At 63.1% G+C, this 56,621-nt stretch carries 54 protein-coding genes (2 of these 54 running past the window's edge); 25 read left to right on the top strand and 29 right to left on the bottom strand.

Annotation, left to right across the window (positions count from 1 at the left end):
- The 4 genes from rpoN to lptC all read right to left on the bottom strand — a co-directional run.
- Window positions 1-548, bottom strand: partial view of an RNA polymerase factor sigma-54 gene (gene rpoN / locus NKH04_RS05855; protein ID WP_352469431.1) — the 5' portion only. Its footprint begins 979 nt before the window's first position; the window shows 548 of its 1,527 coding nt (coding positions 1-548); it begins with the start codon at window positions 546-548; its stop codon lies beyond the left edge, outside the window.
- A 197-nt stretch (window positions 549-745) separates the two neighbouring features.
- Entirely contained in the window at window positions 746-1,564 is an 819-nt protein-coding gene (gene lptB / locus NKH04_RS05860; RefSeq protein WP_292664962.1) for an LPS export ABC transporter ATP-binding protein, read from the bottom strand.
- Complete coding sequence (locus tag NKH04_RS05865) at window positions 1,564-2,172, bottom strand: LptA/OstA family protein (RefSeq protein WP_292664963.1); 609 nt, start codon at window positions 2,170-2,172, stop codon at window positions 1,564-1,566. The genes lptB and NKH04_RS05865 overlap by 1 nt, the downstream gene beginning before the upstream one ends.
- Window positions 2,159-2,872: an LPS export ABC transporter periplasmic protein LptC gene (gene lptC / locus NKH04_RS05870; RefSeq protein ID WP_352502649.1), complete on the bottom strand. Its 714-nt coding sequence runs from the start codon at window positions 2,870-2,872 to the stop codon at window positions 2,159-2,161. The genes NKH04_RS05865 and lptC overlap by 14 nt, the downstream gene beginning before the upstream one ends.
- A 306-nt stretch (window positions 2,873-3,178) precedes the next feature.
- Here lptC and sppA point away from each other — a divergent pair, with 306 nt between their 5' ends.
- From sppA to lhpI, 4 genes are all read left to right on the top strand, one after another.
- The gene (sppA, locus tag NKH04_RS05875) at window positions 3,179-4,135 is read left to right on the top strand and encodes a signal peptide peptidase SppA (protein WP_352502648.1); all 957 of its coding nucleotides are present in this window, start codon (window positions 3,179-3,181) and stop codon (window positions 4,133-4,135) included.
- Window positions 4,136-4,216: 81 nt separating this feature from the next.
- A complete protein-coding gene (locus tag NKH04_RS05880) occupies window positions 4,217-4,501 on the top strand; it encodes an integration host factor subunit beta (RefSeq protein WP_023675261.1) in 285 nt (94 codons plus the stop codon).
- A gap of 47 nt (window positions 4,502-4,548) precedes the next feature.
- The gene (locus NKH04_RS05885) at window positions 4,549-4,881 is read left to right on the top strand and encodes a DUF1049 domain-containing protein (protein WP_352767039.1); all 333 of its coding nucleotides are present in this window, start codon (window positions 4,549-4,551) and stop codon (window positions 4,879-4,881) included.
- Window positions 4,882-4,914: 33 nt separating this feature from the next.
- Window positions 4,915-5,883, top strand: coding sequence for a bifunctional Delta(1)-pyrroline-2-carboxylate/Delta(1)-piperideine-2-carboxylate reductase (gene lhpI, locus NKH04_RS05890; RefSeq protein ID WP_353044047.1), 969 nt, complete (start codon window positions 4,915-4,917; stop codon window positions 5,881-5,883).
- A 104-nt stretch (window positions 5,884-5,987) separates the two neighbouring features.
- Here the strand turns inward: lhpI and NKH04_RS05895 are convergent, their stop codons facing one another.
- Both NKH04_RS05895 and NKH04_RS05900 read right to left on the bottom strand, forming a co-directional pair.
- Complete coding sequence (locus tag NKH04_RS05895; RefSeq protein ID WP_352469426.1) at window positions 5,988-6,356, bottom strand: VOC family protein; 369 nt, start codon at window positions 6,354-6,356, stop codon at window positions 5,988-5,990.
- 86 nt (window positions 6,357-6,442) lie between these two features.
- Window positions 6,443-7,126: a helix-turn-helix transcriptional regulator gene (locus NKH04_RS05900; RefSeq protein WP_352684488.1), complete on the bottom strand. Its 684-nt coding sequence runs from the start codon at window positions 7,124-7,126 to the stop codon at window positions 6,443-6,445.
- Window positions 7,127-7,269: 143 nt separating this feature from the next.
- Here NKH04_RS05900 and NKH04_RS05905 point away from each other — a divergent pair, with 143 nt between their 5' ends.
- The 7 genes from NKH04_RS05905 (at window position 7,270) to olsB (ending at window position 14,670) form a co-directional block, all read left to right on the top strand.
- Window positions 7,270-7,905 (top strand): anthrone oxygenase family protein, encoded by a 636-nt coding sequence (locus NKH04_RS05905; RefSeq protein WP_352918310.1) that lies wholly within the window; start codon window positions 7,270-7,272, stop codon window positions 7,903-7,905.
- A complete protein-coding gene (locus tag NKH04_RS05910) occupies window positions 7,799-8,860 on the top strand; it encodes an RsmD family RNA methyltransferase (protein WP_352613052.1) in 1,062 nt (353 codons plus the stop codon). Before NKH04_RS05905 ends, NKH04_RS05910 begins: the two co-directional genes overlap by 107 nt.
- Window positions 8,861-9,724: a TrmH family RNA methyltransferase gene (locus NKH04_RS05915; RefSeq protein WP_023675255.1), complete on the top strand. Its 864-nt coding sequence runs from the start codon at window positions 8,861-8,863 to the stop codon at window positions 9,722-9,724.
- A gap of 26 nt (window positions 9,725-9,750) precedes the next feature.
- Entirely contained in the window at window positions 9,751-10,227 is a 477-nt protein-coding gene (lspA, locus tag NKH04_RS05920; protein ID WP_352454178.1) for a signal peptidase II, read from the top strand.
- Between the two features lie 51 nt (window positions 10,228-10,278).
- A complete protein-coding gene (acuI, locus tag NKH04_RS05925; RefSeq protein ID WP_352918312.1) occupies window positions 10,279-11,268 on the top strand; it encodes an acrylyl-CoA reductase (NADPH) in 990 nt (329 codons plus the stop codon).
- Window positions 11,269-11,356: 88 nt separating this feature from the next.
- Complete coding sequence (locus NKH04_RS05930; RefSeq protein WP_352918314.1) at window positions 11,357-13,645, top strand: PAS domain-containing hybrid sensor histidine kinase/response regulator; 2,289 nt, start codon at window positions 11,357-11,359, stop codon at window positions 13,643-13,645.
- A gap of 149 nt (window positions 13,646-13,794) precedes the next feature.
- Window positions 13,795-14,670 (top strand): l-ornithine N(alpha)-acyltransferase, encoded by an 876-nt coding sequence (gene olsB, locus NKH04_RS05935; protein ID WP_023675251.1) that lies wholly within the window; start codon window positions 13,795-13,797, stop codon window positions 14,668-14,670.
- A 120-nt stretch (window positions 14,671-14,790) separates the two neighbouring features.
- On the opposite strand, the gene grpE is transcribed toward olsB, so the two are convergent.
- Window positions 14,791-15,426: a nucleotide exchange factor GrpE gene (grpE, locus tag NKH04_RS05940; RefSeq protein WP_023675250.1), complete on the bottom strand. Its 636-nt coding sequence runs from the start codon at window positions 15,424-15,426 to the stop codon at window positions 14,791-14,793.
- A 236-nt stretch (window positions 15,427-15,662) separates the two neighbouring features.
- On the opposite strand from grpE, the gene NKH04_RS05945 reads away from it, so the two are divergent.
- On the top strand, window positions 15,663-15,866 hold the full coding sequence (locus tag NKH04_RS05945) for a hypothetical protein (protein ID WP_023675249.1): 204 nt from the start codon (window positions 15,663-15,665) through the stop codon (window positions 15,864-15,866).
- Between the two features lie 126 nt (window positions 15,867-15,992).
- Window positions 15,993-17,015, top strand: a complete 1,023-nt coding sequence (locus NKH04_RS05950; RefSeq protein ID WP_352469420.1) for a fatty acid desaturase — start codon at window positions 15,993-15,995, stop codon at window positions 17,013-17,015.
- A gap of 147 nt (window positions 17,016-17,162) precedes the next feature.
- Here the strand turns inward: NKH04_RS05950 and NKH04_RS05955 are convergent, their stop codons facing one another.
- The 6 genes from NKH04_RS05955 to cysG form a co-directional block, all read right to left on the bottom strand.
- On the bottom strand, window positions 17,163-17,783 hold the full coding sequence (locus NKH04_RS05955; protein WP_352539419.1) for a DJ-1/PfpI family protein: 621 nt from the start codon (window positions 17,781-17,783) through the stop codon (window positions 17,163-17,165).
- A 137-nt stretch (window positions 17,784-17,920) separates the two neighbouring features.
- Window positions 17,921-18,457: a DUF934 domain-containing protein gene (locus NKH04_RS05960; RefSeq protein ID WP_352539420.1), complete on the bottom strand. Its 537-nt coding sequence runs from the start codon at window positions 18,455-18,457 to the stop codon at window positions 17,921-17,923.
- A 207-nt stretch (window positions 18,458-18,664) separates the two neighbouring features.
- Window positions 18,665-19,429, bottom strand: coding sequence for a phosphoadenylyl-sulfate reductase (locus tag NKH04_RS05965; protein WP_352448339.1), 765 nt, complete (start codon window positions 19,427-19,429; stop codon window positions 18,665-18,667).
- Complete coding sequence (locus NKH04_RS05970; RefSeq protein WP_352469418.1) at window positions 19,404-21,074, bottom strand: nitrite/sulfite reductase; 1,671 nt, start codon at window positions 21,072-21,074, stop codon at window positions 19,404-19,406. Before NKH04_RS05970 ends, NKH04_RS05965 begins: the two co-directional genes overlap by 26 nt.
- A gap of 73 nt (window positions 21,075-21,147) precedes the next feature.
- Entirely contained in the window at window positions 21,148-21,453 is a 306-nt protein-coding gene (locus tag NKH04_RS05975) for a DUF2849 domain-containing protein (RefSeq protein ID WP_352469417.1), read from the bottom strand.
- Window positions 21,450-22,901 carry a siroheme synthase CysG gene (gene cysG, locus NKH04_RS05980; RefSeq protein WP_352539422.1) on the bottom strand — a complete coding sequence of 484 codons (1,452 nt, stop codon included), beginning with the start codon at window positions 22,899-22,901 and terminating at the stop codon, window positions 21,450-21,452. The genes NKH04_RS05975 and cysG overlap by 4 nt, the downstream gene beginning before the upstream one ends.
- A 440-nt stretch (window positions 22,902-23,341) precedes the next feature.
- Here cysG and NKH04_RS05985 point away from each other — a divergent pair, with 440 nt between their 5' ends.
- Entirely contained in the window at window positions 23,342-23,791 is a 450-nt protein-coding gene (locus NKH04_RS05985; RefSeq protein ID WP_352448343.1) for a baeRF12 domain-containing protein, read from the top strand.
- Window positions 23,792-24,063: 272 nt separating this feature from the next.
- On the opposite strand, the gene NKH04_RS05990 is transcribed toward NKH04_RS05985, so the two are convergent.
- Entirely contained in the window at window positions 24,064-24,561 is a 498-nt protein-coding gene (locus tag NKH04_RS05990; protein WP_352818324.1) for a GNAT family N-acetyltransferase, read from the bottom strand.
- 452 nt (window positions 24,562-25,013) lie between these two features.
- Between NKH04_RS05990 and NKH04_RS05995 the strand changes: the two genes are divergently transcribed.
- Window positions 25,014-26,786: a cation:proton antiporter domain-containing protein gene (locus NKH04_RS05995; protein WP_352818328.1), complete on the top strand. Its 1,773-nt coding sequence runs from the start codon at window positions 25,014-25,016 to the stop codon at window positions 26,784-26,786.
- Between the two features lie 113 nt (window positions 26,787-26,899).
- Here NKH04_RS05995 and NKH04_RS06000 read toward each other — a convergent pair whose 3' ends face one another.
- From NKH04_RS06000 to NKH04_RS06020, 5 genes are all read right to left on the bottom strand, one after another.
- On the bottom strand, window positions 26,900-27,652 hold the full coding sequence (locus tag NKH04_RS06000; protein WP_023675240.1) for an SDR family NAD(P)-dependent oxidoreductase: 753 nt from the start codon (window positions 27,650-27,652) through the stop codon (window positions 26,900-26,902).
- Between the two features lie 61 nt (window positions 27,653-27,713).
- Window positions 27,714-29,966 (bottom strand): PBP1A family penicillin-binding protein, encoded by a 2,253-nt coding sequence (locus tag NKH04_RS06005; protein WP_352918318.1) that lies wholly within the window; start codon window positions 29,964-29,966, stop codon window positions 27,714-27,716.
- A gap of 291 nt (window positions 29,967-30,257) precedes the next feature.
- Window positions 30,258-30,512, bottom strand: a complete 255-nt coding sequence (locus NKH04_RS06010; RefSeq protein WP_352918320.1) for a hypothetical protein — start codon at window positions 30,510-30,512, stop codon at window positions 30,258-30,260.
- Between the two features lie 43 nt (window positions 30,513-30,555).
- Window positions 30,556-31,176: a ribonuclease D gene (locus tag NKH04_RS06015; RefSeq protein ID WP_254816792.1), complete on the bottom strand. Its 621-nt coding sequence runs from the start codon at window positions 31,174-31,176 to the stop codon at window positions 30,556-30,558.
- A gap of 103 nt (window positions 31,177-31,279) precedes the next feature.
- Window positions 31,280-32,665 (bottom strand): M20/M25/M40 family metallo-hydrolase, encoded by a 1,386-nt coding sequence (locus tag NKH04_RS06020; protein ID WP_352469412.1) that lies wholly within the window; start codon window positions 32,663-32,665, stop codon window positions 31,280-31,282.
- Window positions 32,666-33,107: 442 nt separating this feature from the next.
- Here NKH04_RS06020 and polA point away from each other — a divergent pair, with 442 nt between their 5' ends.
- The 3 genes from polA to NKH04_RS06035 all read left to right on the top strand — a co-directional run bounded on the left by polA (window position 33,108) and on the right by NKH04_RS06035 (window position 36,631).
- Window positions 33,108-36,056 carry a DNA polymerase I gene (polA, locus tag NKH04_RS06025; RefSeq protein WP_352469411.1) on the top strand — a complete coding sequence of 983 codons (2,949 nt, stop codon included), beginning with the start codon at window positions 33,108-33,110 and terminating at the stop codon, window positions 36,054-36,056.
- Window positions 36,057-36,121: 65 nt separating this feature from the next.
- Entirely contained in the window at window positions 36,122-36,352 is a 231-nt protein-coding gene (locus NKH04_RS06030) for a hypothetical protein (protein ID WP_352502674.1), read from the top strand.
- Window positions 36,353-36,376: 24 nt separating this feature from the next.
- Window positions 36,377-36,631: a type II toxin-antitoxin system RelE/ParE family toxin gene (locus tag NKH04_RS06035; protein WP_352918322.1), complete on the top strand. Its 255-nt coding sequence runs from the start codon at window positions 36,377-36,379 to the stop codon at window positions 36,629-36,631.
- A gap of 67 nt (window positions 36,632-36,698) precedes the next feature.
- On the opposite strand, the gene NKH04_RS06040 is transcribed toward NKH04_RS06035, so the two are convergent.
- The gene (locus NKH04_RS06040; protein WP_023675234.1) at window positions 36,699-37,103 is read right to left on the bottom strand and encodes a Fur family transcriptional regulator; all 405 of its coding nucleotides are present in this window, start codon (window positions 37,101-37,103) and stop codon (window positions 36,699-36,701) included.
- 211 nt (window positions 37,104-37,314) lie between these two features.
- Between NKH04_RS06040 and NKH04_RS06045 the strand changes: the two genes are divergently transcribed.
- The 3 genes from NKH04_RS06045 to NKH04_RS06055 all read left to right on the top strand — a co-directional run bounded on the left by NKH04_RS06045 (window position 37,315) and on the right by NKH04_RS06055 (window position 40,676).
- Window positions 37,315-39,516, top strand: a complete 2,202-nt coding sequence (locus tag NKH04_RS06045; RefSeq protein ID WP_352918324.1) for a caspase family protein — start codon at window positions 37,315-37,317, stop codon at window positions 39,514-39,516.
- A 102-nt stretch (window positions 39,517-39,618) separates the two neighbouring features.
- Window positions 39,619-39,999, top strand: coding sequence for a hypothetical protein (locus NKH04_RS06050; protein ID WP_352474870.1), 381 nt, complete (start codon window positions 39,619-39,621; stop codon window positions 39,997-39,999).
- Window positions 39,996-40,676 (top strand): DUF4760 domain-containing protein, encoded by a 681-nt coding sequence (locus NKH04_RS06055; RefSeq protein ID WP_353044048.1) that lies wholly within the window; start codon window positions 39,996-39,998, stop codon window positions 40,674-40,676. The genes NKH04_RS06050 and NKH04_RS06055 overlap by 4 nt, the downstream gene beginning before the upstream one ends.
- Here the strand turns inward: NKH04_RS06055 and NKH04_RS06060 are convergent.
- Entirely contained in the window at window positions 40,657-41,739 is a 1,083-nt protein-coding gene (locus tag NKH04_RS06060) for a trypsin-like serine peptidase (RefSeq protein ID WP_352918327.1), read from the bottom strand. The genes NKH04_RS06055 and NKH04_RS06060 overlap by 20 nt on opposite strands.
- Before the next feature lie 390 nt (window positions 41,740-42,129).
- Between NKH04_RS06060 and NKH04_RS06065 the strand changes: the two genes are divergently transcribed.
- Window positions 42,130-43,218, top strand: coding sequence for a S1 family serine peptidase (locus NKH04_RS06065; protein ID WP_352918328.1), 1,089 nt, complete (start codon window positions 42,130-42,132; stop codon window positions 43,216-43,218).
- A gap of 91 nt (window positions 43,219-43,309) precedes the next feature.
- On the opposite strand, the gene NKH04_RS06070 is transcribed toward NKH04_RS06065, so the two are convergent.
- Complete coding sequence (locus tag NKH04_RS06070; protein WP_352613085.1) at window positions 43,310-43,660, bottom strand: hypothetical protein; 351 nt, start codon at window positions 43,658-43,660, stop codon at window positions 43,310-43,312.
- Between the two features lie 190 nt (window positions 43,661-43,850).
- On the opposite strand from NKH04_RS06070, the gene NKH04_RS06075 reads away from it, so the two are divergent.
- Window positions 43,851-44,147 carry a DUF2934 domain-containing protein gene (locus tag NKH04_RS06075; RefSeq protein WP_352918329.1) on the top strand — a complete coding sequence of 99 codons (297 nt, stop codon included), beginning with the start codon at window positions 43,851-43,853 and terminating at the stop codon, window positions 44,145-44,147.
- An 82-nt stretch (window positions 44,148-44,229) separates the two neighbouring features.
- Here the strand turns inward: NKH04_RS06075 and mgrA are convergent, their stop codons facing one another.
- The 7 genes from mgrA to NKH04_RS06110 form a co-directional block, all read right to left on the bottom strand.
- A complete protein-coding gene (gene mgrA / locus NKH04_RS06080) occupies window positions 44,230-45,276 on the bottom strand; it encodes an L-glyceraldehyde 3-phosphate reductase (RefSeq protein WP_352918330.1) in 1,047 nt (348 codons plus the stop codon).
- Between the two features lie 129 nt (window positions 45,277-45,405).
- Complete coding sequence (locus NKH04_RS06085; RefSeq protein ID WP_352968891.1) at window positions 45,406-46,554, bottom strand: Gfo/Idh/MocA family protein; 1,149 nt, start codon at window positions 46,552-46,554, stop codon at window positions 45,406-45,408.
- A 12-nt stretch (window positions 46,555-46,566) separates the two neighbouring features.
- Complete coding sequence (locus NKH04_RS06090) at window positions 46,567-47,313, bottom strand: sugar phosphate isomerase/epimerase family protein (RefSeq protein WP_352918332.1); 747 nt, start codon at window positions 47,311-47,313, stop codon at window positions 46,567-46,569.
- Window positions 47,314-47,418: 105 nt separating this feature from the next.
- Window positions 47,419-48,531: an ABC transporter ATP-binding protein gene (locus tag NKH04_RS06095; RefSeq protein ID WP_352448362.1), complete on the bottom strand. Its 1,113-nt coding sequence runs from the start codon at window positions 48,529-48,531 to the stop codon at window positions 47,419-47,421.
- Window positions 48,532-48,536: 5 nt separating this feature from the next.
- Window positions 48,537-49,466 carry a carbohydrate ABC transporter permease gene (locus tag NKH04_RS06100; protein ID WP_023675222.1) on the bottom strand — a complete coding sequence of 310 codons (930 nt, stop codon included), beginning with the start codon at window positions 49,464-49,466 and terminating at the stop codon, window positions 48,537-48,539.
- A complete protein-coding gene (locus tag NKH04_RS06105; protein WP_352474879.1) occupies window positions 49,459-50,352 on the bottom strand; it encodes a carbohydrate ABC transporter permease in 894 nt (297 codons plus the stop codon). Before NKH04_RS06105 ends, NKH04_RS06100 begins: the two co-directional genes overlap by 8 nt.
- A 107-nt stretch (window positions 50,353-50,459) precedes the next feature.
- A complete protein-coding gene (locus NKH04_RS06110) occupies window positions 50,460-51,698 on the bottom strand; it encodes an ABC transporter substrate-binding protein (RefSeq protein ID WP_352684520.1) in 1,239 nt (412 codons plus the stop codon).
- A 394-nt stretch (window positions 51,699-52,092) separates the two neighbouring features.
- Between NKH04_RS06110 and NKH04_RS06115 the strand changes: the two genes are divergently transcribed.
- A complete protein-coding gene (locus NKH04_RS06115) occupies window positions 52,093-53,142 on the top strand; it encodes a LacI family transcriptional regulator (RefSeq protein ID WP_352766999.1) in 1,050 nt (349 codons plus the stop codon).
- A 477-nt stretch (window positions 53,143-53,619) separates the two neighbouring features.
- Window positions 53,620-56,621: the 5' portion of an NACHT domain-containing protein gene (locus NKH04_RS06120; RefSeq protein ID WP_352918336.1), read on the top strand. Its footprint extends 1,750 nt past the window's final position; the window shows 3,002 of its 4,752 coding nt (coding positions 1-3,002); the start codon lies at window positions 53,620-53,622; the stop codon falls past the right edge of the window.

The raw sequence follows: 56,621 nt of genomic DNA on the forward strand, positions 1-56,621 counted from the left end.
GCACGCATGTAGCCGGCCTCGTCGAGGCCGTCGGCAAGCTCGCCGGCGATCAGGCGCGCCGCCGGATCGGCAAAGGCGAGCGCCACCTGCTCGCCGACATGGTCGCGCAGCGTGATGGCCGCCGCCGCCATATCCGCGACGTCGAAGCCGTCGGAGGAAGAGGTGGAACCATTGCCGGACGCCGATTTCCATTGTGCCGTCAGGTCGGGCCCGAGCCGCTCGCTCGTACCAGGATCGTCAGGAAACAGGTTTTCCAGCGACGTATCGAGCTTTTCCGAGATCGCCTCGGCGCTCCATGCCGTTTCCGCCTCGAACCAGTCGCCGTCGGCAGCCGGTTCCGATGCGGCGTCGCCCTTCTGCGCCTGGTCGCTGGCGGCGTCCTCCTGCGGTTCGGCGCGTTCCAGCAAGGGATTGCGTTCGATCTCGTCGTCGATGAAGCGTTCCAACTCGAGATGGGTGAACTGCAGCAGGCGGATCGACTGCATCAGCTGCGGCGTCATCACCAGCGACTGCGACTGTCGTAGCTGTAGTTTTGCCGCCAACGCCATGGTTCGGTTTCAAACGCCCCGTCTACGCACCCGCACTGCTGGAAGGAATTTTCCAGGCCAGCATAGAAACTGGCCCGGCTTTTGCTTGTCAAGGCGAGGAGCGGTAAAACTCGCCTGCCGACGCGTTTTCAGGCAGAAAATTGAAGAAAAAGCTGTTGGACTACGCCGGAAATCCCGTTCGAACCGGAATTTCGCATTTAGAGTGTAAATCCCTCGCCGAGATAAAGCCGCCGCACGTCGGCATTTGCGACCACTTCGTCGGCTCGACCATGGGTCAGCACCTGGCCGGCATGGATGATGTAGGCGCGGTCGATCAGGCCAAGTGTCTCGCGGACATTGTGGTCGGTGATCAGAACGCCGATGCCACGTGCCGTCAAGTGGCGCACGAGTTGCTGGATGTCGGCGACGGCGATCGGATCGATGCCGGCGAAAGGTTCGTCGAGCAGCATATAGGCGGGGCGGGTTGCCAAGGCGCGGGCAATTTCGAGGCGTCGCCGCTCACCGCCGGAGAGCGACAGCGACGGAGCCTTGCGCAGATGGCTGATGTGAAACTCCTCGAGCAATTCGTCGAGCAGGCGCTCACGCTCCTTGCGGCTCTTTTCGACGACCTCGAGCACGGCCCGGATGTTTTGCTCGACATTCAGGCCGCGAAAAATCGACGCTTCCTGCGGCAGATAGCCGATGCCGAGACGGGCGCGGCGATACATCGGCATCGACGTGACGTCGAAACCGTCGATTTCGATCGTGCCTTCATCGACCGGCACCAGGCCGGTTACCATGTAGAAACAGGTCGTCTTGCCGGCGCCGTTGGGGCCGAGCAGCCCAACCGCCTCGCCGGCGCGTACGCCCAGCGTCACGCCGCTGACGACTTTGCGGCCCTTGTAGCTTTTGGTCAGCCCCTTGGCGATCAAGGTTCCCTTGAACTTTGCCGCTTCGACGGTGACCCTGGCCGGTGCCGCAAGTTTGCTGGCGGCGCGCCCTGGAAGACGCGCCAGCAGCGACGATATGCCGGTCATCAGGGTTTCGCTGCTCCAGACTTCGCCGGCGGCGTGATCGACATCATGACGCGGCCGCCGCAAGCGTCGACCTGGGCAAGGCCGCTCTTCATCTGCACGGTAAGCTTGCAGCCGACAAGCACGTTATCGCCTTGCGAGAGCACGACCTTGCTGCCCGAAAGCACCAGCACTTCGGTCTTCATGTCGAAGGTGCCGCGGTCGCCGGTGGCAACCTGATTGTCCGATTTGATGTAGACCTTATCGTCGACCTCGAGATGGTCGATGTTGGCGGATCCGGTCATCGCCGCGGCACCCGCGGGCTGGGCGCCTTTAGCGGCGCCTGCATCCCTGACGTAATAGACCGTCATTTTGCCGGCCTTGAGCACGGTTGGACCCTGGACGACGTTGACGTTGCCGGTGAAGACGGCGACGCTTTCCGCCTGGCGCACCTCGAGCTTGTCGCTTTCGATCTGGATAGGCTTGTCGCCCGACAGCCTGAGGCCGGACATTTGGCTGGTGGCACTGGATTGCGCCAGCGACGGCGCCGTCCCGAAGGTCAGCCCCAAGGGCAACCCGAGCGTCAACGCCGAAATCGCGGCGAGGCGCCGTGCCGAACTACTGAACCGCATTGGTCTCTCCGCTCTTTGCCTCTGCCGCCTTCAAACTGGCGGGATCGATGTCGACGCGCACCTTGTTCTCGAAAACCAGGACCTTGCCATTGTCCTGGACCGACATCGAATCCGCCCTGATCCGCGACCCGCCGCGGCTGACATCGACGGGCTCGCTTGTCTTCATAGTGCCTTCGCCCATGTCGAGATAGACTGATTTGAATTTTGCCACCACACCATCCGTGGTCGACACGGTCACATCGCTGGTCAGGCTGAGCGTGTTGCCGTCGCGATCATAGGTGCCGTGCGTGGCATCGATGGCGGCCGTGTTGTCGGTCGCAATCGGCAGCTTGGCCTTGATGCCCTCCAGATCGATGATGCCTTGTTTGCTGACATCCTGTATGGCGCGCAGGGCTGTCATCGAATAGGGCAGGTTCTGTTTGGTGAAGCCGTTGAGCTTGGGGTTCGCCATCACCAGCTTGCCATCGGCAAAGGCGCCGCCGTCGGCCTGCACCTCGATTGCAGCGGGAGCCATGAGATAGGAATAGACGGGAAACGCGACCGCAATCACGGCAGCGACCAGCGGCACGGCCAGCTTGAGGACACGGACCCGGCGCGAATGACGCTGCGCAACGTCAAACGCGTCGACCCGCGCCCGGCCTGCGGCCTTGGGAGCCAACTCCGTCTCGGTGTTGGTCGGTTCGATTGGTCCCGCTAACATGACTGCTTCTTCTAAACCCCTGCCCGCCAAGCCGCCCTATAGGTGGGGTGCCGGCGCCCTCAAGCAAGCACAAGCCGAGGAAAACCGCAAAAATGTGACAGCCGCCCCTGTACAATGAAAATGGCCCCAGCGCAGCCTGTACCTCATACCAGATATGGGCGCACAGTGTTAGAGCCTGTGGAACGTGACAGGTTGAGGCTTGCCGCGAATGCCTAACGGCCTTTGGCGCAAGGCCGTCAGGAAACGGTAGCCGGGCGCGAATGGTTGCTTTAAAAGCATCTGCTCCCACCGACTACGAGGCTGACCATGGTATTGAGAGCCGACGACCTGATCGACCGCCGCCGCTTGCGCCGCAAGCTGACATTCTGGCGTGTTGCGGCGATTATCGTCGCAGCAGCCGGACTGATCGCCTTCTCGGCATGGATCTATGGTGACGACTTCACCGGCGCGGCTGTCGACCACATCGCCAAGGTCAAGATCGAAGGTACCATCACCGAAGACGAAGAACTGATCAAGCGGCTGGAGGCAATCCGTCAGTCGCCGCGCGTCAAGGCTGTGATCCTGTCGATCGATTCACCCGGCGGCACCACCGTCGGTGGCGAATCGATCTATGAGGCAGTGCGCAAGCTTGCCGCCGAAAAGCCGGTGGTGGCCGAGGTCGGCACGCTCGCGGCTTCGGCGGGCTATATGATCGCCACCGCGGCCGACCATATTGTCGCACGCAAATCCTCGATCGTCGGCTCGATCGGCGTGCTGATTCAGTACCCGGACGTCAGCGGCCTCATGGACAAGCTCGGCGTCAAGCTGGAGGAGGTGAAATCCTCGCCCTTGAAGGCCTCGCCTTCTCCCTTCAAGCCGACCAATGACGATGAGCGCGCCATGGTCCGCAAGCTCATCCTCGACAGCTACGACTGGTTCGTCGGCATCGTCGCCGAGCGCCGCAACATGACCAAGCCGGAGGTGCTGGCGCTCGCAGACGGGTCGATCTTCACCGGCCGGCAGGCGGTCACCAACAGATTGATCGACGCGGTCGGCGGCGAGGCCGAAGCAATCGACTGGCTTGCAGGCAAGGGTGTCGATGCCAAGCTCAAGGTGGTGGAATGGAAGGACACGGAAAAACGCGGCGGTTTCCTGTTCTCCAAAGCGATGGCGCAGACCGTCGGTGCTGCGCTTGGCCTGGCCGGCCATGACGGCGACGTCCTTCACGAAATTGGAGCGGACCGCTTGTTTCTTGACGGTCTCGTTTCCGTCTGGCACCCTTGAGGAACCGCTTGGGACGAGTGAAAAACCAAATAAAATCATTCTGATAATTTCGGCGGCACTGCTTTTACGGGGAGCCTTTTCATGATCAAATCCGAACTTGTGCAGATCATCGCCACGCGTAATCCGCATCTTTTCCTGCGCGACGTCGAAAACATTGTCAGCGCCATCTTCGATGAAATCACCGACGCGCTTGCCGAGGGCAACCGGGTCGAGTTGCGCGGCTTCGGCGCGTTTTCGGTGAAAAATCGCCCTGCCCGCACCGGCCGCAACCCGCGCACTGGCGAATCCGTAGAGGTCGAGGAGAAATGGGTACCGTTCTTCAAGACCGGCAAGGAATTGCGTGAAAGGCTGAACGGAGGCAAATAGGCGCGGCGCCCGCCGTCCCGCTCCGACAGCAGTGCCTACGGAAAAACATGTTCAATCGCTTAATCCTCATCGTGGTCTTCGTGCCGCTGGCCATCATCCTGATCGCGCTGGCCGTTGCCAACCGCGAACCGGTCGCCTTCACGCTCGACCCGTTCAATCCGGGCAACCCGGCGCTGACGCTGACCTTGCCGCTGTTCATATTCCTGTTCCTTGCCCTTGCCATCGGCATGATCGTCGGCAGCCTGGCGACCTGGATCAAGCAAGGGCGCTATCGCAAGCTGGCGCGCCAGCGCGGTGCCGAGGCCGAGAATCTGCGCCAGGCGGTAAGCCGCGCGCCTGCCGCGCCTCGGGGCCAGGCTTTGCCGAAGGCGACAAACTGAAGCGTCGCTGACATATCTTTCGCGGAGCCTTTCATGCTGACCATTTCGGCCGCCGAGGTCGACAGCGCGCTGACCTTTCCCGGACTGATCGAGACGCTGCGCGCCGCCTTTCGCGATGGCGCCATACAGCCGGTCAGGCACCATCATACGATAGAGCGGCCCGACGGCGCCGCTTCAACGCTGCTTTTGATGCCGGCCTGGACCGACTTCAACGCGGCTGGCACCTCCGCCGGCGGTCACATCGGCATCAAGATCGTCACCGTGTCGCCCGACAACAACGCTGTCGGAAAACCCGCGGTGATGGGCCTTTACCTCTTGCTCGACGGCGCCACCGGCGAGCCGCAGGCCATGATCGACGGCCAGCGGCTGACGCAGTGGCGCACGGCCTGCGCCTCGGCGCTGGCCGCCTCCTACCTGGCCCGCGAGGACGCCTCGCGGCTGCTCGTGGTAGGCGCCGGCGCGCTGTCGCCGTTCCTAGCGAAGGCGCATTCGGCTGTGCGGCCGATCACCAGCATCCGCATCTGGAACCGCACGCCGGCCAATGCCGAAAAGGTCGCTGCAAGATTGCGTGCGGAAGGTTTTGCGGCCGAAGCCGCAGGCGATCTCGACGCCGAACTCGTCCAGGCCGACATCATTTCCTCGGCGACAATCACCACCGAGCCGCTGGTCAAGGGCGCCTTGTTGCGACCCGGAACGCATGTCGACCTCGTCGGCGGCTTCACTCCGGCGATGCGCGAAAGCGACGACGACACGGTTGCGCGGGCCCGCGTCTATGTCGACACCCGCGCCGGCGCCACCAAGGAAGCCGGTGACATCGTCCAGCCGCTGGCCTCCGGCGTGTTGAAGCCGGAAGCCATCGTCGCCGACCTTTATGAACTCACGCGCGGCCAGAAAAAAGGCCGGCAGAACGACGACGAGATCACGCTGTTCAAGTCGGTCGGCGCAGCCCTCGAGGACCTCGCCGCCGGCATTGGCGTGTATCGCGCAAGCGTAGGGCAGTAGGGCAGTAGGGCAGTAGGGCAGTAGGGCAGTAGGAAACCGCACTGATCGTGCGGCGCCGCGCCAGCTATATTTCCTGTCACGTACTCCCCTACTGCCCTACTGCCTTACTCCCTTTGCCAATAAACCCGCAGCCGATGATTGTCGGGATCGAGCGCGACGAAGGTCCGGCCGAAATCCATGTCGGTCGGGCTCTGCAGGATTTTCAGACCCCGTCCGGCCCAATCGGTGTAGGTGGCATCGACCGCCTCCGGCGTGTCCAGCGCAAAGACGATCTCGGCGCCACCGCCTGCTGCCGCGGCGGCCGGTTCCACGGTGTGACGCGACCAGAGGCCGAGCTTGAAGCCGTTGTCGAGCACGAACAGCACGAAGGTCGGCGAGGTCTCGACCGGCTGCCGCCCAAGCAGCGCGCTATAGAAGGCGCCGCTTTGCTCAGGCTTGTCGACATAGAGGATGACGAAATTGGGCGGTGTCATGAATTGCTCTCCAGATCGTTTCGACTGGAGGAGCATACCGTACGCCACTGCCAGATTCTGGCAGCAGTCTCAACTGAGCAGCAGCCTTAGCTTGGCGTGTCGAGCGTCGCCCGCCATTCTTTGAGCAGCACCTGACGGCGGCGCGGATAGCGCATCTCGGTGGCATTGAGGCCGGATATCCGGTCGGCGCGAAAGTGCCTGAAATCCTGGCGCATCTCGCACCAGGCCGCGACGACGCGCACCTTGTCGAAGAAGCCGAGTGCGAACGGCCAGACGGTGCGCTCGGAGGCAGCGCCGCCGGCGTCGCGATAGACAAAGCTCAGCTTACGCTCCTCGCGGATGGCCTGCCGCACCACGCCGAGATCGATGCCTTCGGTGACCTCGGTGCGCGACCCGACCAGCAGCGTCGAGGCGTCGAGCTCTTCGCGCAAATCGTTCGGCAGCACCGCCGCGATCTTGGCCAGCGCGTCGGTGGCGGCGTTCGCAAGCCGCCAGTCCGGCTGCTTGGCCACCCAGCGCGAACCGAGCACGATCGCCTCGATCTCCTCATCGGTGAACATCAAGGGCGGCAGCATGAAACCGGGCCTGAGCACGTAACCCAACCCCGCCTCACCCTCGATCGGCGCGCCCTGCCCCTGCAGCGTGGCGATATCGCGATAGAGCGTGCGGATCGACACACCCATTTCGCCCGCAAGGCTGCGGCCGCTGACTGGCCGGCGATGCCGGCGCAGGATCTGGATCAGGTCGAGCAGGCGTTCAGCACGGGACATGAATCATGACCTGGTTTCAATCACGATAGAGCCCCAGCGCTTTCGGCGGCAAGCGACATGGGTGGCGGACGGGAACGTCTGCGTCCTGACGCCGTTGTCTGGCCACTATGGATATGCGCGGGTTCCTGTTGTTCTGGTCGGTTTTGACCGCCATCGTCGCTGCGCTCAGCCTCGGACCATCCTTCGCCCATGTGCTGGAATCGGTGCCGCGGCTGACCAGTTGGCCGCCTTCGCTCTGGCGTGAAACCACTGTCTTCAACGCTCAGTTCCAATTCTTCGCGATTGTCGGCGCACCGCTGGACGTGGCCGCGATCGCCTGTCCGGGGCTTCTCGCCTGGATGCTGCGCAGCGACCGCCCGGCATTCTGGTGGATTTTGGCCGCCACCGTGCTTTATCTGATGGCCCTCGTGGCGTGGTTTACCCTGGTCAAACCGGCAAACGATGTCCTGGCCACCTGGGTGCCTGGACCGATCCCGGACAATTTCGAAAGTATCCGGAGCAGTTGGGAAACCGGCCATATGGTCGTCACCGGCTTCAAGGCCGTTGGTTTCATAGCGCTCGCAGTCGGCCTGCTGGCGATCAGGCGCGGCTGCACACGTCGGCAGCCCTTTTGTTGCGCCGGTCAATGTGCTGTGGCAGAAGCGGCGAGCCGCCGTCCGGAGATGCGCCTTCTTGAAACCTTTTCGCGACAAACGCCGCGACAGCCGCCCGCCCCCGAAGGGCGGGGCGGAGCAGCCGCGGCGGCGCTACGCCGGCCTGACCGCCGGTTCGGAGCCTAAACTGCAGGACCGGTCCGAGCCGAAAGCCGCGCCGCGCCCTCTATCCCGTCGCGATGGCGTGCTGCCTGCCGAACATCTGCCGCTGATCCTCGAGGTCGGCCCCAATCAGGACTACGCGTTGCTCGACAGCGGCGCCGGAGAAAAACTCGAGCAATACGGCCCCTACCGCATCGTTCGGCCGGAGGGCCAGGCGATCTGGCAAAAGGCTTTGCCGGCCAGGGACTGGGAGCGCGCCGACGCCATTTTCACCGGCGATACCGACGAGGAAGGCATCGGCCGCTGGCGCTTCCCCAAGACGCCGCTCGGCGAAACCTGGCCGATGAAGCATGACGGCATAGATTATCTCGGCCGCTTCACTTCGTTTCGCCATGTCGGCGTCTTTCCCGAGCAGGCCTCGCACTGGGACCACATGGCCGGACTGATCGCGGCGGCAAAACGGCCGGTGAAGGTGTTGAACCTGTTCGGTTACACCGGCCTTGCCTCCTTGGTGGCGGCGCGTGCCGGCGCCGAGGTCACCCACGTCGATGCTTCCAAGAAGGCGATCGGCTGGGCGCGCGAAAACCAGGAAATGGCGGGCTTGTCGCAAAAGCCGATCCGCTGGATCGTCGACGATGCCGTGAAATTCGCCGAGCGCGAGGAGCGCCGCGGCAGCCGCTACGACATCATCCTGTTCGACCCGCCCGCCTATGGCCGCGGACCGAAGGGCGAGGTCTGGCAGCTGTTCGAGGACCTGCCGGCGCTGACCGATATCTGCCGCGCGATCCTGACGCCGAAGCCGCTCGCCGTGGTACTGACCGCCTATTCGATCCGCGCCTCTTTTTTCGCCATCCATGCCCTGATGCGCGACACCTTCGCCGGCATGGGCGGCACGGTCGAGTCGGGTGAATTGATCATCCGCGAGAAGTCTGCCGGTCGGGCGCTTTCGACCTCGCTGTTCTCACGCTGGGTGGCCTGAATGAGTGCGTACGAACGGCACGCGGGCGCGCCAGGGCAGGTGAAGGAAGTCACCAGCCTCGCCAACCCGCTGGTCAAGGACATCAAGGCGCTCGCGCTGAAGAAATTCCGTGACCAGCAGAATGCCTTCATGGCCGAAGGCCTGAAGCTGGTCATCGACGCGCTCGATCTCGGCTGGTCGATCAGGACATTGGTCTTCGCCAAGGCCGGACGTGGCAATACGGCGGTTGAAAAGATCGCGGCGCGCACGGTCGCCGCCGGCGGCACCGTCCTTGAAGTTTCGGAAAAAGTGCTCGTCGCCATCACCCGCCGCGACAATCCGCAGATGGTCGTCGGCGTGTTCTCGCAGAAATTCCTGCCGTTGAAGGACATCCGCGCCCGTGACGGCGACGTCTGGGTGGCGCTCGACCGCGTCCGCGACCCCGGCAATCTCGGCACCGTCATCCGCACGGTCGACGCTGTCGGGGCCAGGGGCGTCATCTTGGTCGGCGAGACCACCGATCCCTTTTCGGTCGAAACGGTGCGCGCCACCATGGGCTCGATTTTCGCCGTGCCGGTCGCCAAGGCGTCGCCCGAAGCTTTTCTCGCCTGGCGAACGAGCTTTCCCGGCCTCGTCGCCGGCACCCATCTGAAAGGTGCGGTCGACTACCGCTCGGTCGATTTTTCAAAAGGCCCGGTGCTTTTGATGATGGGTAACGAGCAGCAAGGTCTGCCTGACGAGCTTGCCGCAAGCTGCGACAAACTGCTGCGGATACCGCAGGCCGGCCGCGCCGATTCGCTCAACCTTGCGGTGGCCACCGGCGTCATGCTGTTCGAGATCCGGCGCGGCGCGCTGAAGCTCGGCCCGGAGGACGCCAGATCGTGACATCTCAAACCGTGAAACTGCAAACCATGAAGTCCTGGAGGCCGTATGCTCTTCTGGTCGTCGCCGCGATAGCGCTCGACCAGTGGGTGAAATACCTAGTCGAAACCGGTCTTGCCTTTCAGGAACGGCTCGACCTTCTTCCGTTCCTGGCGCTGTACCGCACCTACAACACCGGCATCGCGTTCTCGCTGTTTTCGTCCTTCGGCGACACCGGCCTGGTGGTCGTCGCGGTTCTGGTGGTCGCTTTCGTGCTCTATCTTGCGGCCCGCACGCCGCCCGGCCACCTGCTTGCCCGCATCGGCTTCGCACTGATCGTCGGCGGCGCGCTCGGCAACCTGATTGATCGCGCAATCTACGGTCATGTCATCGACTATGTCCTGTTCCATACGCCGGTCTGGTCCTTCGCGATCTTCAACCTCGCCGACGCCTTCATTTCGGTTGGTGCGGTGCTGGTCGTCTTCGACGAACTCATTGGCTGGCGGCGCGGAGCGTCGAGCGATTGACCTCACTCGCCTGGCGCCGCACATTCTGATCTGCAAGCCCGAGGAGAAAAAATGCCCGAAACCTTCAAAGCCATCCTCGTTTCGCGCGACGCCGAGAAAAACCAGTCGGTCGCGGTGACCGAGCTTACCGAGGCAGACCTGATGGAGGGCGACGTCACCGTCGCGGTCGAGGCGACGACGGTGAACTACAAGGACGGTCTTGCAATTACCGGCAAGGCGCCGGTGATCCGCCGCTGGCCGCTGGTGCCGGGCATCGATTTCGCCGGCACCGTCATCTCGTCTTCCAATCCTGGCTGGCGCAAGGGTGACAAGGTCATATTGAACGGCTGGGGCGTCGGCGAGACGCATTTCGGCGCCTTTGCAGGGCGCGCCCGCGTCAAGGGCGACTGGCTGGTGCCGTTGCCGGACGGCATGAGCCCGCATGATGCGATGGCAGTCGGCACCGCCGGCTACACCGCCATGCTTTGCGTCATCGCGCTGGAGCGCCACGGCATCGTGCCCGATCGCGGCCCGGTGGTGGTGACCGGCGCTGCCGGTGGCGTCGGCTCGGTCGCGGTCTCGATCCTGTCCAGCCTCGGCTATCATGTCATCGCCTCGACCGGCCGCGCTGCCGAAAGCCCCTATCTGATCGACCTCGGCGCCGCGGAAGTGATTTCACGCGACGAGCTCACCCAGCCGGCAAAACCGCTCGCCAAGGAACGCTGGGCCGGCGGCGTCGATGCGGTCGGCAGTCACACGCTGGCCAACGTTCTGTCGATGACCTCCTATGGCGGCGCCGTCGCCGCTTGCGGCCTCGCCGGCGGCATGGACCTGCCGGCAAGCGTCGCCCCCTTCATCCTGCGCGGCGTCTCGCTGCTCGGCATCGATTCGGTGATGGCGCCGAAGGCGGTCCGACTCGAGGCCTGGCGCCGCATCAGTGCCGATCTCGACCACGCAAAGCTTGCCAGCCTGTCGACGAGCATCGGCTTCGACGGCATCATCGGCGCCGCACATGACATCGTCGAGGGCAAGATCCGCGGCCGCGTGGTGGTGGATATGTGAACCCCCAAGGGATAAAAAAGAGAGCGACCGCTAAAATTCGAGCGATCAACCACAAGCTTCGATAAGCTCTGTCTGGCAGGAGTTCCGTATGATTGCGGAACCCGGCATCAGAGAGGCGGAACCAGCCGAACGGGCCGACGGGACGGCCCCCGCGGCGCCAGGACGGCAGCTTGTCGCCGCGCCACCGCTGGCGCCGGAACTGCCGGCCTCCAACCGCGAAGGCCTGCCCTTCCTGACGCTCGTCGCCATCGTCGTGCTGGCAGCCTTTTCGCATCTGACCGGGACGCCGATCTTCATCACCATCGGCCTTTTGGCGACAGCCATCGCCGGGCTCGCCATGCATCTGCGCAACAGGCGCACCGAGCGCCGCGCGGTGGCCCTGCTCGATGCCACGACCGCCCGCAGCCGCGCCGAAATAGAGACGCTGGCCGACCGCATGTGGGAGATGCAGGAGAGCGAGGAGCGCTTTCGCGGGCTGATCGATGCACTCGGCGATCTCGTCGTCCATCGTGACCGCGACGGCCACATTGTCTACGCCAACAAGGTTTTCGCCGACCTTGTCGAAACCGACCAGCGCGACCTTGCCGGCAAGACCCTGGCCGAACTAGGCATCGATGTCGGCATCGTCCCCGACGCCGCGTTTTCCGACCATGAATGCCTGAGTTCCACCGACGTCGCCATTCGCACGCCGGACGGCCCACGCTGGTTCTCTTGGATCGAGCTGTCGGTGCGCGACAAGGACAGCGGCGCCGTTTCGCATCGCGCCATCGCCCGCGACATCACCGCTCGCAAGCGCGCCGAATCCTCGCTGATCACCGCCCGCGAGCGGGCCGAATATGCGAGCCAGGCCAAATCGCGCTTCCTCGCCACCGTCAGCCACGAGATCCGCACGCCGATGAACGGCATCATGGGCATGGCCCGGCTTCTCGCCGACACCAGCCTTTCGCCCGAGCAGCGGACCTATGTCGGCGCCATCTCGACCTCGGCCAGCGCGCTGCTGGCGCTGATCGAGGACCTGCTCGACTACTCCAAGATCGAGGCCGGCCGCTTCGATCCCGAACCGCAGCCGATGTCGGTGCGCGAGATCGCCGACAATGTCATCGAGCTTTTGGCGGCGCGGGCTTTTGCCAAGGATATCGGCCTCGGCTGTCATGTCGAACCCGACGTGCCGCAGCTGATCACCGCCGACCCCGGCAGGGTCAGGCAGGTGCTGCTCAATCTCATCGGCAACGCCGTCAAGTTCACCGACAGCGGCGGCGTCCTGGCAAGCATCGCCCGCGTCCGCACCGAAACCACCGACCGCATCCGCTTCACCATCACCGACACCGGCCCCGGTCTACGCGAGGAGGACATGGAGCGCATATTCGAGGACTTCGAACAGGCTGACGGCACCTCGACCCGTGCGCATGGCGGTGCCGGCCTCGGTCTCGCCATTTCCAAGCGCCTGGTGACCGCCATGGGCGGCACTATCTCTGTGTCAAGCCGGCTTGGCCAGGGGTCCGAATTCGTCTTCGAGATTCCCGCTATTTCCGCCGTCGAGGCGCCGCAGATCCGCCAGGACGCGCTGTCGGGCCGGCATGCCGTGATCGTGTCGAAGAACCTGGTCGAGGCCGAAGCCCTCGCCCGCACCATTCGCGCCAATGGCGGCACGGTCGATCTGGCCACCGCCGCCGCCCAGGCCACCCCTTTCGCCGAGAGCTGCGACGTGCTGCTGATCGATGCTGCCATGGAGCAAAGCGACGGCAGGCTGCTCAGGCGCCTGCGCCAGAGCGGATTTGCCGATTGCGAGGCAGTGACGCTGATTGCACCGACCGACCGTGGCATGCTTGGCGAGTTCCGTGCCAATGGTTACGCCACCTTCCTTGCGAGGCCGGTGCGCGGCGAGACATTGCTGCGCGTGCTTTTGACCAGCCACGCGCCGGTCATCGCCGAGCCGCAACTGCAAAGGCGCGGCGCGCAGGCGGGGCACGCCATTGGCGCCCGCCAGCAGGGCCTGTCGGTGCTGATCGCCGAGGACAACGACATCAACGCCATGCTGGCCCGCGCCACGCTGCTGAAGGCCGGGCATCGCGTGAAAGTGGTCGGCAACGGCAAGGCCGCCGTCGAGGCGGTCATCAGCACCGGCCACAAGCACCGTTACGACGTGGTGCTGATGGACTTGCATATGCCTGTCATGGACGGCCTGGACGCCATCGCCGCCATCCGCCGCCATGAGGAGGAGACCGCGGTGCCGCCAGTGCCGATCATGGTGCTGTCGGCCGACAGCCAGGAAAAGACCCGCCACGCCGTGCTCGCTCACGGTGCCAGCGGCTTCGTCACCAAGCCGCTCGACCCCGATGCCCTGGTTCATGCGGTCGAAGGGCAAGCGGCCGCCTGAGGCACAACATAGACGGTTGATAGATTGCCCAGCCGACGAAGTATTGCCCGCAGAGCCGTATCACGGTACTGTCACAATCCTGTTGCACCTACACCGTATCCCCGTGCCAAGAGGGATGGCTCGAAGGAGAATCACTCGTGCATACAGTCATGCCGGAATGTGATGCTCGGCCGAACGCCAGCGGGCCTTTGCTCGTCGGCCGGAACGCCGATGCCGTCATAAAAGGCGCATCGCTCGGCCGCATCGGCAATCTCGAAGTGCGGCTCGCCCGCAACGAGGCCGAGATCGCTGCCGCGCAGGAAGTGCGCTACCGGGTGTTCTACGACGAGCTTGGTGCCAGGAAGGACCTGTTCCAGATGCAGGACCGCCGCGATGCCGATCGCTTCGATCCCCTCTGCGATCATCTGCTGGTCTTCGATACTTCGCTTTCCGGCCCCGAGCATCGCCGCATCGTCGGCACCTACCGCCTGCTGCGGCAGGAGATTGCCGCGGCCGCCGGCGGCTTCTATTCCGAAGGTGAATTCGAGCTGACCAAGCTCATCGCGCGGCATCCCGGCCAGCGCTTCCTCGAGCTCGGCCGCTCCTGCGTTCTGCCGGAATACCGCTCGAAGCGCACCATCGAGGCGCTGTGGCAAGGCATATGGGCCTACATCAACCATTACGGCATCGGCGTGATGACCGGCTGCGCGTCGTTCCACGGCACCGTGCCTGCGGCACATGCCGAGGCGCTGACCTATCTTGCCCACCACTGCCGGACGAATTCATCCTGGGACGTGCGCGCCGTCGCCGGGCGCTATTGTTCCATGGATCTGATGCCGATCGAGGCCGTCAACACCAAGGCGGCGATCGCGGCGATGCCGCCGCTGGTCAAGGGCTATCTGCGCGTCGGCGCGCGCATTGGCGACGGTTGTGTCATCGACCGTGAATTCTCGACGGTCGACGTGTTCGTGGTGATGCCGGTCAAGGAGATCGGTGCCCGCTACGTCAATTATTATGGTGGAGAAGCGCAGCGGTTTGCGGCCTGAATAGGGCAGTAGGGGAGTAGGCGGAGAGAAGGCAAGGGCCCGAGTAGGCAATTGCTCTACTTTACCCGACGTAGCGCTATTCCCTACTCCCGTACTGCCCTATTCCCCTACTCCCCTAACTTACGCATCTTTCTCAGCCTGCTCGTTGACCGGCCCCGGCTCCACCGGCGCTTCGCTTGCGACATGCTTGGGGCCGCCCTTGGCGACGCCGACCATGGCCGGCCGCAGCACACGCTCGCCGATCGAATAGCCGGGCTGCACGACCTGCACGACCGTGTTGGCCGGTACGTCGGGATTGGGCACCTCGAACATCGCCTGGTGGAAATTCGGATCGAATTTCTCGCCCTCGGGCTCAAGCTTCTTCACGCCGTGGCGTTCCAGCGCCGACAGCATGGCGCGCTCGGTGATCTCGACGCCGTCGATCAGCGCCTTGAAGCCGGCATCGCCCGACGCCTTGGCCTCCTCCGGGATGGCATCCAGCGCACGGCGCAGATTGTCTGACACCGAAAGCATGTCGCGGGCAAAATTGGCAACCGCATAGGCGCGCGCATCGTGGACGTCCCGCGCGGTACGGCGGCGCAAATTCTCCATGTCGGCCGCGACGCGCAGCGCGCGATCCTTCAGCTCTTCGTTTTCCTTCAGAAGCCGCACAAGCGCCTCATAGTCGCCGTCGACGCCACCTTCCCTTGGCTCCGCGGCAGCCTCGGTCTTCTCGGCTTCATCGGGCGCGCGTTCGTCTTTTGCCTGGTCGCTCATCGCCGTTTCCCGTCATTTTCGAATGGTGTGGATTTGCGCCCGATATCGAGGTTTAGCGGCCAAAAATCAAGGGGCAAGCGATACTGCAGCCGCTGTCGCTGCTTGATGGCGGACGGCGCAGACCTTTCGATTTTAATTCAAACTTTACCGTACCCGACGGCTTTGCTTGCCGGGACACTACAATGCGGGAACCATTCCTCCCTTGGAAGAGTTTCGAAGCCGACACAGGATTTTGGATGATGCCCCGCAGGAATGGCGAAAAACGCGACGGGCTCGCCGCCGATATCCGGCGCCAGCTCGGCACCGAGGCGACCAAGCGCTTTCTGCGCACCTTACCGGCCTTCCGCACGGAGTCCGATATTCCCGACCGTCTGAAGGAATTGCTCGACCGCCTGGACGGCGTCGAAGCCAAGGTGGTCGCAGGCGGGCGCCGTCGGTAGACACCGTCGCCAGCAACGCGACCTGCGATTGCGGCCGCAATTCCTCGCCATCGCGCGACATTTACCCGCAGTAACTTTGCGTGATCTCCGCCTTGCGGCAGCGCGCCGCTCCGCCTATGTTTCATGATGAACATGATTTCCCCCGAAGCTGTGGCAAACAGCAAGCGCGCCTGGTTGAAGATCCTGTCGCGCTATAAAAAGCCCGACAGGCGTCGCAGCGCCGTCGAACTCGCCATCACCCTCATCCCCTTCGCCACGCTGTGGGCACTGTCCTCGGCCGCTTATGCCTATGGCCATTGGTGGGGTCTGGTCCTCATCCTTCCGGCAGCCGGCTTTCTGGTGCGTATCTTCATGATCCAGCACGATTGCGGCCACGGCTCCTTCTTTGCCAACCGCTATGCCGACGACTGGATCGGCCGCGTGCTTGGCGTGTTGACGCTGACGCCCTACGATTGCTGGCGCCGCGCCCACGCAACCCATCACGCCAGCGCCGGCAATCTCGACGAGCGCGGCACCGGCGACATCAAGACACTGACGGTCGCTGAATATCGGCAACTGTCATGGCGGGGCCGGCTCGCCTATCGCCTCTATCGTCATCCGCTGGTGATGTTTGGCCTTGGCCCGATATGGATCTTCATTTTCGAGCAGAGACTGCCCTTGGGCATGATGCGGGGCGGTTTCACCCCCTGGGTGTCGTCGATGTCGACCAATCTCGCCATCGCGGTCATCGCCGCGCTGCTCATCTGGTTCGTTGGCCCCGGCGCGTTCCTGGTCGTGCATTTGCCGATCGTCATCCTCGCCGGATCGGCCGGCATCTGGCTGTTTTATGTCCAGCATCAGTTCGAGGAGACGGAGTGGACAAAGGACTCCGAGTGGGAATTCCAGCACGCTGCCCTGCACGGTTCGTCCTATTACGACCTGCCGCCGGTGCTGAACTGGATCACCGGCAATATCGGCGTCCACCACGTGCATCACCTCTCGGCCAAGGTGCCATGCTACCGGCTTCCGGAAGTGTTGAGGGACTATCCGGAGCTGCGTGAGATCGGCCGCGTCACACTCCTCGACAGCCTGCGCTGCGTCAAGCTGGCGCTGTGGGACGAGAGTCGCAGCAAGCTGGTATCGTTCCGCGAAGCGCGGATGGCCGTGTAAAGCATACCGCCGCACCTAAAGCGCGTCGCGCTCGACCGGCCTCACGCGACGCGCTTTAGGTTGTTGTTTATGCATGCCGTTATCGCAAAACCGCTGACACTTTTGCGCGACATGCGTTAGGGGTGCGGCGGGCTCCACATTCCGAGCTTAAGCCGCCCGGCGCTGGTCGCGCATCAGGATCTCGCCCTGGCGGATCTCGGTGCCCAGCACTTTCAGGCATTCGCGCATGAAGGCGGCAAGGCCCGGCCAGCCCTTGGCCGACACCAAATTGCCGTCGACATGGGCGCCGGTCGGCGCAACATCGATATAGATGCCGCCGGCCAGCGTGACTTCCGGCTCGCAATATTGCAGCGCCGCGACTTCCCTGCCGCGCACCACGCCGTCGACCGCGATCAGGATCTGCACGCCGTGGCAGATGGTGAAGATCGGTTTTCCCGTCTCATGGAAATGCCGCACCAGCGCCTGCACGCGCTTGTCGATGCGGATATATTCCGGCCCGCGCCCGCCCGCCGCGTAGACGGCATCGTAGTCGGCCGGATTGACCTCGGAAAACGTCTTGTTGAGGATGTAGTCGTGGCCGAGCTTTTCCGTATAGGTCTGGTGGCCCTCGAAGTCGTGCAGGGAGGTCTTCAGGATATCGCCGGCCTTCTTGTCGGGGCAAACGACATGGACGGTGTGGCCCACCGCATGCATGGCCTGTTCAAAGACGAAAATCTCGTACTCCTCGCTGAACTCGCCAACGAGCATCAATATCTTCTTGCCAGCCATACCCGGTTCCTCCCTTGTGGCCACATTTATTCGGATCGCGAAATAATGGGCCTATCCTAAGGCGGAGAGGCGCAAAATAAAAGGCTGAATCGGGAATGTGGTCCGACCAGACAGGGCTTCTGGCCCTCTGGAGCGGATCAGCCGGCGCGCACCCGCCGCCAGGAATATTTCGGGCCTTTGGCCTCCGGCTTCACCGCCGGCTGATAGAACAGCGGCAGTCCGCCGGTGCGGCCTTGCTCGAGCCGCTTCAGCAGCACCGGGTGCGATACCTCGAATTCATCGAAGCCGACGCGCAGCATATGCGGCAGCTGATCGATCAGCACCTGCCCGGTGGCGCGCATAGCGCCTGCAAAATGATAACGGCTGCGCAGCAATTCGCCCTTGGAGAACGAGCGGCCGTCATTGAACGCCGGAAACGCCAGCGCAACCAGCGACAGCTGATCGAGCAGGCCTGCGATCTTCTCAAGCTGATCGCCGGGCTGCAGCAGCACACCGATGCGCTCCTTCGCCGACCGCCGCACCTCCGGATCGAGGCCCAGAAACGCCTGCAACGGCAGGATGAAACGGCCATTGCCGACCAGCGCCTCGGCGCTTTCGGCATGAACCCACTCGTCCTCGCGGAACCCATCCGGTGTCCACAGCCGCATGGCGTTTTCGGCTATCAAGTCGCTCATCAAGAAAATTCCCAAGTCCAAAGATTCTAAGTGCAAAACACCTCAGGGTGCGTTGAGATTCAGGTCAGGCCGAGCCGGAGCCGAAGGCGGGCGCGAAGCGACCAAACTGCGTGGCTTCCGAGAACCGGAGCGGAGCGTACTTTGGGTACGTGAGCGCCGGAAGCGCAGGAAGCCGCCGTTTGAAGGCCGGCTGAATATCAATATACCCTAAAGTGATGCGTCGGTCAGCGACCTTTCCAGCCCCGACAAGTGGATGCCGCATTCGGTCTTGGCGTGCCCGGCCCAGCGGCCGCTGCGCGCATCGTCGCCCGGTTGCACCGGCTGCGTGCATGGGAAACAGCCGATCGACAGATAGCCATAGGCGACCAGCGGGTTTTCACGCAGCGCATGCGCGCGCATGTAGCCGGCCTGGTCCGATGTCGTCCAGTGCGCCAGCGGATTGATGCGGATGCGCGAGCCGACCGCCTCGAACACTGGGAGCGCTGCCCGGGTCGCCGCCTGGAAGCGCTTGCGGCCGGTGAACCAGGCGCGGAACGGCTCAACGCCGCGCGCCAGCGGCTCGACCTTGCGCACGTCGCAGCAGGCGTCGGTGTCCGTCTCGTTCAGATTGCCGGTCGGGTCGATCCTTGCCAGCGCCGCATCGTCGGGCCTGATCACCCGGATATCGCTCAGCCCGAAATCGGCGGCCAGCGCGTCACGATAGCCGAGCGTTTCCTCGAAATGCTTGCCGGTGTCGAGAAAGATCACCGGCAGCGTGCGGTCGATCTCGGCGATCATGTGCAGCAGCACCGCCGAATCCGCGCCGAAGGACGAGACGGCGGCGATTTCGCCGTGAAAGAACTCCCGGGTCGACCGCTCGATGATCTCCAGCGGCTTCAGATGGCCGTAGAGCGCGTCGAGACCCGCCGCTTGGGCGGCGATGCCGGCCTCCACGTCGACGATACGGTCAAGCGGCCTTGGCTTCGCCAGCATAGAGCGCCTCCTTGAACGGCGCGGGACCGACTCGGCGGTAGGCGTCGATGAATCTTTCGTTTCTGTCCAGCCGAAGCCCGAGATAGGTCTCGACGATCTGCTCGATGGCATCGGTGATCTCTTCCGAACTGAAGCCGCGGCCGATGATCTCGCCGACCGAGGTGTTCTCGTCGGCCGAGCCGCCGAGCGTCACCTGGTAAAGCTCGGCGCCTTTCTTCTCGACGCCCAGGATGCCTATATGGCCGACATGGTGATGGCCGCAGGCATTGATGCAGCCGGAAATCTTCAGCTTCAATTCGCCGATGTCGCGCTGGCGCTCCAGCGAAGCAAAGCGCCGCGAGATTTCCTGCGCCACGGGAATGGAACGCGCCGTTGCCAGCGCGCAATAGTCAAGGCCGGGGCAGGAGATGATGTCGCTGATCAGGTTGGAATTGGCCGTCGCCAGCCCGATATCGACAAGCGCGTCATAGACCGCCTTGAGGTCGGCCCGCGCGACATGCGGCAGGATCAGGTTCTGCTCGTGACTGACGCGCAGCTCGTCGAATGAATATTTTTCGGCAATGTCGGCGACCGCTTCCATCTGGCTGTCGGAGGCATCGCCCGGCGTCTCGCCGATGCCCTTGAGCGAGATGGTCACCGCCGCGTAGTCCGGATGGCGATGGGTGACCACATTCTGATCCAGCCATTCGGAAAAGCTCTTGGAGTCGAGGCGGGCAAGCTTGACCGCCTCGTCGCCTTCCGGCCGGTCGACAAGCGGAGGCGGCGCGAAATAGGCATCGATGGCGCGGATGTCTTCTTCCGGCAGCCTCAGCTCGGCGTCCTTCAACTCCTGCCATTCGGCCTCGACCTGGCGGGTGATCTCCTCGACGCCGGTCTCATGGACCAGGATCTTGATGCGCGCCTTGAACTTGTTGTCGCGCCGGCCATAGAGGTTGTAAACGCGCAGGATCGCCGTGCAGTAGGACAACAGATCCGCTTCGGGCAGGAAATCGCGGATCTTCTTGGCGACCATTGGCGTGCGGCCCTGGCCGCCGCCGACATAGACGGCGAAACCGAGCTCGCCGGCGGCGTTCTTCTTCAGATGCAAGCCGATGTCGTGCGTCTGGATGGCGGCGCGGTCGCGCTCGGCGCCGGTCACCGCGATCTTGAATTTTCGCGGCAGGAACGAGAACTCCGGATGCACCGAGGACCATTGCCGCAGGATTTCGGCATAGGGGCGCGGATCGGCAACCTCGTCAGCGGCGGCGCCGGCGAAGTGGTCGGCGGTGACGTTGCGGATGCAATTGCCGCTGGTCTGGATGGCGTGCATCTCGACGCTTGCCAGATCAGCCAGGATCGCCGGGATGTCCGACAGCGCCGGCCAGTTGAACTGGATGTTCTGGCGCGTCGTGAAATGGCCGTAACCTTTGTCGTATTTGCGGGCGATGTGGCCGAGCATGCGCAGCTGCTTGCTGTTCAGCGTGCCGTAGGGCACCGCGATGCGCAGCATATAGGCATGCAGCTGCAGATAGACGCCGTTCATCAGCCGCAGCGGCCGGAACTGGTCCTCGGTGATCTCGCCGGCAAGGCGCCGCGCGACCTGGTCGCTGAACTCGGCGACGCGGGCCTTGACGAAATCGTGGTCGAACTCATCGTAACGGTACATATTCAGGTCTTTCCGGGCGCGTCCGCCCGTTATTTTCTTCGTTCGAGCATGATCGGGATCATGCTTGTGTCATCTATGCCGCGCGTGCGGCTTGCGGACGGGCCTGCTTGCCCAGGTCGTTGCGGGTGGTCGGGCCGGCGGCACGGATCTTTTCACGCAGCCGGACCGCTTCGACCGTGCCGTTGGCCACGGTCACGTCTATCAGGTTGACGTCGACCACTTCGTTGTTGGCGGAGGCCTTGGCGCCGATTGCCTCCAGCCGGTCCTCGGCCGCCTTGTCATGGGCGATGTCGGCATGGTCGATGATCTCGGCCCAGCCGCCATTGGCGTACCAGACGGCTATGCCGTCGGCGAGGCGGTTCGCGGTCAGGACTTTCATTGGCTCACTCCTTGCGCGGCAGCACTCGCCACGCTTTCCTGCCTGTGTGCCGCCAGCGGCTCGGACCGTTCGAAATTGGCCCCGGCGACCGCGTCGCCGATGATGGTCATCACCGGGCCGCTGAGGTCGGCGCGCGCCTCCAGCGACGGCAGGTCGGCGAGCGTGCCGTGGAAACGGCGGCGGTTGGCAAGGCTGGCATTCTCGACCACGGCGACGGCCGTATCCGGCGACAGGCCGGCTTCGATCAGCCGGCCGGCGACCTCGGCGGCGACCGAGCGGCCCATATAGACGGCGACCGTCGCGCCGGAAATGGCGAGCTTTGCCCAGTCGGGCAGCGAATTTCCCTTGAGGTCATGGCCGGTGGTGAACACCATCGACGACGACACGCCGCGCAGCGTCAGCGGCAGTTCGAAATCGGCGGCGGCGGCGAAGGCCGCGGTGACGCCCGGAACCACTTCGTAGGCGACGCCGGCATCGCGAAGTGCCGCCATCTCCTCGCCGGCCCGGCCGAACACCAGCGGGTCGCCGGACTTCAGCCGCACGACACGCTTGCCGGCGTGGCCAAGCTCGACCAGCAGCGCATTGATCTCGGCCTGGCTCTTGGAATGGCAGCCCTTGCGCTTGCCGACCGGCAGGCGCTCGGCATCGCGACGGCCCATTGCGACGATCGCCTCCGGCACCAGCGCGTCATGGACGATCACGTCGGCTTCCATCAGCAGGCGATGGGCGCGCAGCGTCAAAAGGTCCTCGGCGCCTGGACCGGCGCCTACAAGCGCGATATGGCCCGATGCCGGTTCTGTCGAAAGCAGCAAGCCGACGGCCGCATCATGCGCCTGCGAAAGCTCGCCTGCCTCGACAGCGCGGGCCGGCGCGCCGCCAAAGAAATCGCTCCAGAAGCGGCGGCGGGCATTGCCCTTCGGCAGCAGTCTTTCGGCGGTGTCGCGAAAAGATGCGGCGAGCGCCGCGAGCGGCCCGAGCGAGGGCGCCAGCATGCGGTCGATGCGGCTGCGCAGCATCTGCGCCAGCACCGGGCCGGCACCTTCCGTGCCGATGGCAATGGCGACCGGCGCGCGGTTGACCAGTGCCGGCGTGAAGAAATCGCATAGCTCCGGCCGGTCGACGGCATTGACCGGAATGCCCAGCCGGCGCGCATCCCCGGCAACGCGGCGATCGAGCGCCTCGTCGCCGCTGGCGGCAAACACCATCACCGCACCATTGAGATGTGCTGCATCATAGACGTCGGCGATGTGGGCGGCCCCCGTCTCGGCGATAAAGGCCAGCAGCTCCGGGCTTGTTTCATCGCTGACGATGCGCAGCACAGCGCTCGACTGCGCGAGCAGCCGCGCCTTGGCCAGCGCTTCCTCTGCGCCGCCGACGATGGCTATGGCTTCGCCCTCGACCCGCATGAAGACGGGAAAGGCATTGAGCTTGGGTGTGGCTTGCGGCATGACGAGCGGAATCCTGGAACCGTTTGTCAGTTCTACGCGGAGGCGCGAAAAACCAGAAGGCACCCACTCGCGCATCGCTTCGTAGCAGGCAATCTCTTTTCTGCAAGCATGAAGGCCAAGAGAAAAATATTCCACATTCAAATGCGGGGCAGATTGAAGCTGCTGTTGCAGCCCTTGATCCGCTGCCTTTTTAGCGGCCGGAGGAGCTAACCACAAAACAGATTTTTCTAAATTCTATCAATTTAGTAGATTAAGCCGCCGGATGCTGACCGAGCGATCGACGGCAGCCCCGCACTCTCGCCGACCCCTGTCGGAGCACCAGGTCCGAGTGCCGGAACATTCCCGCCTCGGCACGCGTTTGCCCTATGGACCCAGGCCCGGTCACACCCCTGCGGCAAAGGCCCGGCGATGGGCTCGAAAAATCAAAAAAGGAGCGCCCCATGAGCAACGTCAGACTGAAACGCGGACTATGGATCGTGGTGGCAGATGGCGAAAAGGCGCTGTTCCTCGAGAACCGTGGAGACGTCCAATATCCCGACCTTCAGGTCGTGCACGAGATGGAGCAGGAAAATCCGGCAACCCGAGAACAAGGCACGGACCGCCCCGGCCGCTACAGCGACGGCCCTTCCGTCCACCGCAGTGCGGTCGAGGACACCGACTGGCACCGTCTCGGCAAGGAGCGTTTTGCCGAAGAGATTGCCGACAGGCTCTACAAGCTCGCGCATCGCGGCAGCTTCAAGGAGATCGTGCTGATCGCGCCGCCGCCGGTGCTGGGCGACATGCGCAGGAAGCTGCACAAGGAGGTCACCGACAAGATAACGGCCGAAATTCCAAAGACGCTGACCAACCACAGCATACCCGATATCGAGAGCCTGCTGCAGGCGACCTGATCGGGCATCGGCGGCGTGTAATTTCCTTACTAATCCTAGGCTGGGGCAGGTCCCAGGCTGGGGCAGGCGAGGACAACCGCATCAGGTTTGCGCTCCCCTCACCCTTACCCATTCCTGGGCGAGCCGCTTGTCTCGCCCGCCCTCCGGACCCCGTGAAGGACGGGGAGAGGGGGTCGCCAGCGTTCAAAGCTGATCTGGCGCCGACGGAAAACATCCGAAGTTAATTAGCAGGATCACGGCGACAAAACGTCGGTCGGGATGCGCCAGCATCGTCATTGACCGTCGAGCATCACGGCCATGCAGATGGTGTCAAAATAGCGACCATCAATGCAAACGCCACGCCTGAGGACACCCTCCGTAACAAAACCAGTTTTTTCATACAGCGTTATGGCCCGGCTATTATCGGCGTGCACCGAGAGTTCAACGCGAACGAAGTTTTCTTGCCGAGCCTTTTCCAAGGCGGCGGTGATAAGGCGACGGCCCAATCCTTGTCCACGATAATCGGGTATGATTCCCATCGCTAAACTTCCGCGATGAGCGTGGGATGGAAAGAAATGGCGGGTGATGTCGCACCATCCCACAACACGGTCTCCTTCCGTCGCTACGATATGCGGGTTTCGCTGCTTAATCATGTTCAAAACGAAATCGCGTGTCTCAGGAAGCGGGAACGCTTCCAGCATGGTCAGGTATTTTCTCTCCCGCGCGACCACGTCGAGAGCCGCATGGAAACTCTCAATGTGCTCTGCGGCTGTATTGGCGATTTTAACCATACTTCCTCCAAGGCTCTCCGGGTTCCCGAGGTCTTTGTCGAAGATTGTCTCATCCGCAAGCGCCCGGCTTCAAAAACGTCTGTGGCGCAGTAGGAGGCTGCCACGATCTGACAGGACACGGATTGGCGAATCGCGCCTGATGCGTCGCACCCATCTTCCATCCGAGGTCCGCTTCGGTCTGCTAAACGGATGAATCCCAGTTCTATAAATGCACAATTAGCAGCATCTGCCTGTGCGAACGGGATAAGCCCTTTTCCGTATCAATCGCCTGCCTGGAGCACGCGCGCCGTAGCGGCAAATCTTGCCGGCTCAACGCCTTTTTGCCGCCTTGCCATCGATTTCATGGGGATTGCGGGTTGTCTCGCGACTGTCCCAGCCTCCATACTGCCAAGGCGGCGGCCATTGGACGGCGCATATCCGACATCGCGATTCCTGAAGGCGCTCCATAGACAATGCCGCATGACACGCCCCTTATCGCCACCATCGTCGCCGGTCTGGGGCTGGCTTTCGTCTTCGGCGCACTTGCCAACCGTTTTCGCGTGCCGCCGCTGGTAGGCTACCTCGTCGCCGGCGTTCTGGTTGGACCGAACACGCCGGGTTTCGTCGCCGATGCCGGCCTCGCCAATGAACTTGCCGAGATCGGCGTCATCCTGCTGATGTTCGGCGTCGGCCTGCATTTCTCGCTGAAGGACCTGTTGTCGGTCCGCGCCATCGCCGTGCCCGGCGCCATTGTGCAGATCGGCTTCGCGACAGCCCTCGGCGCCGGCCTTGCCTGGATGCTCGGCTGGTCGATGGGCGCGGGACTGGTCTTTGGCCTGGCGCTTTCCGTGGCCTCGACCGTGGTGCTGTTGCGCGCCCTGCAGGAGCGGCGGCTGATCGAGACCGAGCGCGGCCGCATCGCCGTCGGCTGGCTGATCGTCGAGGATCTGGCGATGGTGCTGGCGCTGGTGCTTTTGCCGGCATTGGCCGGCGTGCTCGGCGGCCAAGAGCAGGTGGAGGTGCACTCCAGCGGTCTGCTGTCGCTGCCGGCGAGCTACGGCGTCTGGGGCGTCGTCGCCGTCACACTGGCCAAGGTCGCGGCCTTTGTCTTGGTCATGCTGGTGGTCGGCCGCCGGCTTATCCCCTGGGTCCTGCACTACGTCGCCCATACCGGATCGCGCGAACTGTTCCGGTTGGCGGTGCTTGCGATTGCGCTTGGCGTCGCCTTCGGCGCGGCCAAGCTGTTCGGCGTGTCACTGGCTCTTGGCGCTTTCTTCGCCGGCATGATCATGAGCGAATCCGAGCTCAGCCACCGGGCGGCTGAGGAATCGCTGCCGCTGCGCGACGCCTTTTCCGTGCTGTTCTTCGTTTCGGTCGGCATGCTGTTCGACCCGTTCAGCGTGATCAGCAATGGCTGGCCGATCCTGGCGACGCTGGCCATCATCGTTGTCGGCAAGTCGCTGGCAGCCTTTGTTATCGTCGTCGTCTTCCGCTATCCGGTCGCAACCGCATTGATGATTTCGGCAAGCCTAGCCCAGATCGGCGAATTCTCGTTCATCCTGGCTGAACTCGGCGTCGGGCTGAAACTGCTGCCCGAACAAGGCCGCGACCTCATCCTCGCCGGCGCCATCCTGTCGATCGTCCTCAATCCGCTGATGTTTCTTGCCGTCGACCGGATGAAACCCTGGCTGGAAGCACGCGCCGGCAGGACGGCGCCGTCCGGCGAAGCAAGGCCGATCGGCCCGGCGACCGAGCCCGGCCAGGTGGCTTCGGTCGCGGCGCCTGCTAACGAGGATGGCCCACCGCCCAGGACGAGGCTGACCGGCCACACCATCCTGATCGGCTACGGCCGCGTCGGCAGCCTTGTCGGTACATCGCTGAAGCAGGCCGCCCTGCCCTTCCTCGTCATCGAGGATGCCGACAAGACGTTGGCGAAACTCAAGGCCGAAGGCGTCGAAACCGTACCCGGCAACGCGGCGAGTGGCGACGTGTTCGCCGCATCCAATCCCGCGGGCGCGAAGCGGCTGATCCTGGCCATTCCCAACGCCTTCGAGGCCGGGCAGGTCGTGCTGCGCGCCCGCGCCGCCAATCCGGCAATCGAAATCATCGCCCGCGCCCATTCCGATGCCGAGGTCGAGCACCTCAAAAACCTTGGTGCCGACACCGTCATCATGGGCGAACGCGAGATCGCCCGCGGAATCGTCGAGGTGGTGACGGCAGCACCGAAAGCGCCCACGGCAGCCTAAGCCTGCGCTGCCCCGCCAGCGTTGCGGTCAAGCCCCTTCTCCCCGTTCTTCACGGGAGAAGGTCCCGGCAGGGGGATGAGGGGCAGCGTCAACGATTGATCAAAACCAACAGCTCAAACGTGCTGGCCGCCATTGATGTGGATTTCCGAGCCGGTCACGTAGGACGCCTGCTGCGAGCACAGGAAGAAGATGATGTCGGCAACTTCCGCCGTGGTGCCCAGCCTTCTCAGCGGAATGGTCTCGACGATTTTTTCCGTGCCCGGCGACAGGATCGCGGTGTCGATCTCGCCCGGCGCAATGGCGTTGACGCGAATGCCGTGCGGGCCGAAATCATGCGCCATCTCGCGGGTCAGCGAGCCGAGTGCCGCCTTCGACGTCGCATAGGCGGTGCCGGCGAAAGGATGCACGCGGGTGCCGGCAATCGAGGTGACGTTGACGATGGAGCCCTTGGCCGATGCCAGCTCCTTGAACAATCCCCGTGCCAGCATGATCGGGGCAAAGAAATTCACCTGGAAGACGTCGCGCCAGACATGCATCGGCGTGTCGATCGAGTTCATGCGGCTGTTGCCGTCCTTGAGCTTCGGCGAGATGCCGGCATTGTTGACCAGCGCATGCAGCTGCCCGCCATGCGCCTCGAGCCGGTGGCGGATCTCGGAGATGGCGATGCCGACATCCTCCTGGTCGGCGAGGTCGACCTTGATATGGTCTTCCGGGCCGGCCGGCCACGGGCAGTCCTCGGCAAAGGCCTGGCGCGAGCAGGTGATGACGCGCCAGCCTTCGCGTGAAAAGCGCTTGACCGTGGCGTGGCCGATGCCACGGCTGGCGCCGGTCAGCACAATGGTCTTTCTGGTGTCGGTCTCTGCCATTCGCGGTCTCCAAACGGGAGATGTAGCGGAACGCGGCAGCGGTGGCGAGGGGGCCTGTTGTTCAGCCGCCTGTCAGGATGTCCAGGATCGACGTCTGCCGCTTCTTGACCGGGCCGCCGACATTGCCGGGCGGCACCGGGTGCTTGATCGATCCGGTGGCGCTGTCGACCCCCGGCATGGCCAGGCCGCCGGCATCGACCGTCTCGGCGGGACGCACGGGACGCGAAGCCGGCTGGGTAGCTGCCACAGGCGGCGCCGATTGGCCAACGGAAGCGACCGGCGCCGGCGGCGGCGTGTCGGACGGTATGTCGTCCGGGACGATGGTGTCGGGCGGCGTCGACTTCCAGGTTCCGGGCAGCGGTCGCACCGGCACGCCCTCATGCGCGGCGACCATGAACTCGTGCCAGGCCTGCGCCGGCAGCGCGCCGCCGGTGACCTTCTTCATCGCGCTGCCGTCATCATTGCCGAACCAGACGCCGGTGGTCAGATTGGCGGTATAGCCGATGAACCAGGCGTCGCGCGAATTCTGGCTGGTGCCGGTCTTGCCGGCCGCCGGCCAGGCGAACGCCGCCTTCCTGGCCGTGCCGATTTCGACCGTGCCGGTCATCATCGAGTTCATCATGCCGACGACATCGGGCTTGACGACGCGCGGCGCACCGCCGCCATTGTTTTCGTAGAGCACCTTGCCGTCGCTCGTCGTGACGCGGCGGATGAAATGGATGTCGGGCTTATAACCGCCATTGGCGAAGGGAACATAGGCCGAGGTCAGTTCCAGCGGCGTCACTTCCGAGGTGCCGAGCGCGATTGAGGTGTTGGCTGTCAGCTCGGACTGGACGCCCATGCGGTGCGCCGCCTCGACCACCGCATTCGGCCCGACTTCCATGGTCAGCTGCGCGGCCACCGAGTTCAGCGATTTTGCCAGCGCCGTCGCCAGCGTCACCTTGCCGAAATATTTGCCGCCGTAATTGTCGGGCGTCCAGTTGCCGATCTTGATCGGCGCGTCGTTGCGCACGCTGTCGGGCGTGCGGCCGGATTCCAGCGCCGCCATGTAGACGAACGGCTTGAACGCCGAGCCCGGCTGGCGGCGCGCCTCCGAGGCGCGGTCGAACTGGCTGGTCGAATAGTCGTAACCGCCGACCATCGCACGCACCGCGCCGGAATTGTCGATCGACACCAGCGCGCCCTGGCTGACATTGAGCTTCTTGCCGCTCTGGTTGATCAGCCGGCGGATCGATTGCTCGGCGAGTTTCTGCAGCGTCAGGTCGACGGTCGTGTCGACGACGATATCGCGGCGCACGTCGCCGATCAGGTCGGGCAGTTCTTCCATGATCGTATCGGCGACGTAGTTTTCCGAGCCGGTCCAGTAGGACGGCGCGCGTGTCGCCGGCGCGCTCATTGCCGTGGTCTGCTCCTTGGCGCTGATCTTGCCCTCGTCGCGCATCGCGGCGAGCACCAGCTGCGAGCGCTGCTCGGCCGCCTTCGGGTCGCGCGCCGGCGACAGCCGCGACGGCGCCTTGAGCAGACCGGCGAGAAGGGCGGCCTCCGACAGCGTGACGTCACGCGCGCTCTTGCCGAAATAGCGGCGCGAGGCCGCTTCGACACCATAGGCGCCAGAGCCGAAATAAACCCGGTTGAGGTACATTTCGAGGATCTGGTCCTTCGTATGCTTGTGCTCCAGCCACAGCGCCAAGAGCACTTCCTGCACCTTGCGTTCCAGCGTGCGGTCCGGCGTCAGGAACAGGTTCTTGGCCAGCTGCTGGGTCAGCGTCGAGCCGCCCTGCGAAAAATGCCCGCCCAGTACATTGGTCACCATGGCCCGGGAAAGGCCGATCGGGTCGATGCCGAAATGCGAATAGAAGCGGCGGTCTTCGATGGCGATGACGGCCTCGGGAATATAGGGCGACATTTCGTGCAGGCCGACGGCCTCGCCGCCGCTCATGCCGCGATTGCCAAGCAGCTGGCCGTCGACCGAGACGATCTTGATGTTGGGGGCGCGGTCGGGAATGGCCCAGGTGGTGGCCGCCGGCATTTTCGCGCCGTAATAGACGACGATGCCGGCAGTGGCGATGCCGCCCCAGATGGCCAGCACGAAGCACCAGTAGAACAGCCGGGCAAGAACGCCGAACACGCCGCGCCGGCTTTTGCCGCGCCCGCCGCGCGGCGGCTTGGCCTTGGACGATTTGCGCTTTGCAGCGGCTTTTCGGTTGCTCGGCACGACGCGGTCCTCCTCGCTTACCGAAAAACCGGCCGAGGATCTCGCCCCCGGCGATGCCTCGAAGCTGGGCTCGATGCGGCTGTCTTTCCGGTTCGCCATGCGCTGTGCTGTCTTCCCCATGCCTATGGCGTTGGGGTTGAAGACTAGATGCGGCGGTTTAAAGGCGGGTTAAGTCGGGAAAAATCGAAGTAAACTGTATTCAGTCGCTTGCCGAACGGCTGCGGCCCGCGACAGCGCCAAAGCCGGAAATGAAAAACCCGCCTCGGCGGGCGGGTCGTTGGAGCCAATGAGCACCATAGCGAAATTAGTAGCATAGCTGCCGGCACAAAGCAAGAACAAAATGCGCGTTGCCTCAGAATAATCACTTCAGTTCGGCGGTTGCGACAACCCTCAGTCGTCGGCATCCGCATCGTCGGAGGCCGCCGGCCGCCAGCTGATCGGCTCGATCTTCCTTTGCGTATGGCCGTCCGTATAGGCCCACCAGCCAGCGTCGCTTTCGTCCCAGTCGCCGCCTGCCGCCTTCAGCCGGTCGAGCGAACGGTATTGCGCGATGCTCTCGTTCATCACGCCGTCGCTGTCCTGCCAGTAGACGGTGACCTTGGAGCCGTCCCTGGGTGCCGTTTCGATTGGTTTTCGCGCAGCCATTTCAATTCCTCCCGGCCGACGGCGTTAAAGTGCATGAAGGCCATTAGCTGTGGGCGAAAATATCCTCCTCATCCCAGCCCATCAGGTCGAGTTTCGCACGCGTCGGCAGGAAGCGGAAGCAGGCATCGGCCTCCCTGGTCCGGTTGTCGCGCGCCAGACGCGCGCTCAGCACGTCGCGCAGCCGGTGCAAATAGAGCACGTCGGAGGCGGCATATTCGAGTTGCTCGGGCGACAGCGTCTCGGCGGCCCAGTCCGATGATTGCTGCGCCTTCGACAGGCCGATCCCGAGAAGCTCGAAGCAGATGTCCTTCAGCCCGTGCCGGTCGGTGTAGGTGCGCGTCAGCCGCGACGCGATCTTGGTGCAGAACACCGGCTCCGGCATGACGCCGAAGGCGTTGTAGAGCACGGCGAGATCGAAACGGCCGTAATGGAACAGCTTGGTGATGCTGCGGTTCTTCAGCAGGCTGACGAGGTTCGGCGCCTTCTTCTGGCCGGGCGCGATCTGAATGACGTCGGCCGAGCCGTCGCCCGGCGAGATCTGCACGACGCAGAGCCGGTCGCGATGCGGGTTCAGCCCCAGCGTCTCGGTGTCGATGGCGACCGCCCCGACATCGTAATGCAGCAGGCCGGGCAGATCGTTTTTGTGGAAACGTATGTCGCTCATCGTCTTCTCCGGTCGCGGCCCCGTGCAGCGATGCGCGACGGACCGTGCCCGTCCTTGCCGCGATCCGGCGAAAAATCAACAAAAACTTGAATCTGGCGTAATTTCAGCGTGTCAGCGCCTCGAGAATGCGCGCCCAGGAGCGCTGGCCCTTGTGGAAGGAGCTCATCTCGTACTTCTCGTTCGGCGAGTGGATGCGGTCGTCGTCGAGGCCGAAACCGACGAGCAGCGACTCCATGCCGAGATAAGTCTGGAAATCGCCGACCACCGGGATCGAGCCGCCGCTGCCGGTCACCACCGCCGGCTTCGGCCATTCGTCGGACAGCGCCTGCTTGGCCTTGGCGAGGAAGGGCGAGTCGTAGGACAGCTGGATCGCCGGCGAGCCGCCATGCGGATGAAATTCGACCGAGCAGTCGGCCGGAACGCGCTGCCTGGCAAATGCCTGGAAGGCGGCGCGGATTTTTTCCGGATCCTGTTTGTGGACCAGGCGGAAGGAGACTTTTGCCGAGGCTTGCGCGGCGATCACCGTCTTGAAGCCCTTGCCGGTATAGCCGCCGATAATGCCGTTGAACTCGGCCGTCGGTCGCGCCCAGGTCAGCTCGAGCACCGAGCGGCCCTTTTCGCCGGACGGAATCGACAGGCCGATCGGGCCGAGGAAGGTCTCGGCCGTCTCGCCGAGCGACAGCCACGACTGCAATATCTGCGACGGCGTTTCCTCGACGCCGTCATAAAAACCCGGAATGGTGACGTGACCATCCGCATCGTGGATGTCGGCCAGGATCTTTGCCAGGATGCGGATCGGATTGGCGGCCGCACCGCCATAGAGCCCGGAATGCAGGTCGCGGTCGGCGGCAGTCACCGTGATCTCCTCGCCGACCAGCCCGCGCAGCGAGACGCAGATCGACGGCGTATCGCGGTCCCACATGCCGGTGTCGCAGACCAGCGCGAAATCGGCCTTGAGCTCATCCGCATTCGCCTCGAGAAACGGCTTCAGGGACGGCGATCCGGACTCCTCCTCGCCCTCGAACAGGATTGTGAAGCGGCACGGCAATCCGCCATGCACCTGCTTCCACGCGCGGCAAGCCTCGACGAAGGTCATCAGCTGGCCCTTGTCGTCGGCCGCGCCGCGGCCTGTGATCACCTTGTGGCCGGGCTCGATCTCCTTGACCGCCGGTGCGAACGGGTCGCTTTCCCACAGCTCGATCGGATCGACCGGCTGCACGTCGTAATGGCCGTAAAACAGCAAATGCGGCGCGCCCGCCGGCCCATCGTGATGCGCGACCACCATCGGATGCCCCGGCGTGTCGCGCACGCTGGCGTCGAAGCCGATCAGCTTGAGCTCGGCGACCAGCCATTCGGCGGCCTTGCGGCAGTCGGCGGCGTAGTCCGGATCGGTGGAGATCGACTTGATGCCGAGCAGGCCGAACAGGCGTTCCAGGCTCTGGTCGAAGTTCTTGTCGAGGCGGTCGAGAACAGGGGAAACTGCGGACATCTGGCGGGCCTTTCGATTCTGGCGGCGAATCTAGAGCCCATGTTGCGAAACGGAAAGCCCGCGACCGTTGGGCCACAGCTTCCTGTCCAAAGGCAAAAAAATGCCGCCGTGGTGGAGGGAACCACGGCGGCCTCTACTCGAAACGATGCGGCAGCCCGGAGAGGGGGGATAGGCTGCCGCAAGTGTCCGGAATAGGCGGGGGACGGGCCTTGCTCCGGACTTCGGCGAAAACTGCCGATGGCGTTTATCTGTGTCTGCGAACGTGGCGATTCAAGGGCACAAAAATTACACTTTTGTAACATAGGCGTGAGCGAACAAAGCTCCGGCCAGGCCGCATGGCAGGCCAGGCTCGCACGCCATTTGTCAGGGTGTTGCCGGAACCCTTGGCAGAAGCCGCCTTTGGCATGGACCGCGGCGCTGCGCCGCGCTATTCCCTCGTGCCATGAAAAAAGGCGATCATCTCTTCCTTGTCGACGGCTCCGGCTACATCTTCCGTGCCTATCACGCGCTGCCGCCGCTGTCCCGCAAGTCCGACGGGCTGCCGACCAGTGCCGTGCTCGGCTTCTGCAACATGGTCTGGAAGCTGACGCAGGACGCCCGCAACACCGATGTCGGCATCGTGCCGACGCATTTCGCCGTGATTTTCGACTATTCGTCGAAGACCTTCCGCAACGACCTCTACCCCGAATACAAGGCCAACCGCTCGGCGCCGCCGGAAGATTTGATCCCGCAATTCGGCCTGATCCGCCAGGCGACCAGGGCCTTCAACCTGCCATGCCTTGAGACGGAAGGCTACGAGGCCGACGATTTGATCGCCACCTATTGCCGGCTTGCCTGCGAAGCCGGCGCCGACACCACCATCATCTCTTCCGACAAGGATCTGATGCAACTGGTCGGCCCAACGGTTGCCATGTACGACCCGATGAAGGACCGCCAGATCGGTGTTCCCGAGGTGATCGAGAAATGGGGCGTGCCGCCACAGAAAATGATCGACCTGCAGGCGCTGACTGGCGATTCGGTCGACAATGTGCCGGGCGTGCCCGGCATCGGGCCGAAGACGGCAGCGCAATTGCTCGAACAGTTCGGCGACCTCGACACGCTGCTCGCCCGCGCCGGCGAGATCAAGCAGGACAAGCGGCGCGAATCGATCATCGCCAATGCCGACAAGGCACGCATTTCGCGTGACCTGGTGAGGCTGAAGAACGACGTGCCGGTGACCGAAGGGCTTGACGAATTCGTATTGCATGCGCCGGACGGCCCCAGGCTGATCGGCTTCCTCAAGACCATGGAATTCTCGACGCTGACCCGCCGCGTGGCCGAAGCGACCGGAACCGACGCCGGCGACGTTCCAGCCACCCCCGTCACCATAGAGCGTGCCGATACCGCGCATGGCCCCGATATGGGTTTTGGCGTGCCCGCGGCCGCCGAGAGCGCACCGCCGTCGGACGAAGCGGCACTCGAAGCTCCGGCCGCAGCCAAGCAAGGCGACACCCCATCCCTGCTTTCGGCGCTTCGCCTGGAGGCTGCCACCGCCCGCAAGATCGACACCGGCGCCTACACCTGCATCCGCGACGCCGCGACGCTGAAGGCCTGGATCGCCGAGGCGATGGAGAGAGGCATCGTCGCCTTCGACGTTAAGACGTCCTCGCCCGATCCGATGCGGGCCGAACTGATCGGCCTTGCCATGGCCGTCGCGCCCGGCCACGCCGCCTATGTGCCGCTTGCCCACAAAAACGGCAATGGCGACCTGCTCGGCGGCGGCGCGGTCGAAAACCAGGTCCCGATCCGCGACGCGCTGGCGTTGCTCAAGCCGCTGCTCGAGGACAAATCCGTCCTCAAGATCGTGCACGACATGAAATACCGCCTTGTCGTCATGAGCCGTCACGGCATCGAGATCGGCCCCTATGACGACACCATGCTGATCTCCTACGTGCTCGAGGCCGGAACCCACGGTGGCCACGGCCTGGAAGCGCTGGCCGATAAATGGCTCGGCCACGCGACCATTCCGCTGAAGGAACTGGCCGGTTCGGGAAGAAGCTTCGTCGGCCTCGATCAGGCCGACCTCGGCAAGGCGACGGCTTACGGGGCCGAGCACGCCGACGTCGCGCTCAGGCTCTGGCAGGTGCTGAAGCCACGGCTTGCCGCCAAGGGCCTGGTCTCGGTCTATGAACGGCTTGAACGGCCGTTGGTGCCGGTCCTGGCACGGATGGAGCAGCGCGGCATCTCCGTCGACCGGCAGATCCTGTCGCGGCTCTCCGGCGAACTGGCACAGGGTGCCGCACGGCTCGAGGACGAGATCTACCAGCTGGTCGGCGAACGCATCAACATCGGCTCGCCAAAACAGCTCGGCGACATCCTGTTCGGCAGGATGGGTCTGCCCGGCGGTTCAAAAACCAAGACCGGCCAGTGGTCGACCTCGGCGCAGCTTCTCGAAGACCTCGCCGCCGAAGGCCACGAATTGCCGCGCAAGATCGTCGACTGGCGCCAGCTGACCAAGCTGAAATCGACCTATACCGATGCGCTGCCCGGCTTCATCCATCCCGACACCAAGCGCGTCCACACCTCCTACGCGCTTGCCGCGACGACGACCGGGCGGCTGTCGTCCTCGGATCCCAATCTGCAGAACATTCCGGTGCGCACCGTCGAGGGTCGAAAGATCAGGACGGCCTTCATCGCCGACAAGGGCAACAAGCTGGTTTCCGCCGACTACAGCCAGATCGAATTGCGCGTGCTCGCCCACGTCGCCGAAATCCCGCAGCTCAAGCAGGCCTTCGCCGATGGCGCCGACATCCACGCCATCACCGCGTCTGAAATGTTCAACGTGCCGGTCGAGGGCATGCCTTCGGAAGTGCGCCGCCGTGCCAAGGCGATCAATTTCGGCATCATCTACGGCATTTCGGCCTTTGGCCTCGCCAACCAGCTGTCGATCGCGCGCGAGGAAGCCGGCGACTACATCAAGAAATATTTCGAGCGCTTCCCCGGCATCCGCGACTATATCGATGCGACCAAGGCCTATGCCCGCGAGCACGGCTTCGTCGAGACCATCTTCGGCCGCCGCATCCACTATCCGGAGATACGGTCGTCGAACCCTTCGGTCCGTGCCTTCAACGAGCGCGCCTCGATCAACGCCCGCCTGCAGGGCACCGCCGCCGACATCATCCGTCGCGCCATGATCCGTATGGACGAGGCGCTGGAAAAAGCCAGGCTTTCTGCCCGCATGCTGCTGCAGGTGCATGACGAGCTGGTTTTCGAGACGGTCGAAGCCGAGGTCGAGGCGACGATCCCGGTCGTCTGCCACGTCATGGAGAACGCCGCCATGCCGGCGGTATCGATGTCGGTGCCGCTGCACGTCGACGCCCGCGCAGCCAACAACTGGGAAGAGGCGCATTAAGGCGGGCCACAGAGCCATGTTCGGTTCAAGGTTCACGAGCAGCAGCGGTATGCTATAGTGCCCGTATGATCACCAAGGCACTTGAGAATCTGGTAAGGCATGCGGAAGCTTGGCCTCGCGAAGACCAGGAGGAGCTTGCTGATTACGCCCGCGTCATCGAGGCGCGGCGGACTGGCGTGTATGCGATGTCGGAATCAGAGCGCAGCGCGGTCACAGCGGGCCTAGCAGAGGCCGATCACGGCACTTTCGTAGATGAGGATACCGTTCGCGCGGCCGACACCCGCCGCAGGCTATGAAGGTCCGATTTACGCGGCAAGCCTTTGCCGAACGCGAGGCAATTTTCAAACTACCTCGAAGAGCGGGCGCCTCAGGGCGCCCTTTCAGTCATTTCTCGGATCCACGCTGGGATTTCGCGACTTGCCGAATTTCCCGAAAGCGGTCACGCGACCGACATCCCTGGCGTTCGCGTCCTCTTCATAGGCCGCTACCCTTATAAGGTCTTCTATCGTGCCCGTGCCGACGCAATTGAGATCCTGCACATCCGGCATACCTCAAGGAGACCCTTTCCCTACTGAGCCGATCCGGGAACACCCGGCGAGGGCTCGGAAAACCTTGCTCCGCCTTCGCCGCGTTGCTCCGGCCTCAAGCCGCCTCGGCCAAACACTTCGCACATGTCCCACGAAACTCGATCACCGCCTTCTTGGCGGCGAAGCCGGTCGAGCGCACCCATTCGTCGAGCCGGTGGCCGACATCATGGTCGGAGAACTCGGTCACCTGGCCGCAGGTGTCGCAGATGGCAAACGCCGTCATCGAATGGCTGTGGTCGTGCGGCTCGGCACAGGCGACGAAGGAATTGAGGCTTTCGAGCCTGTGCACGAAGCCGGATTTCACCAGCGTGTCGAGCGCCCGGTAGACCTGCAGCGGCGCGCGAAAACCGCGCTCGCGCAATTGGTCGAGCAACGTATAGGCGCTGAGCGGGCCGCTGGCGGCCTCGAGTTTCTCGAGCACGCAAAGCTGGTTCTTCGTCAGTACATCCCTTGCCGCCATGATCCCGTTCCAAGCCGCTCCGTGCCGATCGCTGCCATTAGGCATGCAATCCGGCCTCTTCCACTGAGATAGCGACGAACTGCCTTTTTTGCTACTGTTTCTATTCGCAGCCGGTGGTCGGCTGGCCGGCGACGCCATATTCAAAATACTGACAAAATCCTCGGCCAGGCTGGCCGTGCTTGGAAATTCGATCGGGCTTGGGGAAGCAATCATGATCAAAGTGACGCGGCGGACGCTGCTTGCCGGCACGTCCGCGCTGGCCGCTGCCGGCCTGGTGCCGTTTCGGGCATTCGCAGCGGCGCGCACCTACCATGCGCTGCTTGTTGCCTGCACCGATTACCCGAACCTGCCGAAGAAAAACTGGCTGATCGGACCGAAAAACGATGCCGGCCTGGTGCGCGATTACCTCCTGGGGAACACGCCCGCGCCGGTAAAATTCCTGGCCGAAAACGTCACGCTGCTCGCCAAGGATGTCGAAGGCGCCAACGGACCGCCGACACATGCGGCGATCAAGGCGGCGTTGGCCGATCTTGCCGCCAAGGTCCAGCGCGACGATTTCGTCTACCTGCATTTGTCCGGTCACGGCGCGCAGCAGCCGGCAGCGAACAAAGGCGACGAGACGGACGGCCTCGACGAGATTTTCTTGCCGTCCGACATCGACAAATGGGTGCACCGCGAAAAGGGCGTGCCCAATGCGTTGGTCGACAACGAGATCGGCACCGCGCTCGACGCTATCCGCGACAAGGGCGCCTTTGTCTGGGCCGTATTCGACTGCTGCCATTCCGGCACTGCGACGCGCGCCGCCGAGGTCGACGACGAGTTGGAACGCAAGGTCGAGTTCGCCGATCTGGTCGGCGGCGACGACGCTGCCAGGGCGGCTGCGGTGAGAGCCTATGACGAGATTGCGTCGGCCGCGCCACGCGGCTTTGACGAGGACGGGCAGCGCAAGCCGGCCTTCAAGCTGACGCCGACCGGCGCCGAGCCGACCAGCAAGGGCAAATTGGTCGCCTTCTACGCGGCGCAGACGGTGGAGACGACGCCCGAGATGCCGCTGCCCAAGGGCACGGCCGATGCACCGCGTTTCGGCCTGTTCACCTTCACCATCCTGTCGAAACTGGCCGAGAACCCCAACATCACCTATCGCCAGCTCGGCCAGGCCGTGCTGCAGCAATATTCGGCGGACGGCCGCACCCGGCCAACGCCGCTGTTCGAGGGAGAACTCGACGCACGCGTCTTCGGCACCGACAAGACAGACGCGGTCATGCAATGGCCGATCGTCATCGAGAACGACAAAGCCACGATTGGCGGCGGGTTGCTGCATCGCCTCACCCTGGGCAGCAGGCTCGCAATATTGCCGTCGGCGCTGTCGCCGCTGTCCGAGGCGCTTGGCTATCTCCAGGTTCAGTCGGCGAAAAACCTGGAAAGCCGGGTCAAGCCGGTCGAGTTCGGCGGCAAGCCGGCGCTCAAGCTGGCCGATATCCCCGCCAATGCCTATGCACGGCTGGCCGAGCTCGCCGTCGACTACAAGCTCGTGGTCGCGCGGCCGGCAGCGGCCAAAGGCCTCGAGAAAGAGGCCGCGCTGGCGAACTCGGTTCTCGACGAACTGGCGGCCAGGAAGAGCTCAGGGTTTCACATCGCGCTGGTCGAGCCGGGCAAGAGCGCAGATCTGCGTCTCGCAGTGCTGCGCGAGAACGCCATTGCCGGCACCGCAGCAGATGCCACCGACACGCCGGCGCTGTGGTTCCTGCCGGCTTCGGGCGACATGACGCTCAAGGACGGCAGCAAGCCGCCGTCGATCGTCATTCATCCGGACGGCCGCGAAAAGTTGATCGAGGCCGCCGCAGGGAATCTGACGAAAATCTTCCGCGCCATCGGCCTGTCGAGGCTGGCCGCCGCCTCCGATTATCGGCCGGAAAAGGTCAGCGTCGAGTTCCGGATCAAGCGTTTTGACAGCGACACGCTGCAGCCGATCGAAGCGTCGACGGTGCCGCGTGTTTCGCCCGACGATCAGGTCCACGTACTGGCCAGGAACGGTTCGACCAACCTGGTCGACATCAACGTGCTCTACGTCGGCTCCGACTATTCCATCCAGCATTTTCTTGCCGAGCGCCTGACCGAAGGCGCCGTGCTCGAGGAAGGCCTGTTCAAATTCACCGACACCAGCTTCGGCATGGAGCGGATGATCGCCGTCTTGACCGAGGCGCCGCCGCAGAGCGAGAAGCAGGATCTGAGCTTCCTGGCGCAAGAGGGCGTTGTCTCGGTAACGCGGGGACTGGGACAGCCAAGCTTCGCCGACATGCTGGCCGATATCGGCATGGCCCCGGCGACGCGGTCGGCCATGCGGCTGACCGACGACAAGGGGTCGAAGGGCGCCGTGATGATTTTTCCGATGGAGACGGTGCCGCGCGCCTGAGGCGCGGTCAGGTGCCCGGCCGGGCCTCTTGCCTAATCGGCTGATAATGAACATTCTTCGACCACCGCTGTCGGCGGCCGAACGGAACGGGTGAGGGCGTTCGTGAACAGGATCGTATTTTCGTGGCGCGCAACAACCGCCGGCCTTGTCGCCGGGCTGTTGCTGGCCGCCAATGCTTCGGCGGACGAGGCTTGCGGCCTCTGCGCCAAGGAGGTCGTCATCAACTCCGAACTGGCGAGCTGCTTTCTCGACCAGTACGACCGGATCGCCAAAACCGGCAACACCGCCGTTGTCGTCGATCTCAGCAGCTGCGCGTCGCGCGGCGTGGTCGAGCCGTTGCCGTCGCCGGGCAAGGCGCAGGTGGAGCCTGACGTGCAGTTCATCGTTTCGCGCACGCAGCTGGATTGCCTGAAGAAGAAGCTGGAGACGCCGGGCATCGTGCTCGACCCGTCCGCCACCATAGAACTGGACAGCTGCGGATGACGAAAGCGGGGGGCAACGCAACGCAGCAGGCAGTGACGGCGCCGGTACCGCAAAAGAAGCCGGTGTCGCTGCCGGAAACCGTCGAAGGCCTGCCGTGGGTGAGCAATCACGAGGCCAAGAAGGAGGCGAACCCATTCACCGATCGCGACTGGCGCATGCTCGTCTATGCCTGGTCCGGATTGCTGGTGCGCCTGGCGATCATCTTCACCTTGATCTTTTCGGTCTACCAGTTCCTGGCGAACCAGGAGCAGAAGCGCGTCGAGCAGACGATGTCGCTGGTCGAGCTCTGGGAAAGCAAGGATTACCAGCAGGCGCAACGGGCCCTCAAGCAACGCCTGGCGGCGCTCAACGCCAAATACGGCAATCTGCTCAGTGCCAATCCGACGCCGACCGAGGAACAGGTGTTCAGACAGCGCATCGGCATCGAAGCGATGAGCGCTACCGGCGGCGACATGCCGCTTGCCGACTTCAGCGACAATTTCGACCGCGTCGTCTATTTCCTCAACCGCCTTTCCTTCTGCGTCGAAGGCAGGCTGTGCTCGCGCGACGTCGCCGACTCCTATTTCCGCGACTATGCCGCTTCCTTCTGGAGCTATTTTGCCGGCTATATCGACAAGGAGCGCAAGGCCGGTTCACCGAGGCGGAAACTCTGCAGGCCTATTTGTACAGGCTGTTGATCCACTGGACGTTGATGGCGTTCAGACGCACGGCGGTATTGGCATCCGGGCTCTCGGCCACGTTCACGCCGGTGATGACGCGCTGCTTGGAGCCATTGTCATAGGCATAGACCGAGCTGCCGCTCGACCCGGGATAGGTGTCGCAGTCGTACTGGAAATACTCGGTGGCGATGTTTTCGGCGTGCACTTCGCAGGTCGCCTTCCACATCGTGCCCATCGGCTTGTCGCCGGGATAGCCGATGATGTTGGCGGTGAAATCGCCGAGGTCGTCATAATTGGCATAGCCGAGCCAGCCGAGGTTGGTGCCGACATCCTGCTTCAGGGTGACGATGCCGAGATCCCACGGCACGACCGAGCCGTAAAAGCCCTGGTAATTGTCGATGAAGCCCTGGATGACATAAGCGCTTTCATAGGTGAAGGCGCCGAACGGCGCGTCGTCGGCAGTCTTGCCGTTGAGAGCCGGCACGAACAGGATATCGTCGAGCCAGGCCTTGTCCTCGTGGCTGTAGAGGCAGTGCGCCGCGGTGAGCACCGTGCGCGGGCCGATCAGCGTCGCCGAGCAGCTGCCATAGCTGCCGCTCTTCGATTTGCCTTCGAGATAGCCGATCGCGGTGAATGGGTAGGTTTTGGTATTCTTGATCTGCTCGCGGTCGTCCGTGCCGAACACCTGACGGCCAGCCTCTTCGCCTCCGCTCAGTCCGGAATTGTCGGACTTCTGCCCGTCGGCGGGCGCGTTCATGTCCTTGATGACAAGGTCCTTCAGCGTCTCGTTCGGGTCAATCTTGATGTCCTTGCCATCGGCGGAGCGGCCGACGATGCCATAGGATTTGACGGCCGTTGCTTCGTCGGTGAGCGGCGCGGCGCGGTTGGCCTCGTCGTCGGTCAGTTTCGGCGGGGCGATTGGTTTCGCCCGGCCGGGCTTGTAATCGCCCGATGTTAAATCCCGCATGCTTTCGCCGTTGCCGGCATTGGCGGAACCTGGATCGGCAGCCAAGGCAGGAACCGCCCACATTGCGGTGGAAAGCAACGCGGACGCAATAATGCTATGTGTCAGTTTTGTCATGGTGAGACTCTCCCAAAAGTCAGCAAGGACTGGATCAAGATACAGAAATATTGTCGAGATCGTGGTGGCGCAAAAAAATGAAATTGGTTACCGGTGCCTTTACCGGGCCATTATTCAGTGCAGCCAGTTTAGGTCCCCGCCAAAAATGCCTGCAACGGTATACTGCCTAAAATAATCCAACATTGGCAACGACAAATTGCTTCCACATAGCCCGTGGGGGGCTATAGGATTTTGGGCGGGTTGGCTCGACAGCACGACTAGCAGAAATGGTGCTCGGCTTTGTGACGGATCGTGCTTCGCCGTGGAGCATGATCTCACCGGCCGGCTCCATTTTAGTGGACCATGCGTCGGCGACTGACCTGTCGGGAACATCGTCTCAGGGGGTTCGAGGTGAAGATCATCCATAGGTTCAGACCGATTGCCGCCGCCGCGCTGCTCGGCATCGCGGCGGCCTTGCCGGCCGTCAAATCCGTTCATGCCACGGACGCGGCCGCTCGGCCGGAGGCGGCGATCTCGCCGATGAAACGCGTGGCCGAGGCCAGGGCCAAGGCCAGGGCGGAGAACCCCGACGGCGCCGATCGCGTCTACGGCGGCAAAGAGGCCGAGAAGGGCGCTTACCCGTTCCAGGTGGCATTGCTGACCACCGGCAAACTGGACAAAAGCCCGGCGTCGCAGGCGAATGCGCAGTTCTGCGGCGGCAGCCTGATCGCGCCGCAATGGGTGCTGACGGCGGCGCACTGCCTCAATGACGACGGCGAGCCGATTTCGCCTGATGTGGTCACCGTGCTCACCGGCGCCACCGATCTGAGCGAGGGCAAGCGCTACAAGGCGGTGGAGATCATCGTCAACGAGGGCTACAGCGAGCAGACGCTGGACAACGATCTCGGCTTGATCCGGCTGGCCGCGCCGGCCGATGCCCCGACCATCAAAATTGCCCGTGAGCCGACACCAGACGCCGGCAAGACGACGGTCACCGGCTGGGGCAAGATGCAGGACGGAACGTTTCCCACCGCACTGATGGTCGCCGACCTGGACCTCCAGCCGAACGCAACCTGCAACAGCGGCATCAAGGCGATTTATGCGCATGATTTGAAGGCAGCGCTCGGCGAACTCGCCCGCCGCATGCGTTATTCGGAAAGGGGCATCGAGGCGGCCGCCAACGCGATTGCGGCCGATATGGCCGATCCGCTGACCGGCAACATGATCTGCGCCGGCACGGCCAGCGGCGAGCGCGACGCCTGCAATGGCGACAGCGGCGGACCGCTGTTCATGACCGGCGCCGATGGTCCGGTGCAGGTCGGCGTCGTCAGCTGGGGCGAAGGTCCGGCCGACGGCGGTACCGCGTGCGGCCACAAGAACGCCTACGGCATCTACACGCGGCTGGCCAATTACACCGGCTGGATCGAGGAGAAGATGAAGACGGCGGCGCCCGCAGCGCCCAAAGCCCTCGGCACGGCGCAGAAGCCCGCCACGCGCTGACCGGTGTCATTGCTGAACCAATGAACAGCGGGAGCAATCCCTCTGTTTCTGTCCCAAAACCCGGTTCTGTCCCAAAAACCTGGGGTCGGGACTAGAACCAGCGATCGCGGCGCTGATCTGTGGCGGCCAGGGTGAGGCCGAGTAGCGCTCCTACGGCCGCTCCGAGGATGAATGCCGACGATATTGTGCCGGGATTCTCCTGGACCACCCCCGACACCGTCTGCGCCCTGTTGCGCAGGGCTTGTGCTGTCCGAGAGGCGCGCTCGGCAGCGTTGCCATACCAATCGCCGGCGTCCTCGATCGCCTCTTCCGCGCGTTCCGCCAAGGTTCGGTTGATCTTGCTGATCTCGCGCCTCAGCTGCGCGACCTGCTTCTCCAGGGCTTCCTGAGCTTCACGTTGAGTCATCTTCGGTGCTGCGGATTCGTTTGGTTCGTCGGCCATTGTAATCTCCTTTGCTCAGGCTCGGCTCAACGGCCGGCCCACTGTGCAGGTTCCTCCGCAAAACGCGTATGTCCGGTGTTTGTTCGGTGAGAAACCGGCTTTTGTCCGGCATGTCTGCGAATTCGGCATCAACATCGGATCGTTCCGGCGCTCCCCGCGTTGGTGAAAACGCCACAAGGGAGGAACCGCCATGGACGACGATCGGCATGAAAAGATTCGGCAGCGAGCCTATGAAATCTGGGTACGCGAGGGCCGCCCGGATGGCGCGCATGAGCGTCATTGGCAGCAGGCGAAGCAAGAGCTTGGCCTCGACGACGCGGACGGTCCGGCGGGAACGATCGCCAGCTCCGACGTTCTGACGGTCGAGGCACTGGCGATGCGCACCGGGATAACCGGTGATCAGGCGCAAGAGCTGATCGATAGGCTGGGCAACGACAGGGCGACGCTCGAGCAAGCCGCGCGGAACCTCAAGGCAGCCGAAAGTTAGCCGCTGGCCACCGTGTCGAAGACAGCTACCAGTTCGCGCTGCCGCGTCTTTTCGATGAAACCGGACCGCAGACCGTCGTCGCCTACTTCCTCGGCGGCCCCTTGCGCTCGGCCGATGCCGCCCAGAGATTGATGTCCGACTCGCGGGCAAAGCTGTCGATCTCGGCGAGCTCGGCATCGCTGAAGTCGAGCGCCTTCAGCGCGCCGACGCAATCCTCGACCTGTTCCGGCCGGCTGGCGCCGATCAGCGCCGACGTCACCCTGCCTCTGCGCAGCACCCAGGCCAGCGCCATCTGCGCCAGCGTCTGGCCGCGGCGACGGGCGATGACGTTCAGCGCCTCGATATTGGCGATCGACTTGTCGTTGATGAATGCCGGGCGCAGCGACTTGCCCTGGCTGGCGCGGCTGCCATCGGGGATGCCGCCGAGATATTTGTCGGTCAGCATGCCTTGCGCCAGCGGCGAGAACACGATCGAGCCGACACCAAGCCCCTCCAGCGTATCGAGCAGGCCATCATCCTCGACCCAACGGTTGAGCATCGAATAGCTCGGCTGATGGATCACGCAAGGCGTGCCGAGCTGCTTCAATATGTCGGCGGCCTCGCGGGTGCGCTGCGAATTATAGGAGGAAATGCCGGCATAGAGCGCCTTGCCCGAGCGCACCGCGTGATCGAGCGCGCCCATCGTTTCCTCCAGCGGGGTGTCGGGGTCGAAGCGGTGCGAATAGAAGATGTCGACATAGTCGAGCCCCATCCGCTTCAGGCTCTGGTCGAGGCTGGCCAGCACATATTTGCGGCCGCCCCACTCGCCATAAGGCCCTGCCCACATTTCGTAGCCGGCCTTGGTCGAAATGATCAGCTCGTCGCGATAACCGGCAAAGTCCGTCCGCAGGATCTCACCAAACGCCCGCTCCGCCGAGCCGGGCGGCGGGCCGTAATTGTTGGCGAGATCGAAATGCGTGATGCCGAGATCGAACGCCCTGCGCGCGATCGCCTGCTTGGTTCTATGCGGCGTGTCGTCGCCGAAATTGTGCCACAGCCCAAGCGAGATCGCCGGCAGCTTCAGGCCGGACCGCCCGCAGCGATTGTAGACCATCTTTTCGTAGCGGTTTTCGGCGGGGACATACGGCATGGGAAATCCTCAAATCGAAACGAGCCCGACGGCTGCCGCCGCGACGGTGGGGCAGTCGAGCTTGCCACCCTTAGCCTCTCCCCGCGCAAACGGGGAGAGGCTTTTTGCGGTGCTTGGGAGGCGCGCCGCCTACTTGGTTTTCTTCTTCGCCAGCAGCTCCTTCGCCGCCTTGACGCCGAGTGCCGCGGGCCGCTCGCAGCTGGTCTGCATGGCGACGAACTTTCCGGTCTCGCCCGAACGCAACAGTCCGGTCATGACGTCGACGGCATGCAGCGCCAGTTCCATCGAGCAGCGGTGCGGCCGACCTTCCCTGATCGCGATCGCCATGTCGGCCAAACCGGCGGTGCGGTAGTTGGCCATCATGCCTTGCGAATGCATCTCGTTGGGCACGCCGAACGGATGCGGCCATTTCGGCAGCTTCTTCACCGGCTTGGCGGCCTCGGTGAAACGCACGTCGCCGCCGAAGAAATTCGGATCCGGCACGAACACCGTGCCCGCCTCGCCATAGAGCTCCATGGGCGCGTGGCCGTGGCTCCAGACATCCCAGCTGGTGTTGAGCGTCACCACGGCGCCGTTCTCGAATTCCAGCACGCCGTGGATCGTCGTTGGCGTGGAGACCGGGATCTTTTCGCCGGCGCGCGGCTTCGAGCTGATGATGCGTTCCGTCATCGGGATCGAAGCAAAAGCCGCAACCCGCTTCACCGGCCCGATCAGCTGGATCAGGTTGGTGATGTAATAGGGTCCGATGTCGAGCACCGGCCCGGCGCCCGGCTGGAAGAAGAAGTCCGGATTGGGGTGCCAGTGCTCCATGCCATGGCTCATCACATGACAGGTGCCGCTGGTGATCCTGCCGAGCCTGCCGGTGTCGATCAGGTCGCGGACAAGCTGGTGCGCGCCGCCGAGGAAGGTGTCGGGCGCCGAACCGATGCGCAGCCCCTTGCTTTCCGCCCGTTTTTTCAGGTCGAGCCCTTCCTTGACCGACAGCACGAAGGGCTTCTCCGAATAGACGTGCTTGCCGGCGTCGAGGATCTGCTTCGAAACCTCGTAATGCACCGCCGGAATGGTCAGGTTGACGATGATGTCGATATCGTCGGCCTTGAGCAGCCCCTCGACGGTCTCGGCGCGCAGCTTGAACTCTTTTGCCCGCGCTTTCGCCGCTTCCATGTTGATGTCGGCGCAGGCGCGCATCTCGATGCCGCGAAACAGCGGTGCCAGCGAGAAATACGCCTTCGAGATGTTGCCGCAGCCGATGACGCCGATGCCAAGTTTTGTTGCCATGCTGGTGTGCTCCTAATAGGTCTTGGCGGCTGCGATCGAGCGGCGGGCGAAGCGCTCGATATCATTGGGATTGTCCTGTTCCATGACGTAGTATTTCGCGGCGCTTTTGGCGCGTAGCGCCTTGATCTGGCCGGGCCAGTCGATGGTGCCGTGGCCGACGTCGGACCAGCCGTCCTCGTCGAGGCCCTCGCCCGGCTTGGCCAGGTCCTTGACATGGACGGCGACGATGCGCTTGCCGTGCTTCTCGATCCAGGGCAGCGGATCGACGCCGCCGCGCACTACCCAGGCGACGTCCATCTCCCAGCCGATGTCGGGCGCGGAGGACAGGATATGGTCCTGCGGCACCGAGCCGTCGGCGAGCGCCTTGAACTCGAAATCATGGTTGTGCCAGGCAAAACCATAGCCGGCCTTCCTGGCCGTCTCGCCGACCTTGGCCAGGCGTTCGCCGAAGCCGCGCCAGCCGGCTGTGTCGGCCGGCCTGAACTCGGCATTCAGGAACGGGCAGATGAGCAGCGTGATGCCGAGCGCGTCGGCCGTCCTGCGCACGCCGTCGAAATCCTTCTCGAGCGCGTCGATCGAGAAATGCCCGGTCGGCATGGCGAGCCCGTTCTTGTCGAGCTCGGCACGGAACGCCTTGGGATCGTCATAGACGCCGCCGAACCCTTCGACTTGGCTGTAACCAAGCTCCCCCAGCATCTTGAGCACGCCCTCCCAGGGCTGGAAATTGCGGGCGCTGTAAAGTTGGAATGACCAGTTCATCGTCTCTGTCCGTTTTCTTGTGGATGGTTAGTTTTGGGGGGATGAGTCTTGCGGGAGTGGAAGAGTCTTGGGGAGTGGGAGAGTCTTGGGAGGCTAAATCATGCTCTAGAGACGGTTACCTGTGGCGGCGTCGAAAAGCGAGGCGCGCATCGGGTCAAAACCGATGCCGACCGCCTCGGCGTTGTTTGGCGTGCGCTCGGCCGTCACCCGCACCGTGAAATTCTGGCCGGCGAGCTTCAGCCAGACCAGCGTGTCGGAACCCATGGGCTCGACGACCTCGACATTTGCCGTGGCTGCGAACGGCCATCCCGTGCCGCTGTTGAACGCCACGTGCTCGGGGCGGATGCCGAACACGGCCGGCCCTGGCACCGGGTCCTTCTCGAAAGCATAGGTGGCAAGCGGTATCCGCACATCCTCGGCGACGAAGTGCCAGTCGCCTGCCGCCTGCTCCAGTCTGCCGTCGAGGAAGTTCATTGCCGGCGAGCCGAGGAAGCCGGCGACAAACCGGTTGACCGGCCGGTTATAGATGGTCTGCGGCGCATCGAGCTGCTGGATGACGCCGCCCTTCATCACCGCGATACGGTCGGCCAGCGTCATCGCCTCGATCTGGTCGTGGGTGACGTAGATCATGGTGTTCTCGAGCTTGCGGTGCAGCAGCTTGATTTCGACGCGCAATTCCGCGCGCAGCTTGGCGTCGAGATTGGAGAGCGGCTCGTCGAACAGAAAGACATCGACGTCCCGCACAAGTGCGCGCCCGATCGCCACGCGCTGGCGCTGGCCGCCGGACAGCGCCGCCGGCTTGCGATGCAAAAGCGGTTCGATCTGCAGGATCTCGGCGGCCCGGGCGATGCGCTTGGCGATCTCGTCCTTGGCGAGGCCGGCAACGCGCAGCCCGAACGACAGGTTCTTCTCCACCGTCATCTGCGGATAGAGCGCGTAGGACTGGAACACCATGCCGATGCCGCGATCCTTGGGCTCTTCCCAGGTGACGTTCTTGCCCTTGATGAAGATGCGGCCTTCGGAAACGTCGAGCAGCCCGGCAATACAGTTGAGCAAGGTCGACTTGCCGCAGCCGGACGGGCCGAGCAGCACGATGAATTCGCCTTCGGCAACATCGAGGTTGAGCGTCTGCAGCACCGATATCGCACCGAAATTCAGCGACAGGTTCTGGATCGAGACGCTGGTGCCGTTTGCCGCAATGCTGCCGTTTGCGTTCATCGCCATCATCCTTTCACCGCGCCGGCGGCGATGCCGCGCACAAACAATTTTCCGGACAGGAAATAGACGATCAGCGGCACCAGGCCGGTCAGGATGGTGGCTGCCATGTTGACGTTATATTCCTTCACGCCTTGCACCGAGTTGACGATGTTGTTGAGCTGCACCGTCATCGGATAGGTGTCGGGGCGGGTGTAGACGACGCCGAACAGGAAGTCGTTCCAGATGCCGGTCACCTGCAGGATGATGGCGACGACGAAGATCGGCAGCGACATCGGCAGCATGATGCGGAAATAAATGCCCCAGAAGCCGGCGCCGTCGACACGCGCTGCCCGGAACAGCTCCTCCGGCATGGAGGTAAAGTAGTTGCGGAACAACAGTGTGAGGATCGGCATGCCGAAGATGGAATGGACGATCACCAGGCCGCTGAGGCTGCCGTAGAGGCCGACTTCGCGCAGGATGATGACGATCGGATAGATCATCACCTGATAGGGGATGAAGGCGCCGACGATCAGGATGATGAAGAAGGTGTCGGCACCTTTGAAGCGCCAGTTGGCAAGCGCATAGCCGTTCACCGAGGCGAGCGCGATCGACAGGATCACCGACGGGATCGTGATGCGCACCGAATTCCAGAAGCCACGCGACAGCCCGTCGCAGTTGAGCCCGGTGCAGGCGCTCGACCAGGCCTTGACCCATGGCTCGAAGGTGATCTCCATCGGCGGCGAGAAGATGTTGCCGAGGCGTATCTCGGGCATGCCTTTGAGCGACGTCACCACCATCACATAGAGCGGCAAAAGATAGTAGAGCGCCACCACGATGAGCGTGCCGTAGAGGAAGATGTTGCGGCGCGAGAACATATGCCGCGGCTTCGGCCCGCTCGGCCCGTACGCTTCGAGCGTGCCGGGGCCGGCCGGCAAGGAAACGGTATGGTCAGACACGCTTCTTGCCTCCAAACTCGAGATAGGCCCACGGCACGATGACGATGATCACCGACAGCAGCATCATGGTCGAGGCGGCGAACCCCTGACCGAGGTTCTGGGCGAAGAACATGTAGTCATAGACATATTTGGCCGGGACTTCGGAGGCGATGCCGGGCCCGCCGCTGGTCTGGGCGACAACCAGGTCATAGATCTTGACGATACCGGCAGCGATGATGACCAGCGTGGTGATGAAGACCGGCCGCATCATCGGTATGATGATGAACAGATAGGTCTTCCAGGTCGGTATCCCGTCGACCCGCGCTGCCTTCCAGATATCCTCGTCGATCCCGCGCAGGCCGGCCAGCATCAGGCACATGATGAGCCCGGTGCCCTGCCAGAGAGCGGCGATCAATATGCCGTAGATGACGATGCTGGAATCATAGAGCGGATTGAAGCTGAAGCTCGTCCAGCCGAGGCTGCGCACCACTCCCTGGACACCGAACTCGGGGTTGAGCAACCACTGCCAGACGAGACCGGTGACGATGAAGGAGAGGGCGAAGGGATAGAGGAAAATGGTCCGGAACGTGTCCTCGAACCGGATCTTCTGGTCGAGCAGGGCGGCAAGCAGGAAGCCGATCACCAGCGAGAACAGCAGCGACAGCACGCCGTAGATCAGCAGGTTCTCGATCGAGACCAGCCAGCGCGGCACCGACCACAGCCGGTAGTACTGGTCGAGCCCGACGAAATTCAGCCGTGGCAGGAGCTTCGAACTGGTGAAGGAATAAAGCACCGTCCACGCGCTGCCGCCGACAAAGATCACCAGCGCTGTGAGGATCATTGGGATCGAGGCGATCTTCGCATTGAGGTTGCGAAAGAGTTGGCTAGGGCGTTCGCTCTTGCTCATCTGCACAGCCGCTTTGGATCGGGTAAGGGCCGGAGGGTCAAGAGGCCTTGACCCGAGCTCCCGACCCTGCGTTTGCAGGGGCGGGAGTGAGGCGGTCGGTCGATCGCTCAATCGGCCGAACCGACAATGGCGGCGAAGCGCTTCTGCGCATCTTCCACGGTCATGTCCTGCTTGGCGAAGAACTCGGAGAAAAGATCCTCCTTCTGCTTCTGGGTATCCTGCGAAAGCAGCTGGTCGGTCCAGGGCATGATATTGCCCTTGGCGAGAATTTCGAGCCCCTTCTTCATGCAGTCGTTCGCCGCCTTGAGGTCGACGTCGCCGCGTACCGGCAGCGAACCTTTCTTGAGATTGAAGGCGACCTGCGTCTTGGGATCGAGCAGCGTGTGGGCCAGCACTTCCTGTGCCTTCGATTTTTCGGGATCCTTCAGCAGCGGGAAGTAGAAAGCGTCGCCGCCGGTGGCGATCATCTCGTTGAGACCGAGGCCCGGAAGGCAAGTATAGTCCTTGCCGGCGACCTGACCGGCAACCTGGAACTCGCCCTGCGCCCAGTCACCCATGATCTGGCCGCCCGCCTTGCCGGTGATGACCAGATTGGTGGCTTGGTTCCAGTCCTGCACATTGGTGTTCTTGGCCATCTTGCGGGCATCGTCCGCGGCCTTGAAGACCTTGGCGACCTCGGGCCCGGCGGCGAATTCCGCGTCCTTGTCCTTGTAGACCTTGAGGAAGGCGTCGGTGCCGCCGACCGCCGCGAGCAGCACGTCGAAAGCGCCGGAGGCCTGCCAGGGCTGGCCGCCGACCGCTAGCGGCTGGATGCCTGCCTTTTCAAGCGCGGGCGCCGCAGCGACATATTCATTCCAGTTCTTCGGCACCGGCACGCCGGCCTTTTTGAAGGCCGCATTCGACAGCCACAGCCACTGCCAGGAGTGGATATTGACGGGCACGCAATAGATCTTGCCGTCGAGGGTACAGCCGTCGAGCAGGCTCTTCGGCTGCACGATTTCCGTCCACTTTTCCTTGGTGGCGAGATCGGTGAGGTCGCGCATCAGCCCGGCCTGCACCAATTCTTCCGCCTGCCGGCCGTGATTGAACTGGGTCGCGCCCATCGGGTCGCCGCCGGTGATGCGGCTGATCATGATCGGCCGCGCCGTGCCGCCGGAGCCGGCGATGGCGCCGTCAACCCAGTGATTGCCGGTTGCGTCGAAAGCCTTGGCGAGTTCGGCGACCGCTGCCGCCTCGCCGCCGGAGGTCCACCAATGGGTGACTTCCAGATCCGTCGCGGCCGCCGGGCCGGCAAATTGCAGCGCGACCGTCGCAGCCAGCGCAGCAGTCATGAGTTGGTATCGCATTTCGTTCCTCCCAGAATCTGAAACGTTACAGATTTTCGATACGGCAATTGCTTGAGGCGCGCAACCCCTCAGGCGAAGGTGGCATCAAGTTTTTTCGAAGCGCGAATAAAATCGCGCGACTCGCCGGCCTACCGCATCGCAACAAGAGGGGTTGCACTGCAAAATGCAATGCTGCGACGCCAGAAAACCGGAAAAGCTCCTTCTGTCGCTCTTTTTTGCGCCGACCGGAGTGCCACTCGTTTTGCGCCTGTCACCAGTGATATCGCCACGGCAGTGACAATCTGTAACGTTTCAGTATATAGCGGTCTCATTCGGTGAAGGCCCGCGGCGTACCCGCGGCCCGCCGATTGCCGGCCTGCCCGGCAACTGCTATGCGCCTGACGGGGCGGGATGAATGAACAGGCATCAAAAAGAGAAGGCCGACGAAGCGTCGGGCCGGGGCCGGCCGACACTGAAGACGCTCGCCTTCATGACCGGGCTGGGCGTCACCACCGTGTCGCGCGCGCTGAAGGATGCGCCCGAGATCGGCGCCGAGACCAGGCGGCGCGTCCAGCTTGTCGCCAAGCAGATCGGTTATCGGCCCAACCGTGCCGGCGTCCGCCTGCGCACCGGCAAGACCAATGTCATCAGCCTGGTGCTCAACACCGAGCACGAAATCATGAGCTTTGTCTCGGATATCATCTACGGCGTTTCCGAAGTCATTGCCGACACACCCTACCATTTGATCGTGACACCCTACTCGCGCTCGCAGGATCCGCTCGACCCGATCCGCTACCTCGTGGAAACCGGTTCAGCCGACGGCGTCATCATTTCGCGCACGCAGCCGAACGATCCGAGGGCCCGTTATATGCTGGAGCGCGGCATCCCCTTTGCCACGCATGGCCGCACCGATATGGGGCTGATCCATCCCTACCATGATTTCGACAATTACGCTTTCGCAGCCGAGGCAGTGCGCCATCTGGCCGGCCTCGGCCGCCGCCGCCTGGCTCTGTTGGCGCCGCCGGTCGAGCTGACCTATCACGGCCACACGCTCGCCGGCTTTGCCGATGCTCTGAGCGAGGTCGGCGCCAGCGAGATTCCGTTCAACACTGTTTCGATCGATCATTCGATCGAGCAGATCAGAATGCGGACCGCGCAGCTGATGCGCCGCGAAAGCCGCCCGGACGGTTTCATCAGCAGCGCCGCCGCCGCGACGCTCGCCATCGTCGCCGGCATCGAAGACGCCGGCCTCAAGCTTGGCCGCGATGTCGATGTGGTGTCCAAACAATCGTCGGAGCTTCTGCACCTGTTTCGCAGCGAATTGCTGGTCGTCAACGAGAACTTCCGGCTGGCCGGCGCCGAACTCGCCCGCTCGGTGCTGGGCTGGATCGGCGGCGCCGCACCCGGCACCCTGCAGAGCCTGAGCGAGCCGGGCGAAGTGCAGGCCTATCGCCGCCCCGACTAGAGCGGGATATATTCAAATTGAACTGGGCATCCCGCTCTATCTGTTTGTCTTAGCCGCATTCTTCCACTTGGCTGGAAAATGCGCTGCTGACTGGCAGCCTTTGGCCGGAAGCGGATGGTCCGGTCCGGGCTGACTGCACCGGAGAGCCGACATTCGCCCGCCGACCTCATCTCCGGCGTGGAATCACAGCCAAGCTTAGCACATCTGGATGGTGCAGATAAGTCGGATGAGCACGGCAGCCTTGGATCAATGACCGCGTCTCGTCGCAGACGTCCCAGATACCCTACTGTTAGGCGCGACCCCACCCGCTTGAACTAACGCCGGATTTACCCGGCTACCGCCCAAAGTTGCCTGACGGGATATCCAGAGAACCATTTTACTAACATTGGGGACAAGTTTCGGATGTCGATTGCTCGTCAGTGCCCCATATTCTACTTTTGTTCTCATGGAAAAATTCTTGGCACAGGGGCTTGTACGATGAGCGGGCGGGGCACGTCCGGAGGGGTGGTTTTTCAGGCCGAGGTGGGTGCGTACGTGGCTGGGCTGCTGCTGGCCGAACGCCCGGTCTCACGTATGGCAGGTGGGCTTCCTGGAGTGCCACGTACTATTCGATTTGAGACGCCCACGGCCGTGGATGATCTTTTAATCGAGACTGATCGTGGCGAGATTTATGTACAGGCCAAACGCACGATTAGCCTGTCATCAAATCCTGGGAGTGAGCTGGCGTCAGCCGCCGACCAATTCGTGCGACAGTTTCGCGATGGCATAATCGACGGCGGAGTGCGTAGGGATTTTGATCCGTCGCGTGATCGCTTGGTTCTCGCCGTTGGGTCGACGACCGCAGCTACGGTTGCGAACAATCTACGCGAAGCACTCGATCGGAACCGTACCGGCGCCGCAACCGCCATGCCAAATAGCCTGGGCTCAGCGCTAAGGACCTTCTCTGGGCTGATCGATGCCGCATGGAACACTCACGCCGGTATCGGGATCAAACCCGCCGAACGACAGTCTATTTTGGCGTGTTGTTCTGTAGTCGTCGTGGGTGACGGGCAACGTCAGACTGTCGAAGATGGATTGCGCGATGTTGTAGCAGTTGTAGGGGATGAAGCCGCCCTGCTTGAGGCACTAATTTCGTGGGCCGCGACTGCGTCCGGTAACGGAACGGGCGGAGATGCAGCAGCGATCCGTCTGGCGCTAGCTGGCAAAGCTCGCCTGGTCGAGCCGCCAAGCTATCGCGACGATGTACAGCGCTTGAACACCTATAGCGCAGGCGTCATGGGGCGTCTCGAGCGTTTCACACAAATAACGAGCCCGGAGGGTCACTTCACCATTGCTAGACCCGTGACGGCACTGACCGTCCAGGCGGCGCGGGGAGGCTTACTCGCCATCACCGGTGAACCGGGTTCAGGCAAGTCAGCCATCGTTCGCGAAGTAGCGCAAGAGCTTGCGAAGGAAGCTACCGTTGTTGTCCTTACAGTAGAGGCAGTATCTATTTCGGCCGACGCCCTGCGGATTGATATTGGCCTTCAACACTCGCTGATCGATGTACTCGCTCAGATGCCCGGCGACAGACCGGCATATCTCGTGCTTGACGCACTTGATGCCGCACGCGGAGGATTGGCCGAAGCCACCTACAAACGTCTCGTGGAAGAAGTGTCCACCCTTCCGGGTTGGCATGTCATTGCATCGGTCAGAACATTCGATCTCCGTCTTGGCAGGGAGTGGCGACGGCTTTTCGCTGGAACTGCTCCACAAGCGGCTTATGCCGATCCGAATTTTTCCGCCGTCCGACACATCCATATTGGACTCCTTTCGGATGTTGAAAAGGCGGATGTCGCTGTCAAATCGCCAATCCTTGCGTCTGCGATCGAGGCAGGCGGACCAAAGATGGAAGGCCTGGCCCGCAACCCTTTCAATCTTGCCCTCCTTGGCGACCTGCTGCACAGCGGTGTGGCCGCAAGTACATTGTCTTCGGTAGCGACGCGAGGAGAACTGCTGGAGCGATATTGGGATGAACGGATCAGCGAGTTTGGCCTTCCGGCCGTCACAAGTCTAAAGACCGTAGTGACGCGCATGCTCACCGCTCGGTCGATCGATCTCCCAGAAACAGACGTTCCTGATACAGCGGCGAAAGCTGTTGACGATCTTCAACGTGTTGGCGTTTTAGTTACAGAGCAGACACGCCGCATCGGCTTCCGGCATCACGTCCTATTCGACTATGCCGTCGCGCGATTGATCTTGTTGCCAGACCGCGTAGCGGCATTAGAATTTTTGAGCCGGGCGAGCGGCGCAGGCCTCCTAGTCACTCCATCGCTAGGGTACTGGCTTGAAGCTCTGAAGGCTACATTTAGCGCGGAGGAATATTGGTCTTTTGTCGTATCGCTAATTGGCGATGATGCTATCGATCCAATCGTTCGTATCGAAGTCGCCCGCCTGCCCGTCGAGTCGGTTCACAATGGCGACGACCTCACGCCATTGGCGGATGCCCTCACGAAAGTCGATCCGTCAAAGAATCGGGCATTTCAGCACATCGTCGGCTCGCTGATGACGAAGTCGCAGCTCAAGCAGCCGATAGCGGTGGATGCTTGGGCTACACTTTTAGAGGCGCTTGGTGATCCCAATCCCGAACAGCTCGGTAGTTTTCGAGCATTGATTGGAATGCTGATCGAAGACAACCCGAGCCCCGAAGCGCTGAGGTCCTTGGGTAAGGCGTCTCGTGTGCTGTTCGACGCCATGTCGACAGATGAGAGCCGTATCCGATGGCTTGCATCACACGTTGTGCCGTTCGTCGCGAAGACCATAGGAACAGACCCAGGTGCCTCGCGGAAGAGGTTGGATCAGATATTCTCGCAGCCGCGGTTTTCAAAACTTGGCTTTATCGAGGTGCCGTGGCTGGCGCGCGAAAGTCTGAGTCTCGCGGAGCATGACGAAGAGTTTGTTGTTCAGCTTTTTTATCGAGTTTTTCGTGGAGGAGAGTTTAGTAGAGACCAAGTCACCTCAATGTCTGGCAGTTGGATACTCTCGCTCACGTCTAATGCCGCCCAAGATTTTGCGATGTCGACACATTCGCTCGCTAGCGATTTTCCTCAGTTACTGTTGCGATATCCACGGATCGCTTTACGTGCCTTCGCTGCCGCAATCCGAGGTGAGCGCGAAAGGTCACATCCTGCCAGGGAAAGCCAGGAGGTTCAAAGGGTCTCGATTGCCGGTGTAGAGAGGGAGTTCGAGCAGGACTACAGCCATATATGGGCGTGGAACGCAGACGATAGGGAACATGACGACTACGCGAAGCTCTACCGCGCGGTAAGTGCATGGGGAGCGACGGCTGACGACCAGGCGCTTTTGACGCAAGTGCCTGAACTGATTCTGAGTGAAACAGGCATTGGTCTAGCGTGGCGATCAGTTTTCGAGATCGCAGCATCCAAGCCCGATATCCTTGGGAGGGAGATTTGGAAAACGGCAGCCAGTGTGCCGATGCT

The organism is Mesorhizobium sp. M1365 (genome assembly GCF_040317865.1).
GTDB lineage: Bacteria > Pseudomonadota > Alphaproteobacteria > Rhizobiales > Rhizobiaceae > Mesorhizobium.

Bases quoted from the DNA above. Each gene is read 5' to 3' on its own strand.
- lptB (WP_292664962.1), bottom strand. From the start codon at position 1,564: ATGACCGGCATATCGTCGCTGCTGGCGCGTCTTCCAGGGCGCGCCGCC.
- NKH04_RS05865 (WP_292664963.1), bottom strand. From the start codon at position 2,172: ATGCGGTTCAGTAGTTCGGCACGGCGCCTCGCCGCGATTTCGGCGTTG.
- lptC (WP_352502649.1), bottom strand. From the start codon at position 2,872: ATGTTAGCGGGACCAATCGAACCGACCAACACCGAGACGGAGTTGGCT.
- sppA (WP_352502648.1), top strand. From the start codon at position 3,179: ATGGTATTGAGAGCCGACGACCTGATCGACCGCCGCCGCTTGCGCCGC.
- NKH04_RS05880 (WP_023675261.1), top strand. From the start codon at position 4,217: ATGATCAAATCCGAACTTGTGCAGATCATCGCCACGCGTAATCCGCAT.
- NKH04_RS05885 (WP_352767039.1), top strand. From the start codon at position 4,549: ATGTTCAATCGCTTAATCCTCATCGTGGTCTTCGTGCCGCTGGCCATC.
- lhpI (WP_353044047.1), top strand. From the start codon at position 4,915: ATGCTGACCATTTCGGCCGCCGAGGTCGACAGCGCGCTGACCTTTCCC.
- NKH04_RS05895 (WP_352469426.1), bottom strand. From the start codon at position 6,356: ATGACACCGCCCAATTTCGTCATCCTCTATGTCGACAAGCCTGAGCAA.
- NKH04_RS05900 (WP_352684488.1), bottom strand. From the start codon at position 7,126: ATGTCCCGTGCTGAACGCCTGCTCGACCTGATCCAGATCCTGCGCCGG.
- NKH04_RS05915 (WP_023675255.1), top strand. From the start codon at position 8,861: ATGAGTGCGTACGAACGGCACGCGGGCGCGCCAGGGCAGGTGAAGGAA.
- lspA (WP_352454178.1), top strand. From the start codon at position 9,751: ATGAAGTCCTGGAGGCCGTATGCTCTTCTGGTCGTCGCCGCGATAGCG.
- acuI (WP_352918312.1), top strand. From the start codon at position 10,279: ATGCCCGAAACCTTCAAAGCCATCCTCGTTTCGCGCGACGCCGAGAAA.
- NKH04_RS05930 (WP_352918314.1), top strand. From the start codon at position 11,357: ATGATTGCGGAACCCGGCATCAGAGAGGCGGAACCAGCCGAACGGGCC.
- olsB (WP_023675251.1), top strand. From the start codon at position 13,795: ATGCCGGAATGTGATGCTCGGCCGAACGCCAGCGGGCCTTTGCTCGTC.
- grpE (WP_023675250.1), bottom strand. From the start codon at position 15,426: ATGAGCGACCAGGCAAAAGACGAACGCGCGCCCGATGAAGCCGAGAAG.
- NKH04_RS05945 (WP_023675249.1), top strand. From the start codon at position 15,663: ATGATGCCCCGCAGGAATGGCGAAAAACGCGACGGGCTCGCCGCCGAT.
- NKH04_RS05950 (WP_352469420.1), top strand. From the start codon at position 15,993: ATGAACATGATTTCCCCCGAAGCTGTGGCAAACAGCAAGCGCGCCTGG.
- NKH04_RS05955 (WP_352539419.1), bottom strand. From the start codon at position 17,783: ATGGCTGGCAAGAAGATATTGATGCTCGTTGGCGAGTTCAGCGAGGAG.
- NKH04_RS05960 (WP_352539420.1), bottom strand. From the start codon at position 18,457: ATGAGCGACTTGATAGCCGAAAACGCCATGCGGCTGTGGACACCGGAT.
- NKH04_RS05965 (WP_352448339.1), bottom strand. From the start codon at position 19,429: ATGCTGGCGAAGCCAAGGCCGCTTGACCGTATCGTCGACGTGGAGGCC.
- NKH04_RS05970 (WP_352469418.1), bottom strand. From the start codon at position 21,074: ATGTACCGTTACGATGAGTTCGACCACGATTTCGTCAAGGCCCGCGTC.
- NKH04_RS05975 (WP_352469417.1), bottom strand. From the start codon at position 21,453: ATGAAAGTCCTGACCGCGAACCGCCTCGCCGACGGCATAGCCGTCTGG.
- cysG (WP_352539422.1), bottom strand. From the start codon at position 22,901: ATGCCGCAAGCCACACCCAAGCTCAATGCCTTTCCCGTCTTCATGCGG.
- NKH04_RS05985 (WP_352448343.1), top strand. From the start codon at position 23,342: ATGAGCAACGTCAGACTGAAACGCGGACTATGGATCGTGGTGGCAGAT.
- NKH04_RS05990 (WP_352818324.1), bottom strand. From the start codon at position 24,561: ATGGTTAAAATCGCCAATACAGCCGCAGAGCACATTGAGAGTTTCCAT.
- NKH04_RS05995 (WP_352818328.1), top strand. From the start codon at position 25,014: ATGCCGCATGACACGCCCCTTATCGCCACCATCGTCGCCGGTCTGGGG.
- NKH04_RS06000 (WP_023675240.1), bottom strand. From the start codon at position 27,652: ATGGCAGAGACCGACACCAGAAAGACCATTGTGCTGACCGGCGCCAGC.
- NKH04_RS06005 (WP_352918318.1), bottom strand. From the start codon at position 29,966: ATGGCGAACCGGAAAGACAGCCGCATCGAGCCCAGCTTCGAGGCATCG.
- NKH04_RS06010 (WP_352918320.1), bottom strand. From the start codon at position 30,512: ATGGCTGCGCGAAAACCAATCGAAACGGCACCCAGGGACGGCTCCAAG.
- NKH04_RS06015 (WP_254816792.1), bottom strand. From the start codon at position 31,176: ATGAGCGACATACGTTTCCACAAAAACGATCTGCCCGGCCTGCTGCAT.
- NKH04_RS06020 (WP_352469412.1), bottom strand. From the start codon at position 32,665: ATGTCCGCAGTTTCCCCTGTTCTCGACCGCCTCGACAAGAACTTCGAC.
- polA (WP_352469411.1), top strand. From the start codon at position 33,108: ATGAAAAAAGGCGATCATCTCTTCCTTGTCGACGGCTCCGGCTACATC.
- NKH04_RS06030 (WP_352502674.1), top strand. From the start codon at position 36,122: ATGATCACCAAGGCACTTGAGAATCTGGTAAGGCATGCGGAAGCTTGG.
- NKH04_RS06040 (WP_023675234.1), bottom strand. From the start codon at position 37,103: ATGGCGGCAAGGGATGTACTGACGAAGAACCAGCTTTGCGTGCTCGAG.
- NKH04_RS06045 (WP_352918324.1), top strand. From the start codon at position 37,315: ATGATCAAAGTGACGCGGCGGACGCTGCTTGCCGGCACGTCCGCGCTG.
- NKH04_RS06055 (WP_353044048.1), top strand. From the start codon at position 39,996: ATGACGAAAGCGGGGGGCAACGCAACGCAGCAGGCAGTGACGGCGCCG.
- NKH04_RS06060 (WP_352918327.1), bottom strand. From the start codon at position 41,739: ATGACAAAACTGACACATAGCATTATTGCGTCCGCGTTGCTTTCCACC.
- NKH04_RS06070 (WP_352613085.1), bottom strand. From the start codon at position 43,660: ATGGCCGACGAACCAAACGAATCCGCAGCACCGAAGATGACTCAACGT.
- NKH04_RS06075 (WP_352918329.1), top strand. From the start codon at position 43,851: ATGGACGACGATCGGCATGAAAAGATTCGGCAGCGAGCCTATGAAATC.
- mgrA (WP_352918330.1), bottom strand. From the start codon at position 45,276: ATGCCGTATGTCCCCGCCGAAAACCGCTACGAAAAGATGGTCTACAAT.
- NKH04_RS06085 (WP_352968891.1), bottom strand. From the start codon at position 46,554: ATGGCAACAAAACTTGGCATCGGCGTCATCGGCTGCGGCAACATCTCG.
- NKH04_RS06090 (WP_352918332.1), bottom strand. From the start codon at position 47,313: ATGAACTGGTCATTCCAACTTTACAGCGCCCGCAATTTCCAGCCCTGG.
- NKH04_RS06095 (WP_352448362.1), bottom strand. From the start codon at position 48,531: ATGAACGCAAACGGCAGCATTGCGGCAAACGGCACCAGCGTCTCGATC.
- NKH04_RS06105 (WP_352474879.1), bottom strand. From the start codon at position 50,352: ATGAGCAAGAGCGAACGCCCTAGCCAACTCTTTCGCAACCTCAATGCG.
- NKH04_RS06110 (WP_352684520.1), bottom strand. From the start codon at position 51,698: ATGCGATACCAACTCATGACTGCTGCGCTGGCTGCGACGGTCGCGCTG.
- NKH04_RS06115 (WP_352766999.1), top strand. From the start codon at position 52,093: ATGAACAGGCATCAAAAAGAGAAGGCCGACGAAGCGTCGGGCCGGGGC.